47 protein-coding genes, 1 tRNA gene and 2 pseudogenes (1 of these 50 cut by a window edge) are annotated in these 57,241 nt (G+C 72.4%); 23 read left to right on the top strand and 27 right to left on the bottom strand.

What is annotated here, in order from left to right; translation table 11 throughout:
• The 4 genes from QC282_RS26055 to QC282_RS26040 all read right to left on the bottom strand — a co-directional run.
• Positions 1-955 carry the 5' portion of a fructose-specific PTS transporter subunit EIIC gene (locus QC282_RS26055; protein ID WP_279551998.1) on the bottom strand. 1,226 nt of this gene lie to the left of the window's left edge, so only the first 955 of its 2,181 coding nucleotides appear in the window; it begins with the start codon at positions 953-955; the stop codon falls past the left edge of the window.
• A gap of 208 nt (positions 956-1,163) precedes the next feature.
• Positions 1,164-2,111, bottom strand: coding sequence for a 1-phosphofructokinase (pfkB, locus tag QC282_RS26050; RefSeq protein WP_279551997.1), 948 nt, complete (start codon positions 2,109-2,111; stop codon positions 1,164-1,166).
• A complete protein-coding gene (locus QC282_RS26045) occupies positions 2,108-2,869 on the bottom strand; it encodes a DeoR/GlpR family DNA-binding transcription regulator (protein WP_279551996.1) in 762 nt (253 codons plus the stop codon). The genes pfkB and QC282_RS26045 overlap by 4 nt, the downstream gene beginning before the upstream one ends.
• 187 nt (positions 2,870-3,056) lie before the next feature.
• A complete protein-coding gene (locus QC282_RS26040) occupies positions 3,057-4,586 on the bottom strand; it encodes an MFS transporter (protein ID WP_279551995.1) in 1,530 nt (509 codons plus the stop codon).
• 62 nt (positions 4,587-4,648) lie between these two features.
• Between QC282_RS26040 and QC282_RS26035 the strand changes: the two genes are divergently transcribed.
• Entirely contained in the window at positions 4,649-5,614 is a 966-nt protein-coding gene (locus QC282_RS26035; RefSeq protein ID WP_279551994.1) for a YafY family protein, read from the top strand.
• A 35-nt stretch (positions 5,615-5,649) separates the two neighbouring features.
• On the opposite strand, the gene QC282_RS26030 is transcribed toward QC282_RS26035, so the two are convergent.
• The 3 genes from QC282_RS26030 to QC282_RS26020 all read right to left on the bottom strand — a co-directional run bounded on the left by QC282_RS26030 (position 5,650) and on the right by QC282_RS26020 (position 9,400).
• Positions 5,650-6,351, bottom strand: coding sequence for a TetR family transcriptional regulator (locus QC282_RS26030; RefSeq protein WP_336621088.1), 702 nt, complete (start codon positions 6,349-6,351; stop codon positions 5,650-5,652).
• Positions 6,352-6,960: 609 nt separating this feature from the next.
• On the bottom strand, positions 6,961-7,986 hold the full coding sequence (locus tag QC282_RS26025; RefSeq protein WP_279551993.1) for a sigma-70 family RNA polymerase sigma factor: 1,026 nt from the start codon (positions 7,984-7,986) through the stop codon (positions 6,961-6,963).
• A gap of 622 nt (positions 7,987-8,608) precedes the next feature.
• A complete protein-coding gene (locus QC282_RS26020; RefSeq protein WP_279551992.1) occupies positions 8,609-9,400 on the bottom strand; it encodes a class III extradiol ring-cleavage dioxygenase in 792 nt (263 codons plus the stop codon).
• Positions 9,401-9,495: 95 nt separating this feature from the next.
• On the opposite strand from QC282_RS26020, the gene QC282_RS26015 reads away from it, so the two are divergent.
• Positions 9,496-10,011, top strand: a complete 516-nt coding sequence (locus QC282_RS26015; RefSeq protein WP_279551991.1) for a MarR family winged helix-turn-helix transcriptional regulator — start codon at positions 9,496-9,498, stop codon at positions 10,009-10,011.
• A 143-nt stretch (positions 10,012-10,154) separates the two neighbouring features.
• Here the strand turns inward: QC282_RS26015 and QC282_RS26010 are convergent, their stop codons facing one another.
• A complete protein-coding gene (locus QC282_RS26010) occupies positions 10,155-11,693 on the bottom strand; it encodes an MFS transporter (RefSeq protein ID WP_279551990.1) in 1,539 nt (512 codons plus the stop codon).
• Positions 11,694-11,976: 283 nt separating this feature from the next.
• Positions 11,977-12,621 (bottom strand): TetR/AcrR family transcriptional regulator, encoded by a 645-nt coding sequence (locus QC282_RS26005; protein WP_279551989.1) that lies wholly within the window; start codon positions 12,619-12,621, stop codon positions 11,977-11,979.
• Positions 12,622-12,902: 281 nt separating this feature from the next.
• Here QC282_RS26005 and QC282_RS26000 point away from each other — a divergent pair, with 281 nt between their 5' ends.
• Positions 12,903-14,213, top strand: coding sequence for a M6 family metalloprotease domain-containing protein (locus QC282_RS26000; RefSeq protein ID WP_279551988.1), 1,311 nt, complete (start codon positions 12,903-12,905; stop codon positions 14,211-14,213).
• A 423-nt stretch (positions 14,214-14,636) separates the two neighbouring features.
• Positions 14,637-16,292 (top strand): IclR family transcriptional regulator C-terminal domain-containing protein, encoded by a 1,656-nt coding sequence (locus QC282_RS25995; RefSeq protein WP_279551987.1) that lies wholly within the window; start codon positions 14,637-14,639, stop codon positions 16,290-16,292.
• Positions 16,293-16,332: 40 nt separating this feature from the next.
• Here the strand turns inward: QC282_RS25995 and QC282_RS25990 are convergent, their stop codons facing one another.
• Complete coding sequence (locus QC282_RS25990) at positions 16,333-17,988, bottom strand: SpoIIE family protein phosphatase (RefSeq protein ID WP_279551986.1); 1,656 nt, start codon at positions 17,986-17,988, stop codon at positions 16,333-16,335.
• A 462-nt stretch (positions 17,989-18,450) separates the two neighbouring features.
• Here QC282_RS25990 and QC282_RS25985 point away from each other — a divergent pair.
• The 3 genes from QC282_RS25985 to QC282_RS25975 all read left to right on the top strand — a co-directional run bounded on the left by QC282_RS25985 (position 18,451) and on the right by QC282_RS25975 (position 19,722).
• A tRNA-Arg gene (locus tag QC282_RS25985) sits at positions 18,451-18,523 on the top strand.
• Between the two features lie 252 nt (positions 18,524-18,775).
• The gene (locus QC282_RS25980) at positions 18,776-18,967 is read left to right on the top strand and encodes a hypothetical protein (protein ID WP_279551985.1); all 192 of its coding nucleotides are present in this window, start codon (positions 18,776-18,778) and stop codon (positions 18,965-18,967) included.
• Positions 18,964-19,722 carry a hypothetical protein gene (locus QC282_RS25975; RefSeq protein ID WP_279551984.1) on the top strand — a complete coding sequence of 253 codons (759 nt, stop codon included), beginning with the start codon at positions 18,964-18,966 and terminating at the stop codon, positions 19,720-19,722. Before QC282_RS25980 ends, QC282_RS25975 begins: the two co-directional genes overlap by 4 nt.
• 231 nt (positions 19,723-19,953) lie before the next feature.
• Here QC282_RS25975 and QC282_RS25970 read toward each other — a convergent pair whose 3' ends face one another.
• The gene (locus QC282_RS25970) at positions 19,954-21,213 is read right to left on the bottom strand and encodes an MFS transporter (protein ID WP_279551983.1); all 1,260 of its coding nucleotides are present in this window, start codon (positions 21,211-21,213) and stop codon (positions 19,954-19,956) included.
• Between the two features lie 87 nt (positions 21,214-21,300).
• Here QC282_RS25970 and QC282_RS25965 point away from each other — a divergent pair, with 87 nt between their 5' ends.
• Positions 21,301-21,759 carry a helix-turn-helix domain-containing protein gene (locus tag QC282_RS25965; RefSeq protein WP_279551982.1) on the top strand — a complete coding sequence of 153 codons (459 nt, stop codon included), beginning with the start codon at positions 21,301-21,303 and terminating at the stop codon, positions 21,757-21,759.
• Between the two features lie 20 nt (positions 21,760-21,779).
• On the opposite strand, the gene QC282_RS25960 is transcribed toward QC282_RS25965, so the two are convergent.
• Positions 21,780-22,397: a hypothetical protein gene (locus QC282_RS25960; RefSeq protein ID WP_279551981.1), complete on the bottom strand. Its 618-nt coding sequence runs from the start codon at positions 22,395-22,397 to the stop codon at positions 21,780-21,782.
• 156 nt (positions 22,398-22,553) lie between these two features.
• Between QC282_RS25960 and QC282_RS25955 the strand changes: the two genes are divergently transcribed.
• Complete coding sequence (locus tag QC282_RS25955; RefSeq protein ID WP_279551980.1) at positions 22,554-22,775, top strand: hypothetical protein; 222 nt, start codon at positions 22,554-22,556, stop codon at positions 22,773-22,775.
• 572 nt (positions 22,776-23,347) lie between these two features.
• Here QC282_RS25955 and QC282_RS25950 read toward each other — a convergent pair.
• From QC282_RS25950 to QC282_RS25940, 3 genes are all read right to left on the bottom strand, one after another.
• Positions 23,348-25,327, bottom strand: coding sequence for a rhamnogalacturonan lyase (locus QC282_RS25950; RefSeq protein ID WP_279551979.1), 1,980 nt, complete (start codon positions 25,325-25,327; stop codon positions 23,348-23,350).
• Between the two features lie 308 nt (positions 25,328-25,635).
• Complete coding sequence (locus QC282_RS25945) at positions 25,636-26,547, bottom strand: hypothetical protein (RefSeq protein WP_279551978.1); 912 nt, start codon at positions 26,545-26,547, stop codon at positions 25,636-25,638.
• Positions 26,548-26,746: 199 nt separating this feature from the next.
• On the bottom strand, positions 26,747-27,976 hold the full coding sequence (locus QC282_RS25940) for an MFS transporter (RefSeq protein ID WP_279551977.1): 1,230 nt from the start codon (positions 27,974-27,976) through the stop codon (positions 26,747-26,749).
• A gap of 68 nt (positions 27,977-28,044) precedes the next feature.
• Here QC282_RS25940 and QC282_RS25935 point away from each other — a divergent pair, with 68 nt between their 5' ends.
• From QC282_RS25935 to QC282_RS25925, 3 genes and pseudogenes are all read left to right on the top strand, one after another.
• Positions 28,045-29,022 (top strand): ArsR family transcriptional regulator, encoded by a 978-nt coding sequence (locus QC282_RS25935; RefSeq protein WP_279551976.1) that lies wholly within the window; start codon positions 28,045-28,047, stop codon positions 29,020-29,022.
• 61 nt (positions 29,023-29,083) lie between these two features.
• Positions 29,084-29,596 (top strand): glutathione peroxidase, encoded by a 513-nt coding sequence (locus tag QC282_RS25930; protein WP_279551975.1) that lies wholly within the window; start codon positions 29,084-29,086, stop codon positions 29,594-29,596.
• A gap of 63 nt (positions 29,597-29,659) precedes the next feature.
• Positions 29,660-29,881 (top strand): annotated as a pseudogene (locus tag QC282_RS25925) (MerR family transcriptional regulator); the annotation flags it as partial.
• 221 nt (positions 29,882-30,102) lie between these two features.
• Here QC282_RS25925 and QC282_RS25920 read toward each other — a convergent pair.
• The 3 genes from QC282_RS25920 to QC282_RS25910 form a co-directional block, all read right to left on the bottom strand.
• Positions 30,103-30,294, bottom strand: coding sequence for a DUF397 domain-containing protein (locus tag QC282_RS25920; RefSeq protein ID WP_279551974.1), 192 nt, complete (start codon positions 30,292-30,294; stop codon positions 30,103-30,105).
• A gap of 239 nt (positions 30,295-30,533) precedes the next feature.
• Positions 30,534-31,391, bottom strand: a complete 858-nt coding sequence (locus QC282_RS25915; RefSeq protein WP_279551973.1) for a helix-turn-helix transcriptional regulator — start codon at positions 31,389-31,391, stop codon at positions 30,534-30,536.
• Between the two features lie 309 nt (positions 31,392-31,700).
• Entirely contained in the window at positions 31,701-32,456 is a 756-nt protein-coding gene (locus QC282_RS25910) for a GPP34 family phosphoprotein (protein ID WP_279551972.1), read from the bottom strand.
• Positions 32,457-32,694: 238 nt separating this feature from the next.
• Between QC282_RS25910 and QC282_RS25905 the strand changes: the two genes are divergently transcribed.
• The 3 genes from QC282_RS25905 (at position 32,695) to QC282_RS25895 (ending at position 39,216) form a co-directional block, all read left to right on the top strand.
• The gene (locus QC282_RS25905) at positions 32,695-35,268 is read left to right on the top strand and encodes a D-alanyl-D-alanine carboxypeptidase (RefSeq protein ID WP_279551971.1); all 2,574 of its coding nucleotides are present in this window, start codon (positions 32,695-32,697) and stop codon (positions 35,266-35,268) included.
• A gap of 181 nt (positions 35,269-35,449) precedes the next feature.
• A complete protein-coding gene (locus QC282_RS25900) occupies positions 35,450-37,408 on the top strand; it encodes an MFS transporter (RefSeq protein ID WP_279551970.1) in 1,959 nt (652 codons plus the stop codon).
• Positions 37,409-37,647: 239 nt separating this feature from the next.
• On the top strand, positions 37,648-39,216 hold the full coding sequence (locus QC282_RS25895) for a Na+:solute symporter (RefSeq protein WP_279551969.1): 1,569 nt from the start codon (positions 37,648-37,650) through the stop codon (positions 39,214-39,216).
• Between the two features lie 21 nt (positions 39,217-39,237).
• Here the strand turns inward: QC282_RS25895 and QC282_RS25890 are convergent, their stop codons facing one another.
• On the bottom strand, positions 39,238-40,356 hold the full coding sequence (locus QC282_RS25890) for an ADP-ribosylglycohydrolase family protein (protein WP_279551968.1): 1,119 nt from the start codon (positions 40,354-40,356) through the stop codon (positions 39,238-39,240).
• A 270-nt stretch (positions 40,357-40,626) separates the two neighbouring features.
• Here QC282_RS25890 and QC282_RS25885 point away from each other — a divergent pair, with 270 nt between their 5' ends.
• A complete protein-coding gene (locus QC282_RS25885; protein WP_279551967.1) occupies positions 40,627-41,136 on the top strand; it encodes a DUF2165 domain-containing protein in 510 nt (169 codons plus the stop codon).
• Here QC282_RS25885 and QC282_RS25880 read toward each other — a convergent pair.
• The 3 genes from QC282_RS25880 to QC282_RS25870 all read right to left on the bottom strand — a co-directional run bounded on the left by QC282_RS25880 (position 41,129) and on the right by QC282_RS25870 (position 45,238).
• Positions 41,129-41,692, bottom strand: coding sequence for a hypothetical protein (locus tag QC282_RS25880; RefSeq protein WP_279551966.1), 564 nt, complete (start codon positions 41,690-41,692; stop codon positions 41,129-41,131). The two genes, QC282_RS25885 and QC282_RS25880, sit on opposite strands and share 8 nt — an antisense overlap.
• Before the next feature lie 85 nt (positions 41,693-41,777).
• On the bottom strand, positions 41,778-44,363 hold the full coding sequence (locus QC282_RS25875; protein ID WP_279551965.1) for a bifunctional FO biosynthesis protein CofGH: 2,586 nt from the start codon (positions 44,361-44,363) through the stop codon (positions 41,778-41,780).
• A 29-nt stretch (positions 44,364-44,392) separates the two neighbouring features.
• Positions 44,393-45,238: a TIGR03619 family F420-dependent LLM class oxidoreductase gene (locus tag QC282_RS25870; RefSeq protein ID WP_279551964.1), complete on the bottom strand. Its 846-nt coding sequence runs from the start codon at positions 45,236-45,238 to the stop codon at positions 44,393-44,395.
• An 82-nt stretch (positions 45,239-45,320) separates the two neighbouring features.
• Between QC282_RS25870 and QC282_RS25865 the strand changes: the two are divergent.
• Positions 45,321-45,503 (top strand): annotated as a pseudogene (locus QC282_RS25865) (hypothetical protein); the annotation flags it as partial.
• On the opposite strand, the gene QC282_RS25860 reads toward QC282_RS25865, so the two are convergent.
• On the bottom strand, positions 45,475-45,957 hold the full coding sequence (locus tag QC282_RS25860) for a VOC family protein (RefSeq protein WP_279551963.1): 483 nt from the start codon (positions 45,955-45,957) through the stop codon (positions 45,475-45,477). The pseudogene QC282_RS25865 and the gene QC282_RS25860 overlap by 29 nt on opposite strands.
• Positions 45,958-46,253: 296 nt before the next feature.
• Here QC282_RS25860 and QC282_RS25855 point away from each other — a divergent pair, with 296 nt between their 5' ends.
• The gene (locus QC282_RS25855; RefSeq protein ID WP_279551962.1) at positions 46,254-49,205 is read left to right on the top strand and encodes a BTAD domain-containing putative transcriptional regulator; all 2,952 of its coding nucleotides are present in this window, start codon (positions 46,254-46,256) and stop codon (positions 49,203-49,205) included.
• A gap of 203 nt (positions 49,206-49,408) precedes the next feature.
• Complete coding sequence (locus QC282_RS25850) at positions 49,409-49,576, top strand: hypothetical protein (RefSeq protein WP_279551961.1); 168 nt, start codon at positions 49,409-49,411, stop codon at positions 49,574-49,576.
• Positions 49,577-49,666: 90 nt separating this feature from the next.
• On the opposite strand, the gene QC282_RS25845 is transcribed toward QC282_RS25850, so the two are convergent.
• The 3 genes from QC282_RS25845 to QC282_RS25835 all read right to left on the bottom strand — a co-directional run bounded on the left by QC282_RS25845 (position 49,667) and on the right by QC282_RS25835 (position 53,766).
• Positions 49,667-50,212: a hypothetical protein gene (locus QC282_RS25845; RefSeq protein WP_279551960.1), complete on the bottom strand. Its 546-nt coding sequence runs from the start codon at positions 50,210-50,212 to the stop codon at positions 49,667-49,669.
• Positions 50,213-50,369: 157 nt separating this feature from the next.
• Positions 50,370-52,736 (bottom strand): PQQ-binding-like beta-propeller repeat protein, encoded by a 2,367-nt coding sequence (locus tag QC282_RS25840; protein WP_279551959.1) that lies wholly within the window; start codon positions 52,734-52,736, stop codon positions 50,370-50,372.
• A 307-nt stretch (positions 52,737-53,043) separates the two neighbouring features.
• On the bottom strand, positions 53,044-53,766 hold the full coding sequence (locus QC282_RS25835) for a VOC family protein (protein WP_279551958.1): 723 nt from the start codon (positions 53,764-53,766) through the stop codon (positions 53,044-53,046).
• A gap of 134 nt (positions 53,767-53,900) precedes the next feature.
• Between QC282_RS25835 and QC282_RS25830 the strand changes: the two genes are divergently transcribed.
• Positions 53,901-54,536, top strand: a complete 636-nt coding sequence (locus tag QC282_RS25830) for a TetR family transcriptional regulator (RefSeq protein WP_279552003.1) — start codon at positions 53,901-53,903, stop codon at positions 54,534-54,536.
• Positions 54,537-54,649: 113 nt separating this feature from the next.
• On the opposite strand, the gene QC282_RS25825 is transcribed toward QC282_RS25830, so the two are convergent.
• Positions 54,650-55,102 (bottom strand): Lrp/AsnC family transcriptional regulator, encoded by a 453-nt coding sequence (locus tag QC282_RS25825; protein ID WP_279551957.1) that lies wholly within the window; start codon positions 55,100-55,102, stop codon positions 54,650-54,652.
• An 82-nt stretch (positions 55,103-55,184) separates the two neighbouring features.
• Here QC282_RS25825 and QC282_RS25820 point away from each other — a divergent pair, with 82 nt between their 5' ends.
• From QC282_RS25820 to QC282_RS25810, 3 genes are all read left to right on the top strand, one after another.
• Positions 55,185-55,823, top strand: a complete 639-nt coding sequence (locus QC282_RS25820) for a LysE family translocator (RefSeq protein ID WP_279551956.1) — start codon at positions 55,185-55,187, stop codon at positions 55,821-55,823.
• Positions 55,824-55,895: 72 nt separating this feature from the next.
• Positions 55,896-56,321, top strand: a complete 426-nt coding sequence (locus tag QC282_RS25815; RefSeq protein WP_279551955.1) for a pyridoxamine 5'-phosphate oxidase family protein — start codon at positions 55,896-55,898, stop codon at positions 56,319-56,321.
• Positions 56,322-56,366: 45 nt separating this feature from the next.
• Positions 56,367-57,038 (top strand): pyridoxal 5'-phosphate synthase, encoded by a 672-nt coding sequence (locus tag QC282_RS25810; RefSeq protein WP_279551954.1) that lies wholly within the window; start codon positions 56,367-56,369, stop codon positions 57,036-57,038.
• Positions 57,039-57,241 lie beyond the last annotated feature (203 nt).

Below are 57,241 nucleotides of genomic sequence, written 5' to 3'. Positions count from 1 at the left end.
CGCCGGGACGGTTGATGCCGGCCTTCACGCCGACGTCGACGGTCGGCTTCCCGGCGAAGCGGTCCTTCTCCCGTACGGGGACGTCGTGGGCGAAGATCACGCCGTCCGCCGCCGCGATGACGGCCGGGTCGAGGCGGGTGAAGCCGGCCGAGCCCTGGGTCTCGACGACGACCTCGACGCCGGCCTCGCGGCCCGCGTTCTCCAGCGACTCGGCCGCCATGTAGGTGTGGGCGATGCCGGTGGGGCAGGAGGTGACGGCGACGACGCGGAACGGGCGGTCGCCCTCGCCGGAGGGTTCGGCCAGGGCCGCGGTGGTGGTGTCCGTGGCGGCACCGGCGGAGGCCGCCACCGGTGCCGCCACGGAGTCTTCGGTGGAGCCGGACGGACCGGTGGGACCGGACGGACCGGCGGGACCGGACGGACCGGCGGGACCGGACGGACCGGTGGCGGCCCCGGCCTGCTCGGCGGGCTCGGCGGAGTCCCGGGCCGGCTCGGTGGCCCCCGGCGTCTCCGGCTCGTCGCCGCGGATCAGTGCCGCGGCGGCCGACGCGTCCCGGGCCGACCGCAGTGCCGTCGTGAACTCGGCGTTCATCAGCTGCCGGGCCAGCGACGACAGGATCGTCAGGTGGGCGTCGTCGGCGCCGGCCGGCGCGGCGATCAGGAAGATCAGGTCGGCGGGACCGTCCGCCGCGCCGAAGTCGATCCCGGCGGCGCTGCGCCCGAAGGCGAGCGTCGGCTCGGTCACGTGCGTGCTGCGGCAGTGCGGGATGCCGATGCCGCCGTCGAGGCCGGTCGGCATCTGCGCCTCGCGGGCGGCGACGTCGGCGAGGAAGCCGTCGAGGTCGGTCACCCGGCCCAGGGCCACCATGCGCTCGGCGAGCGCGCGTGCCGCGGCTTCCTTGGTGTCGGCGGACAGGTCGAGGTCGACCAGTTCCGCGGTGATCATGTCGCTCATCGCGGGCTCCTTCGCTCGCGTATCGCCCGGGGGGAGTCGTGGGCGGGCGGGGGGACGGGGATGCGGTGGGGAATCACGGGGCCGGCGGGTCCGCCGGGGCCGGTGGTGGCGGGGCCGGGCAGGGCGCGCCCGGCAGGTGCGGCGCCGAGTAACGGGAAGGCCCGCCGCCACGGGCCCAAGGCGGTGGCCGGGGCGGCCGGACGGGGCGTCATGTCACCGGCTCCTTCAGCGTGCGGTCCACCGGTACGTCCGTCGTGACCGTCACCGCCGCCGGGTCGAGATCGGCCGGGGACGGCATCACACTGCCGGGCAGCTGGACGGCCGCCGCGCCGTGGGCGACCGCCGACGCGAGCGCCTCGGGGCCGGTGCCGCCGGCGATCAGGAAACCGGCGAGGGAGGAGTCGCCGGCGCCCACGTTGCTGCGGACGGCGGTCACACGCGCGCTGCCGTACCAGGCGCCGGCGTCGTCGACGAGCAGCTGGCCGTCGGCGCCGAGGCTGGCGAGCACGGTGCGCGCGCCCAGCTCCCGCAGTTCCTCGGCGGCCTTCACGGCGTCGCCGACGGTGGTCAGGGGGCGGCCGACGGCCTCCGCGAGCTCCTCTGCGTTGGGCTTCACCACGTCGGGCCGCTCGCGCAGGGCCTGGAGCAGCGCGGGTCCGGAGGTGTCGAGCGCGATGCGGGCGCCGGCGGCGTGCGCGCGGGCGACCAGTTCGGCGTACCAGGAGGGGGCGAGGCCGCGCGGGAGGCTGCCGCAGCAGGCGATCCAGGAGGCGTCGCGGGACTGCTGCCGCACGGTCTCCAGCAGCAGTTCCTGCTCGGCGGCCGTCAGCTCGGGACCGGGCGCGTTGATCTTCGTGAGGACGCCGTCCGCCTCCGCGAGCGCGATGTTGGAGCGGGTGGCTCCGGCGACCGGCACGGGCGCGACCTCGATGCCCTGCGCGTCGAGCAGGTCGGCGACGAGCGCGCCCGGCGCGCCGCCCAGGGGCAGCACCGCGACCGTGCGCCGGCCGGCGGCGGCGACGGCCCGCGAGACGTTGACGCCCTTGCCGCCCGGGTCCACGCGCTCGCCGGTGGCGCGGACGACCTCGCCGCGGTCGAGCGAGGGCACCTCGTAGGTGCGGTCGAGGGACGGGTTCGGGGTGACGGTGAGGATCATGCGCGTACTACTTCCGTGCCGCCGCGCTCGATGGCGGCGGCGTCTTCCGGGCTCAGCCCGCTGTCGGTGATCAGCAGGTCCACGTCGCTCAGGCCGCCGAAGCGGGCGAAGTGTTCCTGGCCGTGCTTGGAGGAGTCGGCGACCAGCACCACCCGGCGGGCGGCGGCGACGGCCGCGCGTTTGACGGCGGCCTCGGCGAGGTCGGGGGTGGTCAGGCCGTGCTCGGCCGAGAAGCCGTTCGCCGCGACGAACAGGACGTCCGCGCGGATCTCGCCGTACGCGCGCAGCGCCCAGGCGTCGACGGCGGCGCGGGTGCGGTGCCGGACGCGGCCGCCGACGAGGTGGAGCTGGATGCCGGGATGGTCGGCGAGGCGGGCGGCGATGGGCAGGCTGTGGGTGACGACGGTGAGGGAGGACTCCAGCGGGAGGGCGGCGGCCATGCGGGCCACGGTGGTGCCGGCGTCGAGGATGGTCGTGCCCTCGGCGGGCAGTTCGGCCAGGGCCGCCTTGGCGATGCGGTCCTTCTCGTCGGCCGCGGTGGACTCGCGCTCGGCGAGGTCCGGCTCGAAGTCGAGGCGCCCGACGGGGATGGCGCCGCCGTGCACCCGGCGGACCAGACCGGCGCGGTCGAGGGCCTTCAGGTCGCGGCGGATGGTCTCCGCCGTCACCTGGAACTCCTCGGCCAGCGACACCACGTCCACCCGGCCGCCGTCCCGGGCGAGCCGGAGGATCTCCTGCTGACGCTCCGGTGCGTACATGTCCGTTCCCCTCCGACTGGTGCCCGAACGTGTGGTTTCACTGGGAGGCTAAGCCTGGATTTCCAGAAAGTAAACAGGTTCGGGCCCAATCGGGCATGAACAGGCTTCCGCGTGGGTGTCTGTTCTCCACACCGAAGGGCCCGGCACCTGAGGTGCCGGGCCCTTCTGGAAGCACGCGTCAGAGGCGTCAGACGAGCTCGGGCTCCTTGTCCGGCTCCGTGCGCGGCCCCTTCTCCCCCGCCTCGGGCGCCGCGCCCTCCACGTGCTGCGCCGGGCGCTTGGGCAGGGCGAACATCAGCAGGAAGATCGCGCCCAGCACGGCGGCCACCCAGCCCAGCGCGTACTGGAAGGCGTCCACGAAGGCCGGGCCCACCTCCGCCGGGCGCAGCCGGTCGCTCATCGTGCCGAAGAAGACCACCGAGACGAGCCCGAGGCCGAGCGCGTTGCCCATCTGCTGCACCGTGTTGATCAGCCCCGACGCCGAACCGGCGTGCTCGCGCGGCACCTCGGACAGCACCGCGTCGGTCAGCGGCGCGACGATCAGACCCATGCCGACGCCCATGACGACCAGCGGCAGCGCCATCTGCCAGGGGGCGATGCCGGGGCCGTAGCGCTGGGACTCCCAGATGTAGATCAGGACACCGGCGGCCATCACCAGCGCACCCGCCTGGAGCACCCCGCGGCCGAAGCGCGGCACCAGCTTCTGCACCGACAGGCCCGCGGCCACGGACACGGCGATCGAGAACGGCACCCCGGTCAGGCCGGCCTTCAGCGGGCTCCAGCCCAGGCCGGTCTGCATGTACAGCGTCCACACCAGGAAGAAGATGCCGAGCCCGAGCCCGAACACGGTCTGCACGGCGATGCCCGCCGCGAAGCTCTTGACCCGGAACAGCGACAGCTCGACCAGCGGGGAGCCGTCCCGCGCGGCCTTGCGCCGCTCGTAGGCCACCAGTCCCGCGAGGACGACGAACGCGCCGGCCATCGACACGTACCCCCACAGCGGCCAGTCCAGCTCACGGCCCCGGGTCAGCGGGTAGAGCAGCATCAGCAGGCCCAGCGTGACGAGCGCGACGCCCACCAGGTCCAGCTTGAGGGCCCGCGGCGCCTTGGACTCGGTGATGAAACGGGCGCCCAGGACCAGGCCCACGACGCCGACCGGCAGGTTGATCAGGAAGATCGGCCGCCATTCGAGCCCGAACAGGTTCCACTCGGTCAGCAGCGCGCCGAGCAGCGGACCGGACACCGCGCCGAGCCCGACGATCGCGCCGAACAGACCGAACACCTTGCCGCGTTCGTGCGCCGGGAAGGTCGCGTGCACGATCGACAGCACCTGCGGCACCATCAGCGCGGCCATGCCGCCCTGCAGGATGCGGGAGGCGACCAGCATCTCCGGGTTCACGGCGAAGCCGCACAGCGCGGAGGCGAGCGTGAAGCCGCCGATGCCCAGCAGGAAGATCTTCTTGCGGCCGTGGATGTCGCCGAGGCGTCCGCCGGTGATCAGGCCGGCGGCGAAGGCGAGGGCGTACCCGGCGGTGATCCACTGGATCTGGCTGAAGGACGCGCCCGCGTCCTCCTGGATCGACGGGATCGCGATGTTGACGATCGTGACGTCGACCAGGTCCATGAAGGCCGCGGTCATCACGATCGCCAGGGCGAACCAGCGACGCCGGTCGCTCGCGGCGGGCTGAACGCCGGAAGGGGTCTCGGTGAAGGTCATACCGAGAAGCTAGACCCCGGTTAGGCCAGAACGTGTCCTAGATCTGCGGCATCCTCGGACTCATGACGACCGACACGCCGGCGCGGATCCTCCAGCTCCTCTCCCTCCTCCAGACGCCCCGCGAATGGCCCGGCGGCGAGCTCGCCGACCGGCTCGGGGTGTCGCGGCGCACGGTCCGGCGCGACATCGACCGGCTGCGCGAACTCGGCTATCCCGTACAGGCGACCAAGGGTTCCGACGGCGGCTACCGGCTCGTCGCGGGCAAGGCGATGCCGCCCCTCGTGCTGGACGACGAGGAGGCGGTCGCGATCGCGGTCGGGCTGCGCGCCGGGGCCGGGCACGCGGTCGAGGGCGTGGACGAGGCGTCGGTGCGGGCGCTCGCCAAGCTGGAGCAGGTGCTGCCGAGCCGGCTGCGGCACCGCGTGTCCACGCTCCAGTCCGCGACGATGCCGCTGACCAGCGGGGACGGCCCGACCATCGCGCCCGAGACGCTCACCGTGATGGCGTCCACGGTGGCCGGGCAGGAGCGGCTGCGGTTCGCCTACCGGGCCGGGGACGGCACGGAGTCGCGGCGCCTGACCGAGCCGTACCGGCTGGTGTCGACCGGACGCCGCTGGTACCTCGTGGCGTACGACCTCGACCGCGCCGACTGGCGCACGTTCCGCGTGGACCGGGTCAGCGAGCCGTTCGCGACGGGGACGCGCTTCACGCCGCGGGAACTGCCCACCGGGGACGCCGCCGAGTACCTGCGCCGGTCGATGCAACGCCGCCAGGAGACCTACGAGTTCACGGTCACGTTCGCGGCACCGGCCGACGTCGTCGCCACGCGCGTACCGGGCTGGCTCGGCGCCCCCGAACCGCTCGACGACCACACCTGCCGGCTGCGCGGCACGACCGCCGACGCGATGGAGTGGGTCGCGGTCCGGCTGGCGATGCCGGGGCTGGACTTCACGGTGCAGGACCCGCCCGGACTCGTCGCCGCGGTACGGGAGTTGGGCGAGCGGCTGTCACGGGCGGGGGGTGCGTGACGCGGCCCCCGGACGCTGTGAACCCCCGGCTCCGCTCAGCCGCGCCGTTCCGTCGCCGTCTGCCACGGGAAGTCCCGCAGCGCGGCCAGGTTGCGCAGCGCCAGTTCCGCCGGGCCGTCCGGGCCCTCGGCCGGGCCGTCCCCGGCCGCCCAGGTCTCCATCGCCACCCGTACGGCGGCGCTCGCGACGACCGCCGCGAAGCGCAGCTCCGGAGTCACGGCGGCAACGTTGTCGATGTCGGCCGGAACCGGATGGTCCGCCGACCCCAGGCGTTCCGCCAGGGCCTCCAGCAGCCTCCGCTCGGACGCGTGGCACACCTCCGCCCACACCCTCCGCAGGGCGGGGCTCGACCCGGCCAGCCGGATCAGGGTGCGGACGAACGTCCAGGACGCCGACGAGACCCCGACACCGGGCGTCAGCGTGTGCCGCACGGCCTGTTCCAGGGCCTCCGGCACGGACAGGTCCTCGGGGGCGGCGCGTACCGCCGCCGCCCAGCGCTCGGCACCGGCCGCGTAGAGCGGGGCGACGGCCTCCTCCTTGCTGGCGAAGTAGCGGTAGAAGGTGCGCGGTGCGATGCCGGCGGCCTGGGCGATGTCCTCGGCGCGGGTGGCGCGCAGGCCCTGCCGGACGAAGAGTCCGGCCGCGGCCCGGGCAATCTCCATCCGGGTCTCGGCCTTGCGGCGCTCGGTCAGGGAAGGGGCGGCCGACGCGGCGGGTACGGGAGTGGTGCTGCTCACCTGCGGCAGGCTATGCCCCTGTGGCACAATCTGCCATCTGCGGGCCACCCCGGGGTTCAGGTTCGGGGTGGCCCGCTCCAGAACGCTGCTCCAGGCCGCCGTACGCCGCGCCGCCGATGGCGGGCACGCGCACGGGCGGATGACGCGCCGCACACGCGCAAACCAGGGCCGGGCCCCGACGCCCGGGGGGAAGGCGCCGAAGCCCGGCTGGGGAAAGTCCCGGCACCGGGGGGAGTGCGTCGGGACTTGGTCGTATTCCTCGTCCGTTCAGGTCCAGGAGTTCGGGCCGGGGGCCCCGGGGGGTGGTTGGCCCCCGCCCCGAACTCCTGGTCCCCGAAGGGTTGTTCCCGCCGCTTCGTCCGTTGAAGCGGCGTTACATCGCCATGTTTGCGCGGTCTTTCGCCACCCGGCGCACGCGGTCGCCGTACGGCGCGCGCCAGTTGGAGCTCAGCGCGCCGCACGGCGTGGCGCTTGGCGCGCTGTATCGAAACGTGGCGCTTGGCACGCCTTGTCGAGCTGAGGCTCGGCACGCCGTCACGACGTGGTGGTCGGTGCGGCGTCACACCGTGGTGCTCGGCGCGGCGTCACGACGTGGTGGTCGGTGCCGGGTCAGGCCGCCGCGTCGAACCCGGTGTCGCGGGCGAGCTTCTTCAGCTCCAGCAGCGCGTGCTTCTCGATCTGGCGGATGCGCTCGCGCGTCAGGCCGTGCTCCTTGCCGACCTCGGTCAGCGTGCGCTCCCGGCCGTCCTCGATGCCGTACCGCATCTTGATGATGGAGGCCGTGCGCTGGTCGAGGCGGCCGATCAGGTCGTCGAGCTCCTCGCTGCGCAGCAGCGTCAGCACGGACTGCTCGGGCGACACCGCGGAGGTGTCCTCCAGGAGGTCGCCGAACTGGGTCTCGCCCTCGTCGTCCACCGACATGTTCAGCGAGACCGGGTCGCGGGCCCAGTCGAGCACGTCGATCACACGCTCCGGCGTGGAGCCGAGCTCGGCGGCGATCTCCGCGGGCTCCGGGTCCCGGCCGTGCTCGCGGTTGAACTCGCGCTGCACGCGCCGGATCCGGCCCAGCTCCTCCACGAGGTGGACGGGCAGCCTGATCGTGCGGGACTGGTCGGCTATCGAGCGGGTGATCGCCTGGCGGATCCACCACGTCGCGTACGTCGAGAACTTGAAGCCCTTGCGGTAGTCGAACTTCTCGACGGCGCGCACCAGACCCGCGTTGCCCTCCTGGATCAGGTCGAGCAGGGGCAGGCCGCTGCGCGGGTAGCGACGGGCGACGGCGACGACCAGACGGAGGTTGGAGCGGATGAAGACGTCCTTGGCCCGCTCACCCTCGGCGACCAGGGCCTCCAGCTCCTCGCGGCTGGCGTCGGCCTTGGTGTCCTCGTAACCGTCGAGGACCTGCTGCGCGAAGACACCCGCCTCGATGATCTGGGACAGCTCGACCTCCTTGGCGGCGTCGAGCAGCGGTGTGCGCGCGATCTCGTCGAGGTACATGCCGACCAGGTCGCGGTCGGCGATCTCGCCGCGGGCGCGAACACTGTTGGCCGCGTCGGCCGCCTCTGACCCAGAGCCAAGGACCTGGGAGGTGCCCCCATTGGCGGACTGACGACGGGCGACGGCACGGGTTGCCATGCGTGCTCCCTTGCGTGGTGGGCTGGCGGGTGGTTCTTCAGGTGCTCGGCACTCTCGCCGAGTGCCCGGCATCCGTAGGAAACAACGACTGGAATCAGGACAGAATTCCCAACCCGCCCCCCGATTTTTCTGATCATGCAGTACCCTGTCGGGCCGCACGGGGCGACGCGACGGCCGCAGGTCGCACGGAGGCCCAGGTCGGCCCAGGTCAGGCCCGGAATCGCGGGCCCACCCGAGGCTCCGGCCGATCTCCGCGATCACCGCGCATATGAGACGGCGGTCACATTCGGCCCAGTCGGCTCGACCGGGAGGACGGGCGCCCTCGCTCCCCTCGACCGTGAAGACGTACGGCGCCGCCCCAAGGTTGCGCGGACCTGCGCCGCGCCGCGGGACGCAACCCCCGCCGCACGCGCAGCCGCACGCTGCGGGTACCCCGTCGGCCGCACCGCCACCACCCCCACACCGGGCAACCCACCAGTCGCGCCGGTCGGCCCGCCTGTGAGGCGCACCCCTCGGCGCGGCCCGTGAGTCACGCCGGTCGGCCCGGCCCGTCAGTCACGCCGGCCGACCCGACCCCTGAGTCGCACCGGTCGGCCGTGAGTCGCGCCGGTCGGCCGCCCCGTCAGCCGAACTGCACCGACCGCTTGGCCAGCCCCATCCAGAAGCCGTCGATCACGGACCGCTGGGCGTCCAGCTCACCGGCCGCGTCGGCCGCGCCCATGGTCACGAACAGCGGGGCGAAGTGCTCGGTGCGCGGATGCGCCAACCGCCCGGCCGGCGAGGTGTGCGTGAAGTCCAGCAGCGCGTCCACGTCACCGGCCTCCAGCGCGCGCCGGCCCCAGTCGTCGAACTCCGCCGACCACGCGGGAATTCCGCCCTGCCGCAGCGCGGCCAGGTTGTGGGTGAAGAAGCCGGAGCCGACGATCAGCACGCCCTCGTCGCGCAGCGGCGCCAGCTTCCTGCCGATCTCCATGAGCCGCACCGGGTCAAGGGTCGGCATGGACACCTGGAGGACGGGGATGTCGGCGTCCGGGTACATCTCGACGAGCGGGACGTACGCGCCGTGGTCGAGGCCGCGGTCGGGGATGTCCTGGACGGGCGTGCCGGGGGCGCGCAGCAGCTTGCGCACCGATGCGGCGAGCCCGGGGGCGCCGGGGGCGTCGTAGCGGACGCGGTAGTAGTGCTCGGGGAAGCCCCAGAAGTCGTGGACGAGGGGGACCGGCCGGGTCGCGCCGAGGGCGAGCGGGGCCTCCTCCCAGTGGGCGGAGACCATGAGGATCGCCCTGGGGCGGGGCAGCCGGGCGGACCAGGCGGCGAGTTCGCCGGGCCAGACGGGGTCGTCCGCCAGCGGCGGGGCGCCGTGACTGAGGTACAGGGCGGGCATGCGCTCGCGCTCCTGGGTGGTGGCGGACATGACGGCGGCTCCAGTTACTTGAAGTCTCAATCTCCAAGGACAAAGGTAAGCACTGGTTGTTTAAGTTTCAAGCAGCATGGTCGTAAAGTGGATGCATGAACAGGGCACCCGCTTCCGCTCCGGCTGACCGAACCCGCTGGCTCACCAGCGAAGAACAGCGCGTCTGGCGTGCGTACATCGAGGCCAGCACCCTGCTCGAGGACCATCTCGACCGCCAGTTGCAGCGTGACGCGGGTATGCCGCACGTCTACTACGGCCTGCTCGTCAAGCTCGCCGAGTCCCCGCGCCGACGGCTCCGTATGACCGAACTGGCCAAGCACGCCAAGATCACCCGCTCCCGTCTCTCGCACGCGGTCGCGCGCCTGGAGAAGCAGGGCTGGGTGCGGCGCGAGGACTGCCCGTCCGACAAGCGGGGCCAGTTCGCGGTGCTGACGGACGAGGGATTCGACGTGCTGCGGAAGACCGCGCCGGGCCACGTGGACGCCGTGCGGCAGGCGGTCTTCGACCGGCTCTCCGCCGAACAGCAGGAGTCCCTCGGCGAGATCATGCGGATCATCGCCGAGGGACTCCAGCCCAGCGAAGCGGGCGCGGACCTGCCCTGGCTCCGCTGACCCCCGGAACACCGGGCGGGTCACGCGGGACCAGGGCAGGTCCTGGGGTTCGTACGGACGGGGCGTCCCCTTCCTCGTCCGTACGAGGGTCCGTACGACGGCCGTGCGGCCCGAAGGGGTGGGTGGGACCGGCGAGCCGGTCCTCAGTGGGCGACCACCGGCACCGGCACCTCGTTCTCGGCGCCCTCGGCGACCTCACCGGAGACCACCTTGGTGCCGCCCGGGCGGCCCGCGTTGACGAAGGTCAGCGCGATGCCCGCGGCCACGACCAGGATGCCGACGGCGAACCAGATGGCGCTGGTGTAGCCCTCGACCATGCCCTCCAGCCGCACCAGCTGCTGCTGGGAGCGGGAGGCCGCCGAGCCGATGTGGTCGGCGACGTACGAGGTCGTCGCCGAGGCGGCGATCGTGTTCAGCAGGGCCGTACCGATCGCGCCGCCCACCTGCTGCGAGGTGTTGACCATCGCGGAGGCGACACCGGAGTCACGCGGCTCGACGCCCTGCGTGGCCAGCGACATGGCCGGCATGAACGCCGTACCCATGCCGAGACCGAGCAGCAGCATCGCCGGCAGCAGCAGGGCCGTGTACGAGGTGCCGATCTCCAGCTGCGTCAGCAGGAGCATGCCGACGGCGGCGACCAGGAAGCCGGGGCCCATCAGCAGCCGCGGCGCGACCCGGGTCATCAGACGGGTGCCGATCTGGGTGGAGCCCGTGATCATGCCTATGATCATCGGCAGGAAGGCGAAGCCCGTCTTGACCGGCGAGTAGCCCTTCACGATCTGCAGGTAGTAGGTCAGGAAGAGGAACAGGCCGAACATCGCGATGATCGCCAGGCCCAGCGAGAGGTAGATACCGCCGCGGTTGCGGTCGGTGATGACGCGCAGCGGCAGCAGCGGGGCCTTGACCCTGGCCTCCACCAGCACGAACGCCCCCAGCAGCACGACCGACGCGACGAACATGCCGACCGTCACGGAGTCGCTCCAGCCGTCGGACTCGGCGCGGGTGAAGCCGTAGACGAGCGCGACCAGGCCGAGGGTGGACAGGATCACGCCGGGGATGTCGAGCGGGGAGCGGTTGCGGCTGCCCTCGGGCTCACGGATGACGAACCAGGCACCGGCCGCCGCGACGATCGCGAACGGGATGTTGACGAAGAACGTCCAGCGCCAGTTCAGGTACTCGGTGAGGAAACCGCCGAGGATCAGGCCGACGGCACCGCCACCACCGGCGATCGCGCCGTAGATGCCGAACGCCTTGGCGCGCTCCTTGGCGTCCGTGAACATCACGGCCAGCAGGGACAGCGCGGCGGGCGCGAGCAGCGCGCCGAACACGCCCTGGAGGGCGCGGGAGCCGAACATCATGGCCTCGTTGGTGGCCGCGCCGCCCAGCGCGGAGGCGGCGGCGAAGCCCGCCAGACCGAGGACGAAGGTGCGCTTGCGGCCCCACAGGTCGGCGATCCGGCCGCCGAACAGCAGCAGACCGCCGAAGGCGAGGGCGTAGGCCGTGACGACCCACTGCCGGTTGCCGTCGGAGATCCCCAGGTCCTGCTGGGCGGAGGGCAGCGCGATGTTCACGATGGTGGCGTCGAGGACGACCATCAGCTGGGCGAGCGCGATGAAGACGAGCGCCTTCCAACGGTTCGCGTCGGGGGCGGCGTCGGTGACGCGCGGGACTGTCTGAGACATGGAGGTACCCACTTCGGGACTTCGGACTTCGGGACGAAGAATTTCGGGACGAAGAATCTCGGGACTTCGGAACTTCGGGTCTTCGGGAAAGGTGTCGAAAAGTCGAGAAAGTCAAAAGGGTGTCGTCGGCCGCCGGCTCGTCGCCGTTGACGGCCGGTGGGGCTGTGGACTGGTGAGGCGTGGAGTTGGTGAGCCTGTGGTGCTGGTGAGGCTGGTGAGGTTGGTGTGAGGGAGGACCGGAGCCGGGCCCTGAACTAATCGGCCCGCTCGGCACGGATGAGCGTCAGGACTGGCGCAGTTCCTCCAGGGTCGCGGCCGTGCCCGGCAGGTCGGAGCGGGCCGGGGCCCGCAGTCCGTCCAGGAACAATTGCAGATGGCGGTGGACGAAGCGGTCGGCGCTCAGGCACCCCGTACCGGCCGGCGGCCGGCTGAGCTGCGCCACGGCGACCATCAGGTCACCGACGCCCACGTCGGGGCGGAGCTGCCCGGCCGTCCGGGCCCGCTCCATGATCCCGGCGATGAGTTCCTCGACGCGTACGCGGGCCGCCTCCAGATCGGGGTGGTGCTGGTCGAAGGTGCTGGAGATCATCGGGCACAGCGCGCTGATCCGTTCGTCGGCGGCGGTGTGCACGAAGTGCTCCAGTGCCTCGAAGGCGTCACCGGTCTCCGTGAGGGCGGACTCGGCGGCGCGCGCCGTGCGGTCCATGACGGAGCAGACGACCTCGCGGACGAGGGCGTCACGGTCCGGGAAGTTGCGGTACACCGTGGCGTTGCCGACGCCGGCCCGGCGGGCGATCTCGTCGAGCGGCACGTCGGGGCCGTACTCGACGAACATCTCCCGGGCGGCGGTGACGATCCGCTCCCGGTTGCGCAGGGCGTCGGCGCGCGGCCGGGTCACCTTGCGCTGTGCGGTGGGCGCGGTCTGCACGGCGTACTCCCTGAGGATGAGGCTGAGACTGAGACTGAGGCTGGGCGATCCGGGGAGCCTGTCCCCGTTTCGCTCGGACACAGGTCCAAACGGGGAAGCGGTCCCCGGTTATTTCCACCGCACCCAGAAGTTCTCTGTGACCCGCGTCACTCAACTGCGGTCGGCGCGGGCGCGATACCCACGATCGGTCTCCTCCAGCGCGCGCCCGCGCACCCACCGGACCAGGGTGATCGAAAGGGTGCAGCCGGTGACCGGCGGCTGCCTTGGAGCGAGGGGCCCGTATGCAGCCGAAGCCGACCGCCCGCCGGAGCCGGATACGTACCCGCCGCGTGGCCGCCCTCGGATGCGTGACCGCCCTGACCCTCGCCGTCGGCAGCTCGTCCGGCAGCGGCCACCTCTCCCCCGGCTCCTCCCCGGCCGGCGCGGGCCCGATCGCCCTCGGCCGGTCCTCCGCACTCGGCCCCTGCATGATCAGCGGCAAGCGCGACGTCCAGATGTCCGAGGGCGTCCCCACCCCCCGCGGCTACACCCGCTCCACCGGCACGGTCCGCGCCCTCAACCTGATGATCGACTTCTCGGACGCGCCGGGCCGGGGCCGCGCCCTCGACCGGTTCCGCGAGTTCTTCCCGCAGACCCAGCACTGGTTCCGCACCAGCTCCTACGGCCGCCTGGAGTACCGCCCCGAGGTCCCGATCCGGCAGTGGCTGCGCATGCCGAAGCCCTTCGGCGCGTACGGCATAGAGCGCGGCGCGCCCTTCGACCCCGGCTACCGCGAGCTCGTCCGGGACATCGTGGCGGCGGCCGATCCCAAGGTGGACTTCCGGACGTACGACCTGGTGAACGTGCTGGTGACGCCGAACGCGGGCCCGTCGGCGCTGGACACGGTCCTGTCCGTCACCTTCGCCGGCAACACCGAGGCGCCCACCGCCGACGGCGTCCCGGTCGCCAACGCGTCCTTCGTCTACTCCCGCCAGGACGACGGCTCCGGCTCCTACCACCGCACCGGCTACCGCGTACTGCCCCACGAGAACGGCCACGTCTTCGGCCTGCCCGACCTCTACACCCAGGAGGGCGGGGCCGCGGTCGGCCACTGGGACATCATGAGCGAGGACTGGGGGGCCAACAACGACACGCTCGGCTGGCACAAGTGGAAACTGGGCTGGCTGGACGCGTCCCAGGTGCACTGCGCCTCGGCCTCCGGCACGGCCGAGTACGCACTGACGCCGCTCGCCGAGAAGGACGGCCCGAAACTGATCGTCGTCCCGCTCGACGAACGCTCCGGCTACGCCGTCGAACTGCGCACGCGCGCGGGGAACGACGAGGTGGTGTGCCGCCCGGGAGTCCTCATCTACAAGGTCGACGCGGACGTCGACACGGGCATGGGCCCGGTGACGGTCTACGACTCGCGCCGCGACAGCGGGGGTTGCACGCGCAGCCCCAACGTCCACGCGGAACTCTCGGACGCGCCGTTCGCCCCCGGGGAGACCTTCAGGGACCCACGCCGCGGAGTCCGCATCACGGTGGCGGCGGCGGACCTGGCGGGGGACTACCGGGTGCGGGTCACTCGGGGGGAGGGGGTCGGGGAGGGGTGAGGGGGCGGCGACGGGGAGGGGCAACGGGAAGGGGTTGAGGGTCGCGGTGGCAGCCGGCGGTCGGGCTTGTCCGGCTTGCCCGGCCTGTCGGGCTCGTCGGGCCTCAGCGGTGGCCGAGCCTGCCGTGGACCGGCGGGGATTACGGTAGGGCTGCCCCGACCGCCCACCGGAGAACCGATGCCGCCGAAAAGCCAGACCGACGACCACGGGATCTCCCCTGCCGCGCCCCACCCGCCGAACGAGACGGTCACGCCGACCGGGACCGCAGAGGCAGCCGAGACCGCCGAGACCGCCGGGGCTGCCGGGGCCGCCGAGACCGCCGGGGCTGCCGGGGCCGCCGAGACCGCCGGGGCTGCCGGGGCCGCCGGGGCCGCCGAGACAGCCGGAGCGGTTACGCCGGTTACGCCGGCCGGGGCGGCCGAGGTGGTTACGCCGGATACGCCGGATACGCCGGCCGAAGCGGTCACGCCGCTGCTGCGGGGCGTCGCCGTGCTGCGGCGGCTGACGGAGGCGGACGGCACGCTGAGCCCGAGCGCGCTGGAACGGGCGACCGGCCTCGCGCGCTCCACCGTCGACCGGATCACCGCGACCCTGGCGCGCATGGGCTACGTACGCCTGGACGGCCGCGACGTGACGCTCGCCCCGCGCCTGATGGAACTGGGCAACGCCTACCTGGCCGCCCTGCGCCTTCCCGCGCTGCTGGCGGCCCGCGCGGACGCCCTCGCCGACGAGCTGGACGAGTCCGTGTCCCTGGCGGTCGGCGACCGCGACGGCATCCGCTTCATCCACCAGGCGACCCGGCGCCGGGCGATGTCGCTGAGCTTCCGCATCGGCGACCTGCTCCCCGCCGAACGCACCGCGCCGGGACCGCTGTTCGCGGCCGAGTGGACGGACACCGACTGGCACCGCTGGCGGTCACGCCGCGCGGCGGACCCGGAGGACCGCACCTTCCCGGCGGTACCGCGACGCGAACTCCCGTCCGGCGGCGAGGACTTCGCGGAGCGGGCGGCACGGGCGAGCCGGGACGGCTGGTCCCTGGACGACCAGTTGATCGAGCCCGGCCTGGTGGCGGTCGCCGTACCGGTACGGGACCCGCGTACCGGCCGCGTCGCCTGCGTGGCCAGCGTCGTGAGCCACACCAGCCGGCACACGGCGGACGACCTGCGCGACACGCTGCTGCCACGGCTGCGTTCGGCGGTGGCGGAGATGGAACGCGCGCTGCGCGAGGCCCCGGCACCGGAACCCGCCCCGGCACCGGCGGGCCTGGCGACCTGGACGGGGGCGTCGAAGCAGGAGCTGGGCCGGGAGTTCGTGGAGTCGCTGGCACGGGGCCTGACGGTGCTGACGGCGTTCGGCGAGGGCCGGGCGGCGCTGACACTGACGGAGGTGGCGAAGGCGACGGGCCTGGCACGGGCCACGGCACGCCGGGCGCTGATCACGTACGAACACCTGGGCCTGGTGGCACCGGGCCCGGACCGGACGTTCGCCCTGACACCCCGGGTGCTGGACCTGGGCTTTCCCCCGCTTTCCCGTACGTCCCTGCCGCAGATCGCGACCCCGCATCTGGCGGCGCTGGCGGACCGCGTGCACGAGTCGGCGTCCCTGGCGGTGCTGACGGAGGCGGGCGACGAGATCCAGTACACGGCACGGGTGGCGACGTCCCGGGTGATGAGCGTGAACATCACGGTGGGCACGCGCCTCCCGGCGTACGCGACGTCACTGGGCCGCGTGATGCTGGCCGACGTCCCGCCCGCGCGGCGCCCCCCGGCCACGGTGCCGCCCCTGACACCGCACACGATGACGGACCCGGCCGCCCTGACCGACGCCCTGGACGCGGCCCGGGAGCAGGGGTACGCCCTGGTCAACGAGGAACTGGAGGAGGGCCTGCGTTCCATCGCGGTCCCCGTCCGCGACCGCACGGGCCGGGTGGTGGCGGCGGTGAACGTGGCCATGCACGCGGCCCGCCGCACGGTGGAGGCGTGCGTGACGGAGATCCTTCCGGAGCTTCGGGAGACGGCGGCGGGGATCGAGGGTGATCTTCGGGTGGCGGGGCGGTTCATGGGGGTGGGGCAGGGCTGAGGCCTTCCCCCTTCCCTTCCCGCACGCGCGCCGAGGGGCCTCAGGCCGATGTGCCGGGCACCCGCACCGCCAGCAGGGCCACGTCGTCGTCGTTGTCCGGTGGGCGGGTCCGGGCGAGCACCTGGTCGGCGAAGGTCTCCAGGGGATGCCGTGCCAAGGACGCCGCGTGCCGGCGCAGACGGCTCATGCCCTCGTCCATACCGTGCGCCGGGGACTCGATCAGACCGTCGGTGTAGAGGAGCAGGGTCGCGTCGGGCGGCAGGTGTGCCGTCGTGTCGTGGCGGGCCTCGTCCTGGGCCACACCGAGCAGGACGCCGTGGCCGTCGCCCAGGTAGCCGGCGCCGCCGTCCGGCGTGACGAGCAGCGGCGGCGGATGGCCGGCGTTCGTCCAGCACAGCGTGCACCGGCCCGCGTCGTCCGTCGTCATACGGCCGAAGATCATCGTGGCCATGGTGACCTCGGCGATGTGCAGCGCGGCGTGATCGACCCACTCCAAGACCTTGGCCGGGGGCTCCTGCTGGGACCAGGCGTAGGCGCGCAGCATGTTGCGCAGCTGGGACATGCCGGCGGCGGCTTCGAGGTCATGCCCGACGACGTCACCGATGACGACGGCGACCGCGCCGTCCGACAGCAGGAACGCGTCGTACCAGTCGCCGCCCACCTGTGACGCGTCCGGGGCGGGCAGATAGCGGGCGGTCATGTCGAGGCCGGGCAGGCGCGGGAGTTGCGGCAGGAGATGGCGTTGCATGGTCTCGGCGACCTTGCGCTGCCGCTGGTAGAGACGAGCGTTCTCCAGCGCCAGACCGGCCCGGCGGGCGATGTCCTCCAGCAGGGCCGCGTCGGACGCGACGAACCGCTCGGGCTGGTCGGCACGGCCGAGCGTGAGGGCGCCCAGCACGGCGTGTGGGCTGCGGACGGGGACGACGACGGCGGAGTGCATGCCGGTCGCCTGGAACAGCCTCCGCTGCACCACGGCGACACCGGAGTCCGGCGGGCCCTGATACGTCTCCGGACCGGCGATCGCGGACGCGGCTCCCCGCAGGGCGCGGGAGAGAGGCATGGGCGACGACGCCGGCACCGGAGGCATCGGGCCCTGCAGGTCCTCTCTCAGGACGACCCGGTCCCCCTCGGCGTGAGCGACGGCGAACCGCGTCACGTCCTTTTCCTCGGTGACCACGTCGATGACGGCCCAGTCGGCGAGGCGGGGCACGACGAGGTCGATGAGGCGGTGCAGGGCCACGTCGATGTCCAGGGTCGACGTGAGAAGGGTGGTCGTCTCGGCGAGCAGCGCCAGCTGTTCCAGCTCGGAGAGCCGCCCGCCGGCCGGCGTCCGCCGCGCGGGCGACCCGGCCCGGCCCGTGGCGTGGAAGAGGATGAGCGTCGTCGCCGGGGACAGCTCCGTGCCGCAGGAGGTGGCCAGCCAGGACACCGGCAACAACGTGCCGTCACCGCGCTCGAACCACGCGTCGGAGTCCTGCTCCGTACGCCCGGCGAGCACGGCCGCGCGGATCGGACACCGGCTCCTCGGCACGGGTTCGCCGCCACGATCGCGGTGCAGCAGATCGTGGGCGTCCTGCCCGGCCATGTCGCCCCCGGACCGCCCCAGCAACTGCTCGGCACGCCGATTGGCCCCGACGATGCACCCCCGCTCGTCGGCGAGCAGCATCCCGGCATCGAGAGTCCCCAGGGCCCTCATCACCCCGGCCAGCTCCTCCGAAGACCGACTCACCCCGCTCATCGCGCCTGCGCCACCTCACGGGCAAAACGGGCCGTCTCGATTCCGACGGGTCCCCTGCTGGCCAGACTGTCACCGGGCCCACGGGCACGCGAACGGAAGGCCGCAGGGGGTGCGTACGGCGGGGGCAGCGGTGCGTGCGGCGGGGACAGCGGGTGAGAGAAGGACAGGCCGCCCTCACGGACGGACGGTCGGGTGGCGGGGCAGGCGTAGGGGCAGGCTCACGGACGGACGGTCGGGCCTGTGGACGGACACGCTTATGAGGCCCGACCCCGCCCGGCCCGTCACCTGCGCTGCCGCAGCCCGAACACCGCACCGGTGGCACGCGCCCACTAACCTTGATCGTGATCTGGCCCCACTCACGGGCCGATCCGGTACCCTGTGGGTCGAGCGCCCCGAGGGGCGCCGCGATCAGCCTCGCCAGCCTTCGTAGCTCAGGGGATAGAGCACCGCTCTCCTAAAGCGGGTGTCGCAGGTTCGAATCCTGCCGGGGGCACAGCAAAGCAGCAGGTCAGAGGCCCTGTCGTCCAAGTGGGCGGCAGGGCCTCCGGTTTCGCAGCACATATGTGGCACACATCGGTCCGCACGGCGGGTGGGAGCAGTCACGAGATGCCTGCGAGGGATGAGCCGGCCCGGCGGCGATACGAGAAGCTGGTCGACCGCTGGAATCGCTGATGAGGGCCGCACTCAAGCCCCAGTACAAGGATATTACGGGCAGCTCGTCCTGAGCAGCAGCGACCTCGAAGAGATGGGCGGGCTGAAGGACGTCCGGCGGGCCGCTCGGGAGGCGGGCCGCCGCCTCGGCTGGAAGCCGACCACCACGCTTGTCGGGGGCCGGCTCTTCGTCCTCGACAAGCGCGAGGTGCCCGAGGAGATCGAGCAGCTTGCCGAGGACGCGGCAGCCGCGGCGACGGACCGGACCTGGCGGGAGCATCAGTGAGCCTGGCAGCCCTGCCCGAGCCCGCCGTGGTGCTGGCCGAGACCGACTGGGGTGCCCTGGAGCATGCCTACGGGACGGCGGAGGACACCCCCGCGCAGCTCGTCGCGCTCTTGGACGACGACCAACGCACGAGATCCCAGGCCCTGGATCACCTGCACCACGTCGTGCACCACCAGAACACTCTCTACGTCGCGACGGTCCCGGCCACGTTGTACGTGGCCGGGATCCTCCTCGACCCGCGCACCACCTTGCCCGTCGACAAGAGGCCCCACGGCTTCCCTGGGCCGATGCGCGCCGAGCTGCTGGGGTGGCTGAACTCGGTGGCCGACGCCGCCGGTGACCAGGCCGAGGCGACGATGCGCCGCTTCGGCTTCCCGCCCGAGGATTTCCCTCCGTTCGTCCGGACCCGGGAGATCCGCCCGCTGCTCTTCTCTGCCGTTTCCGCCTGCTTCGACGACCACGACCTGCACGTCCACGAAGCGGCCCTCACCGCCTGCATTCCCCTGTTGGACGATCCCCACCTGCACGGTCACCGGAAGGCCGTGGCCCCACTACTGCGAGAGACGCTGGCCGTCAGCGCCCTGTGGCAGTACCAGGAGCGGGCCGTCGAGGCGCTCTCCGCGTGGGGCGAGGACACTACGGGCCTGGAGGTCCAGCGGGACGCGTTCGACGTATGCAACAGGCCGAGCGCCGCATCCTCCCCGGCCGATTGGAACGTGACTCCTCCGGGTGACGCCGCCGACCTTCCGTTCTGAAAAGCGTCCCTGCTTCACATGCTCGCGTCAGGCCGTGTCGTCTGTTCGATGCTTCGCTGCGAGCCCTCCGCCCCGACCCGGCGTTCCTCCAAGGACTGTCCGACTAGACCCGGCTGATCGCCAGGAATCGCAGTGAAGGTGGCGGTTTCCGGGCCAGTTCCGACGGAAGCCGAGCGCGAGCAATGCCGGGAAGAAGGCCAAGGCCCTGGGGCTACAGAGACCAGGGAGCACTCAAAGAACTTCGGGGTTATCCATCACTCGTCCGGCTTGGTCGGTGCCTTGCGTTTCCTCCTGCGCCTGGTGCGCGCCTGCTTTCTCGGATCGGAGGTTCGCGCTATCGCGGGGTACTCGCCTGCTGGTCGCCCAGACGACCAGCGCGCAAGCCGCGAATCCGGCCCCGAGGAGACTGGAGCCGGCCCAGCCGTAGGCGGTGAAGACGGCGGTGGTTGCGGCTGCGCCGAGGGCGGAGCCGAGTGAGTAGAAGACCATGTAGCTGCCGATGACGCTGCTGACGCGATCCGGATGCGCGGCGGTGAGCAGGTGCTGGTTGCTCACGTGCACGGCTTGGACCGCGAAGTCGAGAACCACGATTCCGACGATGAGGAGCCACAGTGACCACGGCAGCTGCGCGATCGCCGCCCACGAGAGGATGAGCACGGTGAGCGCGAGACCGGTGACCGGGGCCGCCCGTCCTGCATCCGCCCACCGTCCCGCGCGTGCTGCGCCGAGTGCGCCGGTGAGTCCGGCGATGCCGAAAAGTCCGATCTGGCTCTCGCTCAGCTGCCACGGCGTGTCCGCCAGCGGCAGGGACATTCCGCTCCACAGGGTTCCGAACGATGCGAACAAGAAGAACGCGATGAGCCCGCGCGTCAGGAAGATGCTCTGCCCGAACAGTCCGCCGAGTGAGACGACGACCTGCCTGTACCCCGCAGGTGGGTTGAGGCGCTCCTGTGACGGCAGTGCGACGAGGACGAGGGCTGCGAGTCCGAGCGACAGGACCGCGAGTACGGCATAGATGCTCCGCCAGCCCCACACCTCGGCGAGCGTGCCGGTGACGACCCGCGCCCCCACGATGCCGACCACAACGCCCGAGGTCACGACACCGATGGTCCGTCCGCGTTCGGCAGGTAGCGAGACCGACGCGGCGTAGGCCACCGTGGTCTGCACCACGACCGCGAAAGCCCCGGCCGTCGCGAGCCCCACGAACGCCACCCATGCGGCTGACGCCGATGCCGTCAGGATCGTGCCCGCTGCGGTGATCGCCAGGTGTACGGCGATGAGTCGGCGCCTGGCGACTACATCGCCAAGCGGCACCAGCAGCATCAGCCCTGCCAGATAGCCGAACTGGCCGGTCGCGACGATCCACCCCGTGAGTTCGGCCGACACACCGAGATCGCGTCCCATCGGCTCCAGAACCGGCTGCGCGGCATAGATGCTCGCCACAGCGACACCACACACCACCGCGAGCAGTAATCGCCGCCATACGTCCATTGCACTCCAATCCCAATTGGTAGCAGATTGCAACCAATTTGACCGTACGGCATGATGGTTTCAATCCGCAACTCATTGGGAGGTGTCATGTCACGCACCACCATGCGCGCCCCGGGTCCCGACTGGACCGACCCCGACTGCCCCGTCGCCCGCACGCTCGACCTCGTCGGCGACAGGTGGAGCCTTCTCGTCATCCGCGACGCGATGGACGGGGCGCGATCGTTCACCGAGTTCCAGCGACGCACCGGCATCGCCCGCAACATCCTCACTGACCGCCTCCGCAAGCTGACCGCTCACGGGCTCCTCGCCCAGCGCACCGCGCCATCGGGCCGCCGCCAGGAATACATGCTCACCAGCGCCGGCAGCGCCCTCTTCCCTGTCATCCTCACCCTGCGACAGTGGGGGGAACGGCACGCCTTCGCCCCCGGCGAGACCCATTCCACCCTTGTCGACCAGCACGGCATCCCTGTGCCGGAAATCGTGCTGACCAACTCCGACGGCACCCTCCTCGACGCCGACACCACCCAGGTGCAGAAGACCCGATAGGGAGCAGACCCTCGGTGCCTTCAGACCTCGCAGACACCCCGCCGCCCACGCCCGTCAGAGGAGGCGGTGAGGAGTCGGCCGCGGCGGCACGCCTGCGCACCGCGGGCCGATTCGCACGCCTCCAACGAACGCCGCCAACTCGCCAGCCAAGTCAAGGGTGCGGTGATGGTCACGACTGTGCAGGTCATACTGACTGTCACACTGAACGGACTTGTAGCAGCAGCTCTCGCCCAGCACTCTCTCCAGGTCGCCGCCCATTCGACGGCCAGGTCGCTGCTGGGATCGAGGTCTTCGGGCTCGCCCGTGATGCCGTAGGCGTCGAGGAGCCGTCGCTCCACTCCGAACGGTCCTCCGAGGGCGAGCTCTGGATTTTCACTGACCCAACGCCTGAGGATCCGGCCTCGTTCGGCGATCGCCCACGCCTCCCCGTCGTTCTGCTCGCTGTGGAAAAAGAGTTGGGCCTTGCCGAAGTGCGTGCTCAGTTCCCGGCACAGGTCGGTGACGTGCGCCGTCCGCTGCGGGTAAGGCAGGCCGAAGTACGGTCCGACCGCCTGGGTCCACCCGTGCATGGGCGGAGTAACGACGGCTGTGGAGAACGACTCCTTCTCGTCGTGTGCCACCGCGTCGCTGAGTTCCACACCCCCGGGCCCAGGTGATCTTCCGTACGTCCGTCAAACGGCCACGGTCCGACCGTCGCCACTTGCTCTGGCCGGGACGGTGGCGTCCGCTCCTGTGTCCAATCCGACGCCGATTGCCGCAGCGCAGGAGGCGCCCGTGGGCGCATACTGGGGGCAATGACAAAGCCTGCTGCACTGAAGCGTCATTTGCCCACCAGCCCCTTCAAGGCCCGGGTCACGCCTGCTCCCAAGCACTTCGCCCTGGGTGACCAGGTGACGCACGACATGTACGGCCTCGGCCGGGTGATCGGCGTCGAGGACGGGATCGCGGCACTCGTGGATTTCGGTTCCGTGCAAGAGCGGATCTTGAGCCCGTACGCCAGGATGACCAAGCTGTAGGACCGCTGTGCCCCGTCACGGCATGCCAGGTCCCTCCCCCGGGACCTGTAGGAAAAGGGAGATCTCTCATCGATCCGACCTCGCTGTTCTCCGCTCCGGAAGGGGCACCTCACCGCTCTGCCACAGCGTTGCCGCCTCCGACGACAAACCCCTTCCAGGCCCCGGACTTCCCGGACGTCCCGGACTTCAGGGAGGACGAGGCCGGCGAATTCGAGGGCCCGCAAGGACACGCCTCAGGCATGACTGCGGCGTGACCCGAGGTGGATGGCTCCGCCCGTTTCCACCGGTTACGGGTGCGAGGCTCGGCAGCCCGGTCGCAGGCCGGGCTCGCCCGGACGGCTCCTGGGCTGTGCCCGCACGGATGAGGCTCCCCTCTTTCAACGCGGAAACCTGCGCCAGGCACAAACCGCTGAGTCCCCTCACATCCGGGGACCTCGGCGAGCGGACTGATCCGCCTTCGTGACGGCGGGACCTGTGGGCCCCCGTCGACCTCACGCACCCGCCCCGCGGGGGGCGCGGCGTGTACGGCGCCCTTCCCGGCGCCGTACACCCCTTGACGTCGGCCCCTCCCCTCACTCGCCCGCGTAGTGAATGGCCCCTCGCGCGGGCTGGCGCATGTCCTTGCCGATGAAGTAGCTCGTCCACGGGGGCTGGTTGTAGCCGACGTTCTGCCAGGCCACGCCGAGGCGGTAGACCGGGTCGTGCATCAGCGTGGGCAGGCGGCGGCCGGTCTCGGCGGTGGTCGTGAAGATGCGCAGTGCCGACTCGTCCGACGTGCGGAACACGACCTCCTCGCGCCAGTCGCCGAGCAGGTCGGCCTGGAGGGACGGGTTGCCCTTGGTGCCGTTGTTCGAGTACACGCCCGCCGGGGTCAGGATCTTGTCCTCCCGCTGCTTCTCCGGGTTCCACTCGGCGATGTACGGGGCGCCGCCCTGTGGGGGGTTGTCCTCGTCGTACTCGTGGTTGAGGATCTCGCGGAGCGGGTCGCCGTCCCACCAGATCATGTGGTTCGCCGAGGGGATGGCGGTGCTGATCAACGTGCCGTCGGCGGCGCGCAGTTCGCCCTCGCGCGAGTCCCACGCGCCGGTCGCCGTGACCGCCCAAGACTCGGCGCCCGGGTGGGCCGGGTCGATGTCGCCGGCCGCGCCGCGGCCGGTGTCCCGCTGGGCGGGCATGGACCACAGCACCTCACCGGTCCGCGCGTCGCGGAAGGTTCCGCCGGCGTTGCCGGAGGCGCTCATCGACTCGTGGCTGGAGAAGACCTCCAGGCCGTCGCGGGAGGGGTCGAGGTCGCTCAGGTGCTGGGCGTCGCCGTGGCCGAGGCCGGTGGAGTAGAGGCCGGTGCCGTCGTCGTCCACCGTCATGGAGCCGTAGACGATCTCGTCCTTGCCGTCGGCGTCGACGTCGGCGACGGAGAGCTGGTGGTTGCCCTGGCCCGCCCACTTCGCGCCGGCCTCGTTCGAGTCGAAGACCCAGCGCTTCCTGAGCTTTCCGTCCGCGTAGTCGTACGCGGCGAGGACGCTGCGCGTGTAGTAGCCGCGGGCGAAGACGACGGAAGGGGTCTTGCCGTCGAGGTAGGCGACGCCCGCGAGGAAGCGGTCGCCGCGGTTGCCGTAGCAGTCGCCCCAGGCGCACAGGTCCCCGCGCGGGGGCGTGTAGTCGACGGTGTGGCGGGCGGCGCCGGTCCTGCCGTCGAAGACCGTCAGGTACTCGGGGCCCTTGAGGACGTAGCCCTGGGCGTTGCGGTGGTCGGCGTCCGCGTCGCCGATGGTCTCGCCCTTGCCGTCGACCGTGCCGTCCGCGGTCTTCATGACCACCTCGGCGCGGCCGTCACCGTCCAGGTCGTACACCATGAACTGGGTGTAGTGGGCGCCGGAACGGATGTTGCGGCCCAGGTCGATGCGCCACAGCCGCTCGCCGTCCATCGTGTAGGCGTCGATGATCGTGTTGCCGGTGTAGCCGGAGCGGGAGTTGTCCTGGGCGTTGCTCGGGTACCACTTCTGGACGATCTCGTACTGGCCGTCGCCGTTCAGGTCGCCGACGGACGAGTCGTTGAGGTGGTACGTGTACGGCTTGCCGTCGGGGGTGGTGCCGCCCTCGGGGCGGTCGACGGGGATGTCCTTGTACGGGTGGGCCTGCACACCGAACGTGTCGGTGCGCGAGGTGACCTTCCCGCGCCGCACCTCCTCGATCCGGTACTCGGAGTCGGCCGTGCCGTCCGGGTCGGTGAAGCTGGTGGCGCCGGTCAGCGGTCTGTCGGTGATCCGTTCGCCGTCGCGCACCACGTGGAAGGCCAGGCCCGGCGGGTCCAGTCCGAGCAGCCGCCAGCCGACGAAGACGCCGTCGTCCGACTTCACGGCGACGGGTGCCCGGTCGAGCTTCTCCATGGCGCGGGTCGCCTTCGCGGCGGCGGTGGCGGTGTCCGTACCTTCGCCGGTGTCCGCCATGGCGGGTCCGGTGAGCCCGGCGGCGCATGCGGCGAGCGCTGCCGCGACCGCCCCGGCCGCCGCGCTTCCGCGCCGAACGGGGCGTCGGGCGGGTGACGTACCCATCGGTACTCCTCTGCAGTGGGACTCCGTGATGCCTGAAACGTTTCATCGAGTGGGACAAGGCCACTCGTAGAAAGCGCGTTCTGGATGCCTGGAGCCTCCCTATCGCCACAGGCGGACGTCAAGGGGTGTGCACGGACTTCCGCGCTTCCGTGAGGCGTAGGCGATGATTCGATTCAACGACATGACCCGGAGGCCGACTCGTCCCGGCCCGTGCCGCGCCTTCACATGCCCCGGGCCTCCCTGCCGCGAAAACGACGCGGGCCCCCGCCTGAAACAGCGGGGACCCGTCCATGCCGTGATGCGCCGCGTCAGCCGCGGACCAGCCGTACCGGTACCGTCTCCGTCACCGTCACCGGCTGGGAGTAGTCCGGGTCCGTCGCCGTCGCGCGGGCCTCGACCTCCACGTCGCCGCGCTGGAACGGCACCGAGCCGGTGGGCGTGGCCGTGGCCGTCCAGGCGACCGGGCTGCCCGGGACGCAGGAGACCGTCGTGGTGTAGGAGCCTCGGATGAGGTTCTGCTTCTTGACCTGGGTGACGTTGCCCGAGACGTTCACCTGGACCGGCTTGTTGCAGCTCACGGTGCCGTGCAGGGTGGCCTTGCCGTTGAGGGTGCTGGCGGTGCCCTCCAGGGCGACGGCCAGGCCGAGGTCCAGCTCGGCCGGCGGGGCCGGGTTGGTGATGTGGACCTCGCCGCGGGCCGCGGTGGTGCCGCCCTCGCAGTGCTGCACGAACGTGGCGTCGAGCTTCCGTACGTAGCCGAGCGGGCCGAACTCCACGGCGTCGATGGTGAATTCGCCGGTGAGCGTGTTGCAGCCGCGGCCGTTCCCGCTGAGGGACAGACCGGGCTCGGTCGGCTCGTTGAAGGGGTGGCGGGTGGCTCGGGTGTACGTGCCCGGCGCGAGGGACGTGCCGGACGGGGCCGCGAGGTCCAGGTACCACCAGTCGCCGTTGGCGCCGTCGACGGAGAGGGAGACGACGCTGTTGTCCTGGTTGGCGGAGACGTTCAGGCGGTCCTGGTCGGCCGTGGAGTAGGCGTACGACCGGCCGCCGCTGATCCAGTCGCCCTCGTCGCCGCTGAAGGCGAGTGAGCCCTCGGCGACGGGCTGGGCGTGGGCCTGCGTGCCGGGCAGCAGGCCGGTCGAACCGGTGGCCAGGCCGAGGGCCAGCGCGAGGACGACGGTGGCGCGGGCCAGGACGCGTCTGGGCGCGGTGAGATGCATGGACGTACCCCCCTGAGTGATGAAGTTCCCCTGCCGACCTGATCGTTCAGTCGGCGGGGTGAGTCTGCCAAGAGGACCGGAGGGCCTCAACTGCGTTTCCCGCCCGGGCAGTCGTGGCTCTCAGACGTGGGTTTCGGACGTGGGTTTCGGACGTGGGCTTCTTCGCCTGCGTCGCCGGTCCGGAGGTGCGGGCGGGGCGCTACGGCAGGCCACCGACACCCCCGCCCCTCCCGGCCCCCTCCCCCCGCATCGCCCACCCCAGGGCCCCCGTGACCGCCAGTGATGTCGTCGCCAGGGTCGTCATCGTCCAGGCCGGGGACGTCAGTTGGGCCAGGGTGCCGGCCAGGGTCGCGCTCACGCCCTGCATGGTGAGCATGCCGGACGAGTGGAGGCCCAGGGCGTGGCCCGTGAGGGTGGGTGGGGTGAGGTCGAGGAGGCGTTCCTGCTGGACCAGGCTCGCGCCGAAGCCGGCCGAGGCCAGGGTGACCAGGAACACCGAGACGGGGAGCGGCGGGTGGAGGGCGAAGAGGGTGTACGGGGCGGCCAGGAGGAGGAGCAGGGGGATGCCCGCGCGGCGTCTCGTCCTCGCGGGCAGGAAGCGGGCCACCAGGACGTCGCCGGCCAGCATGCCCAGGGCCGCGCACGCGAACAGGGCTCCCGCCGATGCGGGGGCGTACGGGACGTAGAGGGATTCGCAGCCCACCACCAGGCCGTTGGGGATCCACAGGGCCAGGTAGATGTGGCGGCGCGGGGCGGAGGACCAGAGCCGGGCGTTGGTGCGCCAGGTCGTCTTCAGGGAGGGGCGGCCGGTTGCCCTCGGGGGGCGGGTCCGCAGGCCCAGGTGGAGGGTCGCGGCCGCTGCCGCGTACAGGGCCACCGACAGCAGCAGGATCGTGCGCGGGGACAGGAGCGCCAGCAGGGCGCCGCCGGTCGCGTAGCCGGTGATTTGGGTGACGCCGCTCATCATGTTGAAGACCGAACGGCCGAGCAGGTAGCCGTCCTTGGTGAGGATCTCGTTCAGCAGGCCCCAGCGGACGCCGCCGCCCACGGACGCCGCCAGGCCCTTGACGAGCAGGACGGCGAAGATGCCCCAGATCGGCAGGGACGGTACGGCCATCAGGGCCGTGGTCGCCGCGAAGGCCAGGGAGAGGCTGGTCAGCGCCGCCCTCGGGGGCAGGCGGTCGGCCGCCGACAGCAGCAGTGTCGCGCCCAGCACCTGTGCCAGGGACGCGCCGAACATGCTCAGCGCCGACAGCAGCGGCGAGTCCGTCGCCCGGTACACCAGCGTGCCCAGGGCCAGGCCGCCCATCGTCTGGGCCACGCCCTGTGCCGACGCCGCGCCGAAGAACGGGGTGAACTCCCTGGTGCGGAAGAGGTCCGAGTAGCTCGCAAGGCCCGAGGTGGCCGGTTCGGCCGAGTCGCTGCGCATGCGGGGAGTCTGGGGAGCCCGTCCGGCCGTTGTTAGTGTTTCGCTCCGGCGCGAAACATGGAGGGGTCTTGGGCTGGTGGCAGGTCAGTGCCGACACGCTCGCGCGGAGCCGGTTCGTCATCTCCCCCCTCGCCGAGACCTTCGCCGCTCTGAAGCTGCTGCACTCCGGCGTCGCCGCCCACCCCGGCGAACGCGCCTGGCTCGACGCCCACCGGCCCGGCTACCTGCGGCTGCTGGCCGCCGATCCGGTGACCGCGCTGCTGGTGCGATCCGGGCTCGGGCGGTCCTGGATCGCCGACTTCCTCACCCCCACCCCGCGCGACGGGGAGACCTTCGAGGAGGGCGTCGCCCGCGTCCGGGCCGCCGCGCCCGACGCGGCCCGCGCGCATCTGCGCCTCTCGCTCGAAGGGCCGCTGCCCGATCCGCTGCACCGCGACGACCTGCCCGAACGGGCCGCCGCGCTCCTGGAGTACGTCTGGGACCGGGCCGTACTGCCGTACTGGGACCGCAGGCGCCGCGTCCTGGAGGCCGACGTCGTCGCGCGGACCGCCCAGGTCGGCCGGGGCGGCTGGGCCGGCGTGCTGGACGCGCTGCGGCCGGGGACGCGGTGGCTCGGCAACAACCGGTTCCAGGTGAACCTGCACGAGTATCCGCCGCGCGAGATCCACGGCGCCGAGCTCGTCTTCGTCCCCGTCACCCCGAGGACCGGCTGGGTGTCCTGGGAGGAGCCCGAACGGTACGCCGTCGTCTACGCCTGCTCCGGTGTCCTCGCCGACGGCGGCGGCAGGGCGGCGCCCGCGAGCCTCGACGCGCTGCTCGGGGCCGCCCGGGCCAGGGTGCTCGTGCTGCTCGGCTCCCCGATGAGCACCAGCCATCTCGTCGCCGTGACGGGGCAGGGGCTCGGTTCGGTGGGGCGGCATCTGCGGGTGCTGCTGGACGCCGGTCTGGTGGAGCGGCGGCGGGCGGGGCGGTCCGTGCTGTATTCGCGGACGGCCGCCGGTGAGGTCCTCGTCAAGGCGGCGGGCCCGGACGCCGCGCGGCCGTGAGGCGGGGGCGCGGGACCGGCCCGCCGGTCGCCCCGGCGTTTGCCGCCGCTAGCATCCGCCCATGACCACTACACAGAACAACGGCTCCTCTCCCCTCGACGTCGAGATCGGTGCCCTGCAGGGCGGTTCCGCCGGGCTCGGACAGTACGCGGGCAAGGTCGTGCTGGTCGTGAACGTGGCGTCCAAGTGCGGGCTCACCCCGCAGTACGCCGGGCTGGAGCGGCTGCACGAGCGGTTCGCCGGGCAGGGCTTCACGGTGCTCGGCGTGCCCTGCAACCAGTTCCTCGGGCAGGAGCCCGGCGACGCGGAGGAGATCGCCGAGTTCTGCTCGGCCACGTACGGCGTGACCTTCCCGATGACCGAGAAGGTCGAGGTGAACGGCGCGGGGCGGCACGCCCTGTACGAGCGTCTCGTCGGTTTCGCCGACGCCGAGGGGCACAGCGGCGACGTCCGCTGGAACTTCGAGAAGTTCCTCATCGGGCGGGACGGCAAGGTCGTCGCCCGGTTCGCCCCGAAGACCGAACCGGAGTCCGCCGAGGTCGTCGCCGCGATCGAGGCGCAGCTCGCCGGCTGACCCCGCCGCCCCGCCGCGCACCCGGTTGACCTTGCCCCTCGGGCAGGGCGGAGCGACCGGCCGGCCGCGTTCTGGGCCGACGTCGAGGCGCGGTCGCGGGTCGCGGGGCAGCGGACGCTCGCCGAGTACCTCCGTGGACGACTGTCGGGGAGGAGCCCCCAGATGTTCGGGACGTTCGTGGTCGAGACGGCGGACGTGCCCGAGCAGGTGGTGATCGCCGAGAAGCGGCACACGCCGGCGGACGAGTTGCCGGCGTGGATCGGCGCGTCGCTGGGCCGGCTGGACCGGGGCGCGGCCGGGGCCGGGGACCCGGTGTGCGGCGTCGCGTTCCCGGTGCGGGCGGAGTAGGCGGCGACGTGCCGAGCCCTCTCGGCAAGGACGGCGAGCTCGTCGAGAGGGCTCTTTCTGTGGTGCTTATGCAGTTGTCCTTCGCGTGGATCGCTTGTGTGTCGCGGCGATCGCGCGGATCATCCGGTGGTTCGGACAGGGTCAGGGAAGACCTCCCGTTACGCCTTGACCGACGCCACGAAGGCGTTCCACGCGGTGCTCGGGAAGGCCAGCGTCGGGCCCTCGGGAACCTTGGAGTCGCGGACCGCGAGCGCCGCGGTCGTGGGGGACTTGACCTCGACGCAGGCGCCGTTGTTGTTGGAGTACGAGGACTTGGTCCACGCGTGCGTGGCGCCCTGCTGGATTGCCATGTTTGCTCCGTAGCCAGTTGCTGAGTCGCTGTCACCGGCCCGCGGGGTCCCGGCCGGAATCCCGCGGTTCGGTTTACGCCAACCCTTGCTGATCGTTGGCGTGATCGACGCTACTCGCCAAGCTCCCCGATCGGAGCAGTCATTCACTCGACCGGATGGCATATTCCAGGTGCGCCTTCCTGCCGGACCTGTGCGGGGTGTAGCATCCCCGCCCTCTCAGCCCCGGGGCCGGCGCCGGGTCAGCGCGCGTACTCCTTCGCCACGTCCTCGATGCGCCGGCGGGACTCCTCCACGTTCAGCGCCTGGGCGCGCAGATGCTCGTACATCACCGTGTACTTCTGCACGTCCGGAGCCTTCTCCAGGTAGAGGTCGCTGGTGACGCCCTCCATGTAGACCACGCTGGAGTCGGCCGCGTCCGCGAACTCCAGGATCGAGTACTGGCCGTTCAGCCCGGGGTGCGCGCCGACCGCGAAGGGCAGCACCTGCACCGTGATGTGCGGCAGCTGCGACATCTCCGCCACGTGCTCCAACTGCTCCCGCATCACCAGCTTGTCGCCGACGACGCGGTGCAGCGCCGCCTCGTCCAGCACCACCCACAGGCGCAGCGGGTCCTTCTTGGCGGTGATGCGGTCCTGCCGGCGCAGCCGGACCTGCACCCGCTTCTCGATCTCGGTCTCCGACGTCTCCGGCGAGCCGCCCCGGATGATGGCCTCCGCGTACGAACGGGTCTGCAGCAGGCCGGTGATGATCTGAGGTTCGTACACCCGCAGCGACTCCGCGTCGGTCTCCAGGCCGATGTAGACGCTGTACGGGATGTCGCCGAAGGCGTGCCACCAGCCCTGCTGCCGGGAGTCCTTCGCCATCTGCATCAGCGAGTCGACGACCCGCTGGTCCTCGACCTCGTAGACCCCGCACAGGTCGCGGACGTCGCGCTGGCTGATGCTGCGCCGGCCGTTCTCCAGGCGGCTGATCTTCGACTGCGACACCAGCAGCCGTTCCGCCACTTCCTCGGCCGTCATGCCCTTGAGCTCGCGGAGTCTGCGCAGCTCCTGGCCCAGCCGGCGCCGCCTGACGGTGGGATTGACATTGGACGCCACGGGACGTGCACCTCCGGCTGCGTGCCTCGAAATTGCCACTATGCGTATCTGCTGTTGAGCAGACTGCCACCAAGGTGCTTACTACCGCTGGGAAACGGTGGATATGCCCTGCGTAAGCGCGACTTCAAGGCCGCACACAACCGCGCGGGGCGGCGGGACCGCGTCGTCGTCCGGACGTACGGTCCTGCCGCCCCGCGCGGACCGGCGGCTCCCGAACCGGTCTTCGGGCGTCGGTGCGGTGCACGGTGCTGCGGTGCGTGTGGTGCGTGGTGCGAGGTAAGTGGCTGTTCCGCTCGCTTCGCCTCCGGCTCAGTGGGCCACGACGCGCGCCACGCTTCCGCGGTGCGGCTGCATCGGCACCCCGCGGGCAGGGGCCGGGGCGGCCCTGCCTCCGGCCGTGGCCTGGCGGCCCGCCGGTGGGGCGCTGCGGCGCGGCTGGGCCGCCACGCCGTTCTGGACGTCCATCACGGCGTGCGCCACGAGGCCGCCCATCGGGTCGTGCCTGATCAGGTCCCGCAGCCGGGAGCGGGACGAGCGTCCCTCGTTCCCCGGATACAGGTGCTTGCCGAGACCGACCGCGTGCGCGAGCGCGGCGAGTGCCGCGGTCCGCGGGTCCGGCGGTACGCCGGTGCGGATCGCGGAGTCCAGCCGTGCCCTGATCTCACGGCTGATCGCGTTGTCCGTCGCCTGATAGCGAGTCGTCGGCAGCACTCCGCACATCTGGCCGGCGACGGCGTGCACCATGCCGCACCGCTCCAGATGCGAGAGGTAGGTCTGGCGGAGCCCCAGGCGGGGTCCGCCGATCCAGTGGACGGCACGCACGGGAGCGCCACGCCTTCGCAGCAACTCCAACGCGCAGTCCAGTGTTGGATCTCCTGTCGGCCGTGGCTGCACCACGGCGATACGATCCCCGTCAGGGGCTATCCGTCCGGCCAGCGCCAGCTCCACTAGCTGTGCTCCGGCCAGACCGAGGTCGAGCGACTGCGGCTGTGCGGTGGTACCCGTGGCCGGGTCCAGCGCCAGCAGCAGAAGCTCCTCCGGAAGTGTTCTGCGGCTCCTGCCCATCCATGCCTCCCCGCGTGGATGAATGACAGGGTGACCCCTCTCACATTGGTCTGTCGAGGGTGCGTGACCTGTTTGTAAGGGAACCGGCAGGTATGTCGTTCTCGTCTACCGCCCGGGGCAGGCCCGCACACAGGACACTGGTACATGCTTCGGACAGCGGTGCTGCGGCCTTCGGCGGCGGTGCCGGTGGTGTCCGGGCGGCGGCTCACAGTTCGGTAACGCACGGAGTGCGTGCGGCATGGAGGAGGCATCGGTGGCGGGCGAGTCCCCCGACAGGTCGAGGCAGCGCGAGTCGTCGGAACAACCGACGTCGGGGAGCGCGGGTCCGGTTCCCGAGGCCAGGAGCGAGTCGGCACGAGAGAGGCTCGATCCCCGGCTGGCGGTGGCCCGGGAGGCGGCGAAGCCGTCGACCGAGCCGCGCCGCGCCGCGGACACGGCCACGAAGGTGTTCTCCGTACGGGAGGCCGCCGCGGAGGGCGCGGACGGTGACGCCGGTAGGGCGGACGCCCGGGGCGGCCAGGACGGCCGTGACGGCGCCGGGGACGGCGGGGGTGCCTCCGAGGCGTCCGCGTCCGCCGAGGACGCCGCAGGGGCCGCTGACGCCGCCGACGGGCGGAGCGCGGACGACGCCACGCGTGACGGACGGCTGCGGGAGGCCGTGGCGGCCTGGGTGGCCTCCGCGGACACGGACAAGGACGCGGACAAGGACGCGGACAGGGGCAGGAGCTCCGAGAAGGCCGGGGAGGGCGCTCAGGGGGCCCCTGAGGCTCCCGAGGCGTCGCGGGACGGCGCCGACGACGACGCCGACGGCAGCGCGCCCGAGGACGCCGACGGCGACCGCGTGACCCCGGCGCCCGCCACCACGGCGAAGGACGACGCCGAGGACGAGGCTCCGGAGGCCGACGCCGGCGCCGAGGCCGACGAGGCCCCTGCCGCCGACACGACCGACGGTGCCTCCGAGGAGGCCGAGCCCGAGGACGCCGTACGCGGCACCGGCACCGGCACCGGCGCTCAGGACGGGACGCCCGAGGCGGACACCGACGGCGGGGCTCCCCGGTCCGGGGCCGACACCGACGCCGAGCCCGAGGACGCCGAGCCCGCGACCGGCGGTGCCGAGCCCGAAAGCCCCGAGGACACCGACGACGCCGACGATGCCGACGGCTCCGGCGGGAAGCCCGGCGCGCGGCGCGTTGACCAGCCCACCGCCGTCTTCAAGGCCGTACGGCCTGCCGTGGACCAGCCGACCACGATGCTGAAGCTCGGCGACGCGGCGGAGCGCGGTTCCGACGGCAAGCCGGCGTCCGGGGCGAAGCCCGGGTCGAAGTCCGGGTCGAAGCCCGGCCCGGCGCCCCAGCCCGGGGCCGAGGACAACGCCAAGGCCGAGCCGCCGGGCAGCGGTCCCGTCGCCGATGCCGAGCGCACCAGCCGGTTCGTCGCGCTGAGGCCTCTCGACGGGCCCCGGCCGGCCGCCGACGCCACGCGGCCCGTGCCGCAGTTCGGGCCCGAGCGGACGACGCAGCAGCCGTTGCCGCCGAAGCCGCCGCTGGACCTGCTGGCGGAGCTGACGAACACGCCGCCGCCGCCGGAGACGCCGTTGCGGACGCTGGTGCGCCGGGTCAAGATCTGGACGCCGCTGGTGCTGCTGCTGGTGATCGTCTTTGCGGTCGTGCAGTCCGTGCGCCCGCTGCCGCAGCCCACGCTCGACCTCACCGCGCAGGACGGCTACACCTTCGACGGCGGCAAGGTCGAGATCCCGTGGCCGACGGCCGGTCAGGCCGCCCTCGACGTGCAGGGCATCGGTTCGTTCGGTTCGTCCGGTGAGCAGAAGCCGGTCCCGATCGCCAGTGTCGCCAAGGTGATGACGGCGTACCTGATCCTGCGCGACCACCCGCTCAAGAGCGGCGCCGAGGGGCCGAAGATCAAGATCGACCAGACCGCCGAGGACCAGTCGGAGGCCGGGCAGGAGTCGACCGTCAAGGTGACCGCCGGTGACGCGATCACCGAGCGGGAGGCGGTGGAGAGCATCCTGATCGCCTCGGCGAACAACGTGGCGCGGCTGCTCGCCCGCTGGGACGCCGGTTCGGAGAAGGCGTTCGTGGCGAAGATGAACGACGCCGCCAAGGACCTCGGCATGACCAACACGACCTACACCGACCCGTCGGGGCTGAACAACACCACGGTGAGCACGGCCGTGGACCAGGTGAAGCTGGCGAAGGCGGCGATGAAGCAGCCCGTCTTCCGCGAGGTCGCCGCGATGATGTCGTACGACGACTACAAGGGTGTCAACCACTCCAACTGGAACCAGCTGGTCGGGCACAACGGCGTCGTCGGCATCAAGACCGGCACCACCACCTCCGCGCTCGGCAACCTCGTCTTCGCGGCGAAGAAGGAGATCGGCGGCGAGACGCGGACCATCGTCGGTGCCGTGGTGCGCCAGCCGGCGGGCGGTACGGACAACACCATCCTGTCCGCCGCCCTCACCGCCGGTGACCGGCTGATCCGGGCGGCGCAGGACGCGCTGGAGTCGGCGACGATCCTGAAGAAGGGCACGGTCGTCGGGTACGCGGACGACGGTCTGGGCGGCCGGACGCCGGTCGCCGTCACGGAGGACGTGAAGGCCGTCGGCTGGGCGGGGCTGTCAGTGAAGCTGACGTTCGCCGGTACCGACCTGCCGCACACCGCGAAGGCCGGCACCGTGGTCGGCACGCTCACGGTCGGCGACGGCACGAGCAGTGCCGTCAAGGTCCCGGTGGCGCTCCAGGCGGACCTGGTCGAGCCGGGCTTCACGGACAAGCTGACCCGCATCACCTGACCGGACGGGGCGGCCGGACCGCCGGACCGCCGTCGCCGCACCCCGCCGAGGGGCTCCTCGGCGGGGTGCGTGCTAGCGTCGCGAATCGGGGCAGGTCGCCGGTCGGGTCGACGCAGCCGTGAACACGGCGGGAACGGGACGCGGCCGAGAAGAGAAGACGGGACACGGGGAGTGCCTTCAGGTGGCCACTGCGGAGCCGACACGCGCCGACGACGCCGATCCGGACCCGGGATCCGGCTCGCGAATACGCGTGCCCGCGCCCCGCGCGGACGGTGACTTCGAAGGGCCGGACGACGTGAAGCACTCGCCGCGTCCGGAGGACCCACCGGGCTCGGCGGGGCCGAGGAGCCCCGACCGTGACGCCGGCTCCCAGGGCGGGGACCCGGGCCGTCGCGCGGAGCCGGCGTCCCCGGCGAAGACCGCCTTCCTGGCCCTGCGCGAGCGTCTGCTGCGGCATCCGGCGCTGTCCGTGACGGCCCTGGCGGGTGCCCTGCACATCCTGTGGTTCTTCACGTTCGCGAACAGTGGCGGAGACCTCGCGGCGCAGGACGCCTGGGCCGAGTTCGTCGGCCGGCACCCGGACTCGGCGTACAACCTGGCCTGGTACGGCGGGATGCACCCGGTGTCGTACAGCGTGGTGTCGCCGTACCTGATGTCCGTGCTCGGCGTCCGCACGACGATGATGATCTCGGGGACGGTGTCGGCGGGGCTGCTGACGATGGTCCTCATCCGCAGCCGGTCGGTGCGCAATCCGCTGTGGGCCGCGCTGGCGGGCGTGTTCGCGCTGTTCTGCAACGCCGCGTCGGGGCGCGTGACGTTCGGGCTCGGCACGGTGTTCGCGCTCGGGGCGGTCGCCGTCGTGTTCTGCTGGCCGTACCGCTGGCGCCACCGGCGCTGGGCGAAGGCGCTGTGCGCGGCGCCGCTGGCTGCGCTGGCCACCATGGCGTCGCCGGTCGCGGGTCTGTTCGTGGGGCTGGTCGCGGTCGCGTTGTTCCTGCAGCGGCGCCGGCCGGGCGCGTGGGCGCTGGGGCTCGCGCCGGCCGCGGTGGTGGCGGTGTCGGCGTGGCTGTTCCCGTTCTCCGGCACGCAGCCGATGTCGTACGCGTCGGTGATCCTGCCGCTGGCGTTCTCGGTGCTGGTGTGCGTGCTGGTGCCCCGGGACTGGAAGACGGTCCGGCTGACGTCCGGGGTGTACGCGCTGTCGGTGGTGCTGGTGTGGCTGATCAGCTCGCAGATCGGGTCCAACATCACGCGGCTGGCGATGCTGTTCGCCGGGGTGGCGCTGCTGGCGGCGCTGCCGTTCACGGTGCCGCGCAGCCGCAAGTGGTACGCGCTGGTGGTGTCGTTCCTCGGGTTCAACGTGTGGATCGGCGTCAAGGCGGTCAACGACGTCGTGCACACGGCCCCCGCGGCGTCCTGGTCGCGCGAGCTGGCGCCGCTGGTCAACGAACTGCAGGAGGTCCGCGCCGAGCGGGGCCGCGTCGAGGTGGTCCCGGCCCGCTCGCACCGCGAGGCGTCCGCGCTCGCGCCGTACGTCAATCTGGCCCGCGGCTGGAACCGCCAGGCCGACATGGAGCGCAACCCCCTCTTCTACGACGACACCCTCAACTCGGCGAACTACCACGAGTGGCTGAAGCGCTGGGCGGTGCACTTCGTGGTGGTGCCGAAGGACCAGCCGGACGGTGACGGCGGTGAGCGGGAGCGGGAGCTGGTGCAGCGGGGTCTGCCGTATCTGAAGCAGATCTGGGGCGACGCCAACTGGCAGCTGTTCGAGGTCACCGACCCGACGCCGCTGGCGGAGCCGAACGCGACCGTGCTGCGCGCCGAGCAGGGCGAGGTGACCGTCGACGTGCGGCGGGCCGGCCGGATCCTGATCCGCATCCCGTACTCGCCGTGGCTGAGCATCGTCGACGACGAGGGCAGGAGCCTGGCGCCGCCGCGGGAGACGGAGGCCTCCCGGAACCGTCCCGAGGGCACGCCGAAGACGTACGACAACGTCAACGGCTGTCTGTCGGAGACGGAGGAGGACGCCGAGGGCGACAGGTGGACGGAGCTGCTCGCGCCGAAGCCGGGCACCTACCGGCTGGCGGCGCCCTATCAGCTGCCGCGCGGGACACCGTGTCCCGAGGAGCTGCGGTAAGGCCTTCCCACTCCCCCTTCCCACGGGCCCGCGACGCCTTCTGATTGTTCATAGGCGTGAACGGAGGTCAGCGAGGAGAACTTTTTTACTCGCTCTTGACCTGTCGCGCCATTGTCCCGCCCGTTCCGTCGCACCCACGATGAGCGGGCACTTCGCGGCCTTCCTCGCCCCTACCCCGCTCAGGCGAAGTGCCAACCAGCTGAGCGGAGTTCACAAGGCGGACCCTGGAAGGGGGGCACATGAACAGTCTCGACTGGGCCGTACTCATCGGCTACTTCGCGGTGATGGTCGCGATCGGCGTCTGGTCCCACAAGCGCGTGGACAACGTCAGCGACTTCTTCACGGCCGGCGGCAGGATGCCCTGGTGGCTCTCCGGCATCTCGCACCACATGTCGGGCTACAGCGCAGTGATGTTCACCGGATACGCGGGCATCGCCTACACCTACGGCGTCACGTCCTTCGTCACCTGGTCGTTCCCCATCGCCCTGGGCATCGCGATCGGTTCGAAACTGTTCGCGCCGCGCATCAACCGGCTCCGCTCACGCCTCCACGTGGCCTCGCCGCTGGAGTACCTGAAGAACCGCTACGACCTGAAGACCCAGCAGGCGCTGGCCTGGTCCGGCATGCTGCTGAAGATCGTGGACGTGGGCGCCAAGTGGGCCGCGATCGCGACGCTGCTGTCGGTGTTCACCGGCATCTCCCTGAACCAGGGCATCCTCATCACCGGTGTCGTCACCGGCATCTACTGCACGATCGGCGGCCTGTGGGCGGACGCCCTGACGGAGCTCGGGCAGTTCGTCATCCAGCTCCTCGCAGGTCTCGCCATGTTCTTCGCGGTCCTCGCCGAACTCGGCGACCACGGCGGCTTCTTCGGCGTCTGGGACGAGCCCGAGTTGCAGGGTCACGCCGAACCGCTGGTCGGACCGTACGGCACGGTGTTCCTGCTGGCGTTCCTGTTCATCAAGCTGTTCGAGTACAACGGCGGCATGCTGAACCAGGCCCAGCGCTACATGGCGACGCCCAACGCCCGCGAGGCCGCACGGTCGGCGCGGCTGTCGGCGGTCCTGTGGCTGGTCTGGCCGCTGGTGCTGTTCTTCCCGATGTGGATGTCGCCGCTGCTGGTCGAGTCGCAGAAGCCCGACGGGTCCGACTCCTACGCCCTGATGACCGAACAGCTGCTGCCGCACGGCCTGTTGGGCCTGGTCATCGTCGGGTTCTTCTCGCACACCATGGCCATGTGCTCCTCCGACGCCAACGCCATCGCGGCCGTGTTCACGCGGGACGTGGCGCCGGTGCTGTCGGCGAGGGCGCGGGCCTGGAGCGAGCGTTCGGGGCTGATCGCGGCGCGCGTGACGACGGTGGCGTTCCTCGCCCTGTCCATGGCGGTGGCGACGCAGGTCAACTCGCCGACGTTCAAGGACATCATCACCGTCGTGATCAAGTGGGTCGCCGGTCTGATGGGCCCGATCGCGATCCCGATGATGCTGGGCCTGCTGCGCCAGTTCCGGCGGTCCGGACCGACGGCCGCGATCACCAGCTGGGGAGCGGGTCTGCTCGCCTTCTGGCTGGTCAACTACCCGATCCACTGGAACGTGGAGGGCGGCGTGCCGCTCCAGTACCAGGTGTCGATCCCGCTGGCCGTGTCGCTCGTGCTGTACATCCTGATCGGCCGGCTGAAGCCGGAGGACACCCCCGAGCGGGACCTGATCATCGAGCGGCTCAACACCGACGGCGACGGCGCTGCCGCCGCGGTCCCGGCCCAGGCGTCCGGGGCGGACGACACGGTGCCGACCGCGGTGAAGGACTGACGGAAACGGACCGGGGCCCGGTCAGGCACCCCGCGGGTAACGCGCCAGCCAGGCCGGCGACGAACCCGCCGGGCCGTGCAGGGCCGGGCCCTGCGTCATCTCCATCGCGAAGTCGTCGGCGAGCTCCAGGATCGTGGGACGGCCCTCCAGCTCGGCCAGCCAGGCCGGCGGCAGGGCCGTCTCGCCGTGCAGGGCGCCGAGCAGGCCGCCGGTCAGCGCGCCCGCCGCGGCCGACGGGCCGTCCTGGTTCACCGCCAGGCACAGCCCGTGCCGTACGTCCTCGCCGACGAGCGCGCAGTAGACGGCCACGGCCACCAGGCCCTGCGCCGTGCCCTCGCCGGCCAGCTCCGCGACCCGCGCCGGGGTGGGCATGCCCTGCCGTACCGCGCCCAGCGCTCGCTGCAGCGCGTCCGACACCGGCTGGTGGCCCGGCAGCGCGGCCAGCAGCGCGAGCGCCCGCTGCACTGCGCCGTCCAGGCTCTCGCCCCGGGCCAGCCCGTGCACGATGACGGCGTAGGCGCCCGCCGCCAGGTAGCCCACGGGGTGGCCGTGGGTCTGCGCGGCGCACTCCACGGCGAGCTGCGCCACCAGCTGGGGCTCCCAGCCGACGAGCAGTCCGAAGGGCGCGGAGCGCGCGGCGGCCTCCGGACCGGCCTCGCCGGGGTTCTTGGGCGCGTCCAGGGTGCCCATGGTCGCGTCGCCGAGCCCCAGCAGCAGGGCGCGGGACGGGTCCCGGCGGGCGTACAGCCACTCCTGGCGGGCCAGCCAGCCGTCGTCCTTGCGGCGCTCGTCGGGGCCCCAGTCGTGCTGCGTCGCCGCCCAGCGCAGATACGCGCGGTGCAGATCGGTCGGCGGGTGCCAGGCGCCGGTGTCGCGGCGCACCTGGGCGCGGATCAGGCCGTCCGTCGAGAAGAGGGTCAGCTGGGTGAGATGCGTGACGGCGCCGCGCCTGCCGTAGGCGGGGGCGGGTCCGAGGATTCCCTCGGGGCCGTAGGCCGCCCGGACGGCCTCGATGTCCAGCGCGTCGACGGGGGCGCCCAGCGCGTCGCCGAGGGCCACGCCGAGCAGGGTTCCGCGCACCCGGCTGCGGAAGTCCTGCTGTTCGGTACGGCCCCAGACGGCGCCGGCTGTCGCACCCACCCAGACCTCCCGGGGCACCGTCGGACGTACGAGCGCTCAGCACTGTAATCGAACGGGAACCGTCGGCTCAGGGGCCGCATCGATATGCCGCATGTGGCCGAAGTGAACACAATCAGTCGGTTATATGCACCGTTCAGGAGTCATGTCGGGCCGCGCGGTTCGCGCCGTTCACCACGATTGTCCGCGCCGCCGCGTGCTCCTGCGACTCCGCGTGCCGCTCGGTCCGGCTCCCCGCGTGCCGCGCCGGGCCAAGCAGGGAAGGAAGCTCCCATGGCCACCACCTCACGCGCCCTCGCGCTCGCCGCCACGCTCCTCACCGCCACCGTCGCCCTCTACATGACGCTCGTCGCCGTCGGGAACATCACCGACTTCGGCACCAACCAGCAGTTCGTCCGGCATGTGCTGGCGATGGACACCACCTTCAAGGACGACGACCTGATGTGGCGGGCGATCACCACGACCTGGCTCCAGGACGCCGCCTACGTGGCGATCATCGTGTGGGAGTCCGTGGCCGCGCTCGTGCTGCTCGCCGGGACCTGGCTGTGGCTGCGGCGCGACCATCCGCGCGCCCGGCGCATCACCACGTACGGGCTGCTCATGGTGATGCTGCTGTTCGGCGCCGGGTTCATCGCGATCGGCGGGGAGTGGTTCGCGATGTGGCAGTCGGAGGACTGGAACGGGCTGGACGCGGCGACCCGGGTGTTCCTGCTCAGCGGCGTCGTGCTGGTCACCGTCCACCTGCCGACGGCGGGGCGCTCCGGGCAGGGCGACGCTACTTGACGACCGCGACCGTCGTCCCGGTCGTGCCGAACGCCCACAGCGCCGAGCCGTCCGCCGTGCGCAGCCGGATGCCGCCCGTGTCCGTGCCCTCGGCGGGCGGCGGCGAGGAACCGTCGACCGCGTTGGAGAAGGCGATCGACAGGCCGGACTTGGCGGCGAAGTACACGATGTTCTCGATGTTGACGCCGTCGGAGCCGGTCGTGGCCTCCCGCCGGGTGGTGACCGTGTACGTGCCCGGGTCGGGGCTGACCGTGCCCGGCCAGACCCGGAAGGTGCGCCGGGTCGCCTCGCTCGCGTCGACCAGCCACACCCGCTGCTGCCCGAGCGAGTAGACGATGCGCCGTCCGGTGCCGGAGCCGTCCGGCACCCGCGCGGGCCGGGTCGCCTCGGGTTCCGGCCTGGGGCTCGCCGACGCCGACGCGCTCGGCCGGGCGTCCGTGGCGGCGGGCCGCGGGCCCTGGTTCGCCTGCACGGTCAGGACGGCCACCGCCGCGATCGCCCCCACGGTCAGACCGCTGACCCAGGCCCATGAGGGAAGTCGGGCAGGCACGGGCACGCATCTCCTCAGCTACGGAACCCCGTATGTCAGGGCCCGATCATCGTACTGCGACGGCCCCGGCCGCCGGTCCGCGCCCGCGACCTCAGTCCAGTACCGGCAACAGTTCCGGAAGGTGTCCGTCCGAGGCGGCCGCCGCCCGTCGGCGCTCCTCCGGGACCTCCCCGTACAGCGTGGTCCGCGGCCTGGCCGGGCGGCCGGCCGCCGCCGCGACGGCGACGAGGTCCCGCACCGACTTGTACGAGCCGTACGACGAGCCCGCCATGCGGGAGATCGTCTCCTCCATCAGGGTGCCGCCGAGGTCGTTGGCGCCCGAGCGGAGCATCTCGGCCGCGCCCTCGGTGCCGAGCTTGACCCAGCTGGTCTGGATGTTGGGGATGTGCGGGTGCAGCAGCAGGCGCGCCATCGCCGTCACCGCGCGGTTGTCCCGGACCGTCGGGCCGGGGCGCGCGATGCCCGCCAGGTACACGGGCGCGTTGGTGTGGATGAACGGCAGCGTCACGAACTCCGTGAACCCGCCGGTCCGTTGCTGGATGCGGGCCAGCGTGCGCAGGTGGCCGAGCCAGTGCCGGGGCTGGTCCACGTGGCCGTACATCATGGTCGAGCTGGAGCGGATGCCCAGTTCGTGCGCGGTCGTGATCACCTCGGTCCAGGTGGCCGCGGGCAGCTTGCCCTTGGTGAGGATCCAGCGGACCTCGTCGTCGAGGATCTCCGCCGCCGTGCCCGGGATCGAGTCCAGCCCGGCCTCCCTGGCGGCCGTCAGCCACTCGCGGATCGAAAGGCCCGTCCTGGAGGCGCCGTTGACGACCTCCATCGGCGAGAAGGCGTGCACGTGCATGCCCGGCACGCGCTCCTTCACCGCCCGCGCGATGTCGAAGTACGCGGTGCCCGGCAGGTCCGGGTGGATGCCGCCCTGCATGCACACCTCGACCGCGCCGACCTCCCACGCCTGCTGGGCCCGGTCCGCGACCTGCGTGAGGGACAGCGTGTAGGCGTCGGCGTCGGTGCGGCGCTGGGCGAAGGCGCAGAACCGGCAGCCGGTGTAGCAGACGTTGGTGAAGTTGATGTTCCGCGTGACGATGTACGTCACGTCGTCGCCGACGGCCGCCCTGCGCACGTCGTCCGCGATCCGGCACAGGGCGTCCAGCGCGGGACCGTCGGCGTGCAGCAGCGCGAGGGCCTCGGCGTCGGTCAGCCTCGTCGGGTCGTCGGCCGCGGTCGCCAGGGCCTGGCGCACGTCGGTGTCGATGCGCTCGGGCGCCATGCCGGGGACGGCCGCCTCGCGCAGCGCGTCCCAGTCGCCGTACACCTCGTCGAAGTCGGCGCGCCGGTCAAAGGTGCGGCCCTCGGTGTCGATGGCGGTGTGCAGGTCGGTGCGGCCGGACGACCGGAACGCCTCGTCGGGCTCCTGCCACGGGTGGCCCTCCACGACGGCGTCCTCGCGGGCCAGACCGGTCTCCGGATCGGCGAGTGCCGCGACGTGCGGGCGCAGCCGCGGGTCCAGCCAGGGCTCGCCGCGGCGCACGAACTCCGGGTACACGCAGAGGCGTTCCCGCAGCGCGAAGCCGGCCGCCCGGGACTTCTCGGCCAGTTCCTCGATCCGCGGCCAGGGACGCTCGGGGTTGACGTGGTCGATGGTGAGCGGGGAGACCCCGCCCCAGTCGTCGATGCCGGCGCCGATCAGCCGCTCGTACTCGTCGTCGACCAGGTTCGGCGGGGCCTGGAGGCAGGCGGAGGGGCCCATGATGTGCCGGGCGACGGCGACCGTGGCGACCAGTTCGTCGAGTTCCGCGTCGGGCATGCCGCGCATCGCGGTGTCCGGCTTGGCGCGGAAGTTCTGGATGATCAGTTCCTGGATGCCGTGGTGGGCGCGGGCGACCTTGCGCAGCGCGAACAGCGACTCGGCGCGCTCCTCGTACGTCTCGCCGATGCCGATGAGCAGGCCGCTGGTGAACGGCACGGACGAGCGGCCGGCGTCCTGAAGGACCCGCAGCCGTACGGCGGGTTCCTTGTCCGGGGAGCCGTGGTGCGGGCCGCCCGGCTCGGACCACAGGCGGGTCGCGGTGGTCTCCAGCATCATGCCCATGGAGGGCGCGACGGGCTTCAGGCGCTGGAAGTCGGTCCAGGTCAGGACGCCCGGGTTGAGGTGCGGGAGCAGTCCGGTCTCCTCCAGGACGCGGATGGAGATCGCGCGGACGTAGGCGATGGTGTCGTCGTAGCCGTGCGCGTCGAGCCACTCGCGCGCCTCCGGCCAGCGGTCCTCGGGCTTGTCGCCGAGGGTGATGAGGGCTTCCTTGCAGCCGAGGGCGGCGCCCTTGCGCGCGATGTCCAGGACCTCGTCCGGCGACATGAACATCCCGTGGCCGGCGCGGCGCAGCTTGCCGGGGACGGTGACGAACGTGCAGTAGTGGCACGTGTCGCGGCACAGCCGGGTCAGGGGGATGAAGACGCTCTTGGAATACGTGATCACGCCGGGCCGGCCGGCCGCCTCCAGCCCCGCGTCCCGCACCCGGGCGGCGGAGGCGGCGAGGTCGACGAGGTGCTCGCCGCGGGCCTGGAGCAGCACCGCCGCCTCCGAGACGTCGAGGGCGACGCCGTCCCGGGCACGTTTGAGGGCGCGACGCAGGGAGTTCTCGGTGGGGCCGGTTCCGGAGGTCGCGGAAGTCGTCATTCTTTGAGCATACGTTCGGGCTGATCAGGTCAGAGATGGGCGGCGCAGGCGTCCAGCGCCTTCAGCACCTCGGCCTCCCCCGCCGGCGGCAGTTGCACCACGACCTCCTCGATGCCGAGGGAGGCGAAGTGCGCGAGCTTGCCCGCGCTGGGGTGCACGGCGTACGGCACGACCTGGAGGGCGTCCGGGTCGCGGCCCGCGTCGGCCCACACGGCGCGCAGCCGGGGCAGCGACTCGGTCAGGCCGCGCCCGCCGATGGGCAGCCACCCGTCGGCGTACTCGCTGATGTGCGCGAACAGCTTCGGCCCTGCCGCCCCGCCGATCAGCGTGCGCGGCCCGGTGACGGGCCCGCGGGGCGCCTGCACCGGCTTGGGGTACGCGTGGCTGGCCCGCACCCTGCCGAACTCGCCGTCGTACGCCGTGGGTTCGGGCGCCCACAGGGCCCGCATCAGCGCCATCCGGTCCCGGACGAGCTCGCGCCGGGTGCGCCACTCGATGCCGTGGTCGTCGGCCTCCTCCACGTTCCAGCCGAAGCCCAGGCCGAGCGTGAGGCGCCCGCCGGACAGGTGGTCGACGGTCGCGATCTGCTTGGCGAGGTCGATCGGGTCGTGCTGGGCGACGAGGGTGATGCCGGTGCCGAGCCCGAGGCGCTCGGTGACGGCCGCCGCCTGCCCGAGCGCGACGAACGGATCGAGGGTGCGGCCGTACTCGCGGGGCAGCTCGCCGCCCGCCGGGTACGGCGTCGCGCGCTCGACGGGGCTGTGGGTGTGCTCGGGCAGGTACAGCCCGGCGAACCCGCGCTGCTCCAGCTCACGGGCGAGCCGGACCGGGGTGATCGTCTCGTCGGTGAGAAAGACGGTGACGGCGATACGCATGCCCCATCTGTACCCGGTCCGCCACACCCTGTCCATACCGACCGGTCGGTACACCCGGCGGGTCCCGCCGCCGGCCGGGTCGGTGTCCGGCGACGGGACGGCCGAGTGGCACACGACGGCGTCCTACGCGGCGTACGGGCGGGCGGAGTTGCGGCACGAGGCGGTGGCCGGTCCGCTGCCGGGCGCGTCCGCCGCGTTCACGGACCCGGTCTTCCCGGGCCGTGAACGGCGGCTCGTCAGGGCCTGGCGTAGGGCCGGGTCATGATCTCCATGTTGTGACCGTCGGGGTCGTCGAAGTAGGCCCCGCGACCGCCGAACAGCCGGTTGATCCGGCCCGGTTCGGTGTGGCCCGGGTCCGCGTAGTGGGTGACCCCGAGCGCGTCGAGCCGGGCGATCATCCCGTCGAACTCCTCGTCGGGGACGAGGAACGCGTAGTGCTGGCTCTGGATCGGCTCGTCGCGCTTCTCGTAGTAGTCGAGCGTGACGCCGTTGCCGAGGTCGACCGGCAGGAAGGGCCCGAAGGGCGCACCGACCTCCAGCCCGAGGACGGTGGCGAGGAATTCCGCGGAGAGCCGGCGGTCGCGGGCGTACACCACGGTGTGGTCGAGCCGGACGGGGAGGGATGTCGTGGACTGTGCGGCCTGCTCGGGCCGACCGGACTGTGCGGCCTGCTCGCGCTGATCGGGCTGCTCGGGCTGCTGCTGTGCGTGCTGCGACATGGGTGGGCGTTGCTCCCTTTCCTTTTCACTTCGCCCGTCGGTGGACAGCGGAGGCGGGAAAAGAAGGTGGCGCTCTGGCACGCCCCGGGATCACGCCGGGGCCGGGCGCCTCACTCGTGCGTGGCCCATGGCCGACCCGGCAGTCACGGCGTCGACACTATCGCGTCTGCGGAGAGAGTGTGAGGGCCTTGTGTCACCCGATACCACAGGCTGTGATCGGTATCTCGCGAAGCTGACGTGGTCGGCATGAACAAGGCAAACTGACTTCGTTGCTCAGCATGGCTAGGGGGACGGCGATGGGTGTACCGCGTGTGCCGGAGCAGAGGCGTACCGGCTCGGAGGAGCCGACGGCGCTGCGCTTCGGTGTGCTCGGCCCGGTGCGCGCCTGGCGCGGCGACGAGCCGCTGAGCACCGGCTCCCCGCAGCAACGCGCCCTGCTGGCCGCGCTGCTGCTGCGCGAGGGCCGCACGGCGACCGCCGGGGAACTGATCGACGCCCTGTGGGGCGAGGAACCGCCGTCGCAGGCACTGGCGGCGGTACGGACGTACGCCTCCCGGCTGCGCAAGGTGCTGGGCGCCGGAATGCTGGTCAGCGAGTCCGGCGGGTACGCGGTGCGCGGCCTGCGGGACGGCACGCTGGACCTGGCGGTGGCGCAGGACCTCGCGGCCGAGGCGGAGAAGGCGCGCGGCGCCGGGGACCTGTGCCGTGCCCGTGAGGTGCTGGGGCGGGCCCTGGCCCTGTGGGACGGGGAGACCCTGGCGGGCCTGCCGGGCCCGTACGCGGAGGCGCAGCGCGTGCGCCTGGAGGAGTGGCGCCTCCAACTCCTCGAAACCCGGCTGGACATGGACCTGGAGCAGGGCTGCCACGCCGAGGCCGTCTCGGAGCTGACGGCCCTGACGGCGGCCCACCCCCTGCGCGAGCGCCTGCGCGAGCTGCTGATGCTGGCCCTGTACCGCAGCGGCCGGCAGGCGGAGGCGCTGGCCGTCTACGCCGACACGCGCCGCCTGCTGGCCGACGAACTCGGCGTCGACCCGCGCCCCGGCCTCCAGGACCTCCAGCAGCGCATCCTCCAGGCGGACCCCGGCCTGGCCGAGCCGTCCGCCCCGGTGGCGGAACCGGCGACGGCGCCGGTCCGGCCCGCTCAACTGCCCGCGACCGTCCCGGACTTCACGGGACGCGCGCCCTTCGTGACGGAACTGAGCGACGTCCTGGCGTCGGCGGAGGGCCGCGTCATGGCGGTGTCCGCCCTCGCCGGCATCGGCGGCGTCGGCAAGACGACCCTGGCGGTGCACGTCGCCCACCAGGCACGCGCGGCGTTCCCCGACGGTCAGCTGTACGTCGACCTGCAGGGCGCGGGCTCGCGCTCGGCCGAACCGGAAACGGTCCTCGGCTCCTTCCTCCGCGCCCTCGGCACGGCCGACTCGGCCATCCCGGACTCCCTGGCGGAACGCGCCGCCCTGTACCGCTCCGTCCTCGACGGCCGCCGCGTCCTGGTCCTGCTGGACAACGCCCGCGACGCGGCCCAGGTGCGGCCCCTGCTGCCGGGCACCGAGGGCTGCGCCGCCCTCATCACGTCCCGGGTCCGCATGGTCGACCTCGCCGGCGCCCACCTCATCGACCTGGACGTGATGTCGCCGGAAGAGGCGCTGGCCCTGTTCACGAAGATCGTCGGCGAGGAGAGGGTGGCGTCGGAGCGGGAGGCCGCCCTGGACGTCGTCGCGGCCTGCGGCTTCCTGCCCCTCGCCATCCGCATCGCGGCGTCCCGCCTCGCCGCCCGCCGCACCTGGACGGTGTCGGTCCTGGCCTCCAAGCTCGCCGACGAACGCCGCCGCCTCGACGAACTCCAGGCCGGCGACCTGGCCGTCAAGGCCACCTTCGAACTCGGCTACGGCCAGCTGGAGCCCGCCCAGGCCCGCGCGTTCCGCCTGCTCGGCCTGGCCGACGGCCCCGACATCTCCGTGGCGGCGGCAGCGGCGGTCCTCGACCTGCCGGCCGAGGACACCGAAGACCTCCTGGAGTCCCTGGTCGACACCTCCCTCCTGGAATCGGCGGCCCCCGGCCGCTACCGCTTCCACGATCTGGTCCGCCTCTACGCGCGTGCCTGCGCGGAACGCGACGAGGAGCCCCCGAGCGAGCGGGCCGCGGCGATGTCGCGGCTGCTGGACTTCTATCTGGCGACGGCGGCCGGGGTGTACGCCATCGAGCGGCCCGGGGAGCGCGTCCTCGCGCACTTCGCGGCCACGCAGCAGCCCGGCCTGACCTTCCCCGACCGGGACCGCGCGCTGGAGTGGCTGTTCAGCGAGTCGGTGTGCCTGCTCGCCTGCGCGCGGCAGGCGGCGGCGGCCGGCATGCAGCGCAAGGCCGCCGACCTGCTCATGGCGGCGGTGGACCTGGGCGAGTCGGGCGCGAACTCCCTGCAGTTCACGCAGGCCGCCGCGGCCGTCAGCGACGCCGCCCGGGCCGTCGGCGACTGCTGGGCCGAGGGCAGGGCCCGCACGATGCTCACCCACGTGCACAGCGTGTCCGGACGCTTCGCCGAGGCGGAGGAGGAGGGCAGCAGGGCCCTCGAACTCGGCCTGTCCTCCGGGGACCCGGTCGCCTGCGGCCAGGCACCCAACCAGCGGGGCATCATCGCCCTGTACGAGGGGCGGCACGGCGACGCCGAAGCGCACTTCGGGCAGGCCCTGGAGGCGTTCCGCGCCGACGGCAACCAGCCGGGGGCCGCCGCGGCCCTGTGCAACCTGTCCCGGGTCCACCTGGCCACCGGCCGCACGGACAGCGCCGTGGACCTCGCGCGGACCGGCGTCGAGATCTACGAGCGGGACGCCACCGGGCAGGCCCTGCGGCTGGCGAACGGCAAGTACGCCCTCGGCATGGCCCTGACCAGCGCCGGCCGGACCGCCGAGGCGCGGTCCGCGCTGCTCGACGCGCTGGAAGTCTTCCGCAACAGCAGGCAGTTGCTCTGGCACGGGATGACGCTGTTCCGGCTGGCCGAGCTGCATCTGACGGACCAGCAGCCGGCCGCGGCGGCCTCGCAGGCCGAGCAGGCACTGGTCACGCTGCGCGGCATCGGCGGGGACTGGCGGCGCGCGAACGTCCTCACGGTGCTCGGCCGCGCGCTCAGCGCCATCGGGCACACCGACCGGGCCCACGTCTGCTGGCAGGAGGCGCTGGCGGTGTTCGAGACGCTGGGCTCCCCGGAGGCGGCAGAGGTGCGCTCGCTGCTCGATCCGGCGGCGGTCGCCTGACCCGGCGCCCGCGCGCGTTCGTTCATCATTCGTTTATCGCCGACCGGCACTCTCATGGATACCGAACCGCCGCGTCGGGGGGCAGGCGGCTCGGTATCGGCCTCACCGTTAAGGTGAACGGCCTTACGGACCCGTCCGGCGGCCCTCGGGGGAGTCGCCGGACGGTTTCGTTCAGACCTACAGACTTCAGGGAGTTGACCGTCATGGCCGACAACGAGCTCAAGCCGACCGACGCGCACGCCACCGATGCGGACCTCAAGCCGACCGACGCCCACGCCACCGACGCGGACCTCAAGCCGACCGACGCCCACGCGACGGGCGAGGAACTCACCACGCTCGACGCCCACGCGACGACCGAGCGCCCCAGCTGACCCACACCACGGGGGAACCGGCCGCGGCAGTCTCAGGGGGAGCTGCCGCGGCCGACGTGTGTCCGGGGGGCGGCGGCCCGGACTCCGGTGCTACACCGCCGTCTTGGTGGCGTCCGTGATCTCGCAGGTCCCGTCGGTGGCGTCCGTGCCGCTGGGGACGTACGGGGTCGCCACGTCCTGGGTCCTCGACTCCGCGGCCGGGACGTACGCGATCGAGTCGGTCGTCGACTTGATCGTCGCGCCGCTCGGGTCCTTGAAGACGACCGTGAAGTCGTACGAGTACGGCGTCGTGGGGTCGGAGTTGGTCGCGGTCACCCGGGCGACCAGGCCCCGGGCCTCCTCGTACGCGCAGTTGTCGATCTCCAGGTCGCTCGCGGCCTCGGCGGCGGAGCCGCTGCCCGAGGTGGCGTCGCTCGACGCGCCGCCCGAGGAGACGCCGGTGTCGACGTCCGGCACGTCGACGTCCACGTCGTCATCGTCGTCGTAGTGGCCGCCGGACGAGCCGCCCGAGGTGGACGAGGACGAGCTGCTGGAGTCCGAGCCGCTGCACCCTCCCCCGCCGGAGTGGCGGGCGCCGGTCAGGGCGACGACGACGCCGACGGCGATGGCGACGGCGCGGACATGGCGAAGCTTCATCTGTTCAACCCCCGTGTGGTGATGGCCCTTTGGAGCGGCCGGGGGCGCGCGTCGGCTGCCTCCCCCGGCATGGCCACGTCACGCTAGCAGGGAGAATGCGGCGAAAAGGCCGCCCGGGGCGGGCGGTGACAAAGCCGTGAAACAAGACGCGAAATCCTCACGCCGTGCGGGCCGTTCCCGTTCCCTTCTCCGCGTCCAGCGCGTACACGCAGCGGTCCTTGCTGCACGCGTACACCACGCCGTCCCGCACCACCGGGGAGCCGGTGATCTCGCCGCCGGTCGCGAGCTTCCAGCGCAGCCGGCCGTCGTCGGCCTTCAAGGTGTACAGCAGGTGGTCCGTGGAGCCGAAGTGGATGCGGCCCTCGGCGACCGCGGGCGCGCCCACGATGTCGCCGCCCGCCTGGAAGCGCCACTTCGGGGTGCCCGTGACCGCGTCGAGCGTGTACAGGCCCTTGCCGCTGCCGACGTGGACGTGGCCCGCGGCCACCAGCACCGGCTCGACCGAGGACCGCGACTCCGTGGCGATGCGCCAGCGGTCGCGTCCGTCGGTGGCGTCGAGGGCATACACGGTGCCGAGGTAGTCCGCGAGGTAGATGCCGCCGCCGGTCACCGCGGGGCCGGGCACGAACGCGGGCGGGGACAGGAACACCGCCGGCGCCTCGAAGTGCCAGCGGACGTGGCCGCTCGCCACGTCCAGCGCCAGGACCCTCGTACCGGCGCAGACGTAGACGTAGCCGTCCGGGGCCTGAGTCAGGCGGACCGGGACGCCGCCGCAGGACGCGGCGTCGCCGATCGGGTACGACCAGCGCTCGTCGCCGGTCCGGGCGTCCAGGGCGCGCAGGCGGGCGTCCTGCCAGACGTACACCGTGCCCTCGTGGACGGCCGGGCCGGCCTCCGGGGACTCGAAGTCGGTCTGGGCGCCGGTGATCTCCCAGAGCTTCTGGCCGCCCGAGGCCTCCCAGGCCTGGACGCCGCCGCCCCGGGTGCCGGTGACGACGGTGCCGCGTTCGGCCTTGAGGGAGTACACCCAGGCGTCCGTCGGCAGCCGCCACAGGTCGGTGCCCTCGCGGGCGTCCAGGGCGAAGAGGGTCGGCCCGTCCGAGGCGTGCACCCGGCCGTCCGCGACCGCCATCGACCAGGCGACGTCCCGCGTCTTGAAGCGCCGCCGGCCGGTCGCCACGTCGAGGGCGTGCACCTCGAAGGAGGTGACGTAGACGAGGTCGTCCGCGACGGACGGGGTGCCCCACACGTCGTTGGACATCCGGAACCGCCACGGGCGCCAGCCGCCGGGCTGGTCGGGTCCGGTCGCCGGGGCCGGGGGCGCGGCGGTGGCGGGGACGGCGGGGTCGGCGCCGTTGACGCCGTGGTGCGCCTTCGTCCAGGAGGCGGCGAGCGCGGCCTGGGGCGGCGGCGCCTTGACGGCGGCGGCGCGGACGTCGGCGACGCGCGGTCCGGGCCCGATGGGCACCGCGACGCCGGCCAGCCGGACCGGCCCGGTGTCGGGGGCGCCGACGGGCGCGGCCACGGGCGGCCGCGGCGGTACGACGGGGTCGTGCGGGGGCGGCGGCGGTACGGGCGGCCGGCCACCGGTGCTGCGGCCGGGGCCCTGGTTCGCCTTGGCGGGCGGGCGGCCGTTGCGGCGGGCCTCGATGAGGCTGACCGCGAGCTCGGGCAGCCACGCCGACGCCGTACCGCTGTCGTCGGAGCCGGAACCGAACAGGTGCGGGGCGAGCTGCGCCTGCAGGTCGGCGGGGGTGGGGCGCGCCGAGGCCTCCATCTGCATGCAGGACTCGATGAGCGGACGCAGCTCGTCGGGCAGGCCTTCGAGGTCGGGGCCCTCCCTGAGCAGCATGAACACCGTCTCGACCGGGTTGGCGCCGTGGAAGGGCGCGTGCCCGGTCGCCGCGAAGACGAGCGTGGAGCCCAGCGAGAACACGTCGCTCGCGCCGGTCACGCTGCGGGAGTCCTTGGCCTGCTCGGGCGACATGTAGGCGGGCGTGCCGACGGCGACGTTCGTCATGGTCAGGCGGGTGTTGGAGACGCCGGACGCGATACCGAAGTCGATCACCCGGGGGCCGTCCTCGACGACGAGGACGTTCGAGGGCTTCAGGTCGCGGTGCACCAGGCCCGCGCCGTGGATGGACTGGAGCGCCTCGGCGACGCCGGCCGCGAGCCAGCGCACCGCCTGGGCCGGGAGCGGCCCGCACTGATTCACTATCTCTTCGAGGGAGGGCGCGGGGACGTACGCGGTGGCCAGCCAGGGCACGGCGGCGCGCGGGTCGGCGTCCACCACGGCCGCCGTGTAGAAGCCGGAGACCGCCCGCGCGGCCTCGACCTCGCGCGTGAAGCGGACGCGGAACAGCTGGTCCTCGGCGAGCTCCGTCCGGACCGTCTTGATCGCCACGCGCCGGCCCGACGCCGAGCGCGCGAGATAGACCAGCCCCATTCCGCCGGCACCGAGCCGTCCCAGCACCTCGAACGGCCCGATCCGCCGTGGATCGTGCTGCGTCAGCTGCTCCACCACTTGCCTGCCACCTCCCCGTACGAGCCGCGTCACCGCCATATGAACGCCATATGTCGCGGCCCAGTGCAGCGTCTCACCACCGCACCGCCGTGGCGGCACGCACCCTGATTCTTCCTGGCCGGGGCGCTGGTGGCGAACCCGGGGGCGGATCGGGGTGTCTTCGGACAAAACCACACGCCGGCCTGGTACGGAAGGCCGCGCCCGGATGCCGGAACGCCCGGGAGGGACCCGCGCAAGGCCCCGAGGCCGCCCTCAGGACGCCGTCTCGGATGCCGAACACCCCTTCGAACGCCCTCCGGCGCCCGTCTCAGCGTTGCAGTAGTGCGAACGAGGCACCCTGGTCGTCGGTGACGACCGCGACCCTGCCGTACGACGTGTCGAACGGCGTCGCCTGCACCCGGCCGCCGAGCCGCCGCACGGTGTCGAGGGCCGCGTCGCAGTCCTCGACGCCGAAGTGGACGAGGAAGTGCGGCGGCATCTCGGCGGCGAACACGTCGGAGACGGGCGCGCGCCCGACGTCGGGCTCGGCGTCCGGCCCGAACAGCGCCTCGTGGAAGAGGTCGCCGTAGAAGGCGTTGGCCGCGCCGGTGTCCCGGGTGTACAGCTGGGCCCAGGCGAAGCCGCCCGGCTCGTGCCGCCGCCCGAAGCCCTCGTGAGCGTCGGCCTCCCACAGGCCGAAGACGGCACCCTCGGCGTCCGTGACCAGGGCGAAGGAGCCCAGGTCGGCGACCCGCGTCGGCGCGGTCACGAGCTGCCCGCCGGCCGCCCGGACGCGCCGCACGAACGCCTCGGCGTCCGGCGTCGCGAAGTACACCGTCCAGACGGTGGGCATCCGGCCGTCCGTCTTGGGGGCGAGCGCGGCGACGGGCTCGCCCTCCCGCAGGGCCCACACGGAGGAGCCGTGCGCCGCCCGGAAGGTCCACCCGAAAAGCCCACCGTAGAAACGCTTGCCCGCCTCGATGTCGGGGAGCTGCGCGTCGACCCAGCAGGGGACGCCCTCCCCGAACGCGGATGCGCTGTTTTCGGCCATGTCGCCAACGTAACGGCCGTGCACGCAACGCGCAGACCAGGCACACCGGCCTCCAGACCCCCGTGCACCCCATTTGCAGTCGGCCAAATCGCGCTCCCACCCCCCCTCGGTAAGCTGACGGCATGACAGGACAAGTGCGTACCGTCGACGGCCGGGTGGCCGGCCGGCGTGGGCAGGCGACCCGGCAGAAGCTGCTCGACTGCCTCAGCGAGATGCTCAGCTCCTCCCCGTACCGCGACGTCAAAGTCATCGATGTCGCCCGCAAGGCAGGCACTTCGCCCGCGACCTTCTACCAGTACTTTCCGGACGTCGAAGGCGCCGTCCTGGAGATCGCCGAGCAAATGGCCGCCGAGAGCGCCGACTTGGCCGGGCTCGTCGCGGGCCGCTCCTGGGTCGGCAAGGCGGGCTGGCAGACGGCGCAGGAACTCGTGGACGGCTTCCTGGAGTTCTGGCGCAGAAACGATGCGATCCTGCGGGTTGTCGACCTCGGGGCCGCCGAGGGCGACAAGCGCTTCTACAAACTCCGCATGAAGATCCTGAACTCGGTGAACAGCTCCCTGGCCGCCTCCGTCGCCGAGTTGCAGTCCAAGGGCAAGGTCGACAAGGACGTGAACCCGGCGGCCGTCGCCGGTTCGCTGGTCGCGATGCTCGCGGCCGTGGCCTCGCACCAGAAGGGCTTCCAGACGTGGGGCGTCAAGCAGGCTGAACTCAAGCCGAACGTGGCGCTGTTGGTGCACCTCGGCATCACCGGGAAGAAGCCCACGAAGTAGCCGAGCGACCCCCCTCACGGCCGACGCGGCCCGTCCGACGCCTCAAGTCCTGTCAGGCAGGCGGTGGTTCACCCGAGTGGACCGCCGCCTGTTGCGTTCTCCGGGGCCGTCGGTCACGCGGGCAGGGGGCGGTCCCGCACCACGTGCTTCATCACGAGCGTGGACGTCAGGCGCTGCACGCCCGGCAGGGTGGCGAGCCGCTCGTCGTAGAGCCGCTGGTAGGCGGCGAGGTCGGCCGCGACGACCCGCAGCAGATAGTCCGGCTCCCCGAACAGCCGCTGCGCCTCCACCACCTCCGGGACCTCGCCGACCGCCCGCTCGAACCCGGCGACGGTCTCGCGGTCCTCCTGCCGCATGGAGACGAAGACCAGCGCCTCGAAGGTCAGCCCCACGGCGGCCGGGTCCACCACCGCCCGGTAGCCGCTGATCGCCCCCGACCGCTCCAGCTCCCGCAGCCGCCGGTGACACGGCGAGACGCTCAGCCGCACCCGTGCCGCCAGCTCGGTCACGGTCAGCCGGCCGCCCTGCTGGAGCTCGGCAAGAATCTTCCGGTCCACGTCGTCCATGCGGAAGATCTTCCCTCGGATGCGGGCTGATCGCGCAAACTTCAGGAACACCTTCGGGCCAATTGTGCCTAATGTCGCCCCCATGGACTCCGGAACGCTGATTTCCTTCCTCGCCCTCGACCTGCTGCTGGTGTGCGTGCCGGGCGCGGACTGGGCGTACGCCGTCTCCGCCGGGCTGCGCGACCGCGCGGTGGGCTGGGCGGTGGGCGGCCTGGTCGCCGGATACGCCCTGCACACGCTGCTGGCCGCGGCGGGGCTCGCCGTCCTGGTGGCCGGCTCCCCCGCGCTGCTGACCGGGCTGACCGTGGCGGGGGCGGCGTATCTGGTGTGGCTGGGGTGGGGCGTGCTGCGGCGGCCGGGGGTGCCGGGGGCGGGCGGGGCCGCGGAGTCCCCGGCCTCCGGGCGGCGGGTCTTTCTGCGGGGCGCCACGATCAGCGGGCTCAACCCCAAGGGGCTGCTGCTCTACCTCTCCGTGCTGCCGCAGTTCCTCACGGCCGAGGGGGCGCCGGGTGGTACGCGGCTGCCCGTCGCCGGCCAGACCGCCGTCCTCGGGCTGCTGCACATGGCGTGCTGCGCGGCCGTCTACCTCACGGTCGGCGTCACGGCCCGCGCCGTACTGGGTGCGCGTCCCGCCGCGGCCCGCGCGGTCACGCGGACGTCCGGTGCGGCGATGCTGGGGGTCGGGGCGGTGCTGCTGGTGCAGCGGCTGGGGACGTTGTAGGGGGTGGGGAACAGCTCTGTGCCGGGTGTCGTTGGGTTGGGGGCAGACACCCAAGCGTCGGAGGAGTCCCGCATGGCACTGACCCGCGAAGAGCGTGAACTGTTCCTGGCCGAGCCGCACGTCGCCGCCCTCGCCGTGGACGCCGGGCCGGACCGCGCCCCGCTCACCGTGCCGATCTGGTACCAGTACGCGCCGGGCGGCGAGGTGTGGATCATGACCGGGCTGGAGTCCCGCAAGTACGAGCTGATCAAGGCGGCGGGGCGGTTCAGCCTGTTGGTCGACCGGCTCGAACCCAGCATCCGGTACGTGTCGGTGGAGGGGCCCGTCGTCGACACCGTGCCCGCCACCGTCGAGCAGTTGCGGGAGATCTCGGCCCGCTACCTCCCGGCCGACAAGGTCGACGGCTACGTCGACTTCGCCTGGCAGAACCACGGCGAGCAGGTCGTCGTGCGGATGCGGCCGGAGCGCTGGGTGTCGTCCGACCTGGGGTCGGTCTGAGCGGGGGCGCACGCCGGGTGCCGCCGGGACCGCGACAATCGGGGCATGGGAACGGATCTTCACGAGCTGCTGAGGTCGCTGCGGGTGTGGGACCCCGAGGTCACCGAGCTGCCGGCCTTCGACCCGGACAGCGCGCCCGGTGAGCCGCTGCCCCTGTTCACACAGTGGTTCGCGGCGGCGGTGGCGGCCGGGCAGCCGGAGCCGCACACCATGTCGCTGGCGACGGCGGACGCGGAGGGCCTGCCGGACGTGCGGATCGTGATGCTGCACGGCGCGGATGCCGACGGCTGGTCCTTCGCGACGCATGCCACGAGCCGCAAGGGCCGGCAGCTGGCGGCGCGTCCGTACGCGGCGCTGTCCTTCTACTGGCCGGTGCTGGGCAGGCAGGTACGCCTGCGGGGGCCGGTCGCCGTCGCCGGTGCCGAGGAGTCGCAGGCCGATCTGCACGCCCGGTCGACGGGGGCGTTGGCCGCTGCTCTGACCGGTCGGCAGAGCGAGGTTCTGGACTCGGTCGAGGCGCTGGAGGAGGCGTCGCGGGCGGCGTGGGACCGGGCGAGCCGGGAACCGGGGGCTCCGGCGCCGACGTGGACGCTGTACCGCCTGGCCCCGGAGGAGGCGGAGTTCTTCCAGGGCGACGCCGGTAGACGCCACGTCCGCCTCCAGTACCGTCGCCGCCGCACGGGGCGGGGGTGGACCCGCCGGTTGCTGTGGCCTTGAGGGCCTGGCGGCTCGGGTCGTGTGCGGGGTGCCTGCGGCGGCCTGTGCGGGTTCGGTGGGTGGCGCAGCGGGTGCCTGCGGCAGCCTGTGCGGGGTGGGTGGTGGCGGAGCGGGTGCCTGCGGCGGCCTGTGCGGGTGCGGTGGTGGCGTGCGTCGCGCTGTCGGTGCGGTGGGTGGGTCGGGGGGGGGGGGGGGGGGGGGGG

The sequence above is a fragment of the Streptomyces sp. DH24 genome (assembly GCF_029813775.1).
Classification (GTDB): Bacteria; Actinomycetota; Actinomycetes; order Streptomycetales; family Streptomycetaceae; genus Streptomyces.
The sequence above is the reverse complement of the archived record's forward strand: the minus strand, read 5'-3'. Positions and strand labels throughout refer to the sequence as shown.

Coding starts and splice junctions, on each gene's coding strand:
- pfkB (WP_279551997.1), bottom strand. CDS start 2,111: ATGATCCTCACCGTCACCCCGAACCCGTCCCTCGACCGCACCTACGAG.
- QC282_RS26045 (WP_279551996.1), bottom strand. CDS start 2,869: ATGTACGCACCGGAGCGTCAGCAGGAGATCCTCCGGCTCGCCCGGGAC.
- QC282_RS26040 (WP_279551995.1), bottom strand. CDS start 4,586: ATGACCTTCACCGAGACCCCTTCCGGCGTTCAGCCCGCCGCGAGCGAC.
- QC282_RS26035 (WP_279551994.1), top strand. CDS start 4,649: ATGACGACCGACACGCCGGCGCGGATCCTCCAGCTCCTCTCCCTCCTC.
- QC282_RS26025 (WP_279551993.1), bottom strand. CDS start 7,986: ATGGCAACCCGTGCCGTCGCCCGTCGTCAGTCCGCCAATGGGGGCACC.
- QC282_RS26020 (WP_279551992.1), bottom strand. CDS start 9,400: ATGTCCGCCACCACCCAGGAGCGCGAGCGCATGCCCGCCCTGTACCTC.
- QC282_RS26015 (WP_279551991.1), top strand. CDS start 9,496: ATGAACAGGGCACCCGCTTCCGCTCCGGCTGACCGAACCCGCTGGCTC.
- QC282_RS26010 (WP_279551990.1), bottom strand. CDS start 11,693: ATGTCTCAGACAGTCCCGCGCGTCACCGACGCCGCCCCCGACGCGAAC.
- QC282_RS26000 (WP_279551988.1), top strand. CDS start 12,903: ATGCAGCCGAAGCCGACCGCCCGCCGGAGCCGGATACGTACCCGCCGC.
- QC282_RS25990 (WP_279551986.1), bottom strand. CDS start 17,988: ATGAGGGCCCTGGGGACTCTCGATGCCGGGATGCTGCTCGCCGACGAG.
- QC282_RS25980 (WP_279551985.1), top strand. CDS start 18,776: ATGGGCGGGCTGAAGGACGTCCGGCGGGCCGCTCGGGAGGCGGGCCGC.
- QC282_RS25970 (WP_279551983.1), bottom strand. CDS start 21,213: ATGGACGTATGGCGGCGATTACTGCTCGCGGTGGTGTGTGGTGTCGCT.
- QC282_RS25965 (WP_279551982.1), top strand. CDS start 21,301: ATGTCACGCACCACCATGCGCGCCCCGGGTCCCGACTGGACCGACCCC.
- QC282_RS25955 (WP_279551980.1), top strand. CDS start 22,554: ATGACAAAGCCTGCTGCACTGAAGCGTCATTTGCCCACCAGCCCCTTC.
- QC282_RS25950 (WP_279551979.1), bottom strand. CDS start 25,327: ATGGGTACGTCACCCGCCCGACGCCCCGTTCGGCGCGGAAGCGCGGCG.
- QC282_RS25945 (WP_279551978.1), bottom strand. CDS start 26,547: ATGCATCTCACCGCGCCCAGACGCGTCCTGGCCCGCGCCACCGTCGTC.
- QC282_RS25940 (WP_279551977.1), bottom strand. CDS start 27,976: ATGCGCAGCGACTCGGCCGAACCGGCCACCTCGGGCCTTGCGAGCTAC.
- QC282_RS25930 (WP_279551975.1), top strand. CDS start 29,084: ATGACCACTACACAGAACAACGGCTCCTCTCCCCTCGACGTCGAGATC.
- QC282_RS25920 (WP_279551974.1), bottom strand. CDS start 30,294: ATGGCAATCCAGCAGGGCGCCACGCACGCGTGGACCAAGTCCTCGTAC.
- QC282_RS25910 (WP_279551972.1), bottom strand. CDS start 32,456: ATGGGCAGGAGCCGCAGAACACTTCCGGAGGAGCTTCTGCTGCTGGCG.
- QC282_RS25905 (WP_279551971.1), top strand. CDS start 32,695: ATGGAGGAGGCATCGGTGGCGGGCGAGTCCCCCGACAGGTCGAGGCAG.
- QC282_RS25895 (WP_279551969.1), top strand. CDS start 37,648: ATGAACAGTCTCGACTGGGCCGTACTCATCGGCTACTTCGCGGTGATG.
- QC282_RS25885 (WP_279551967.1), top strand. CDS start 40,627: ATGGCCACCACCTCACGCGCCCTCGCGCTCGCCGCCACGCTCCTCACC.
- QC282_RS25875 (WP_279551965.1), bottom strand. CDS start 44,363: ATGACGACTTCCGCGACCTCCGGAACCGGCCCCACCGAGAACTCCCTG.
- QC282_RS25870 (WP_279551964.1), bottom strand. CDS start 45,238: ATGCGTATCGCCGTCACCGTCTTTCTCACCGACGAGACGATCACCCCG.
- QC282_RS25860 (WP_279551963.1), bottom strand. CDS start 45,957: ATGTCGCAGCACGCACAGCAGCAGCCCGAGCAGCCCGATCAGCGCGAG.
- QC282_RS25855 (WP_279551962.1), top strand. CDS start 46,254: ATGGGTGTACCGCGTGTGCCGGAGCAGAGGCGTACCGGCTCGGAGGAG.
- QC282_RS25850 (WP_279551961.1), top strand. CDS start 49,409: ATGGCCGACAACGAGCTCAAGCCGACCGACGCGCACGCCACCGATGCG.
- QC282_RS25845 (WP_279551960.1), bottom strand. CDS start 50,212: ATGAAGCTTCGCCATGTCCGCGCCGTCGCCATCGCCGTCGGCGTCGTC.
- QC282_RS25835 (WP_279551958.1), bottom strand. CDS start 53,766: ATGGCCGAAAACAGCGCATCCGCGTTCGGGGAGGGCGTCCCCTGCTGG.
- QC282_RS25825 (WP_279551957.1), bottom strand. CDS start 55,102: ATGGACGACGTGGACCGGAAGATTCTTGCCGAGCTCCAGCAGGGCGGC.
- QC282_RS25820 (WP_279551956.1), top strand. CDS start 55,185: ATGGACTCCGGAACGCTGATTTCCTTCCTCGCCCTCGACCTGCTGCTG.
- QC282_RS25815 (WP_279551955.1), top strand. CDS start 55,896: ATGGCACTGACCCGCGAAGAGCGTGAACTGTTCCTGGCCGAGCCGCAC.
- QC282_RS25810 (WP_279551954.1), top strand. CDS start 56,367: ATGGGAACGGATCTTCACGAGCTGCTGAGGTCGCTGCGGGTGTGGGAC.